Annotated in this window: 58 protein-coding genes (1 of these 58 running past the window's edge); 32 read left to right on the forward strand and 26 right to left on the reverse strand. The window is 63.8% G+C overall.

The annotated features are described in order from the left end of the window. Nucleotides 1–155 precede the first annotated feature (155 nt). The 3 genes from phbB (at nt 156) to BG57_RS23705 (ending at nt 1647) form a co-directional block, all read left to right on the forward strand. Nucleotides 156–899: an acetoacetyl-CoA reductase gene (phbB, locus tag BG57_RS23695; protein ID WP_035968719.1), complete on the forward strand. Its 744-nt coding sequence runs from the start codon at nt 156–158 to the stop codon at nt 897–899. Between the two features lie 101 nt (nt 900–1000). After that, the gene (locus BG57_RS23700) at nt 1001–1219 is read left to right on the forward strand and encodes a hypothetical protein (protein WP_035968721.1); all 219 of its coding nucleotides are present in this window, start codon (nt 1001–1003) and stop codon (nt 1217–1219) included. A 116-nt stretch (nt 1220–1335) separates the two neighbouring features. Beyond that, a complete protein-coding gene (locus BG57_RS23705; protein WP_035968722.1) occupies nt 1336–1647 on the forward strand; it encodes a hypothetical protein in 312 nt (103 codons plus the stop codon). Nucleotides 1648–1664: 17 nt separating this feature from the next. On the opposite strand, the gene lpdA is transcribed toward BG57_RS23705, so the two are convergent. From lpdA to BG57_RS23730, 5 genes are all read right to left on the reverse strand, one after another. After that, complete coding sequence (lpdA, locus tag BG57_RS23710; protein WP_075583196.1) at nt 1665–3449, reverse strand: dihydrolipoyl dehydrogenase; 1785 nt, start codon at nt 3447–3449, stop codon at nt 1665–1667. A gap of 126 nt (nt 3450–3575) precedes the next feature. Then, nucleotides 3576–4469 carry an ABC transporter substrate-binding protein gene (locus tag BG57_RS23715; RefSeq protein ID WP_229753939.1) on the reverse strand — a complete coding sequence of 298 codons (894 nt, stop codon included), beginning with the start codon at nt 4467–4469 and terminating at the stop codon, nt 3576–3578. A gap of 118 nt (nt 4470–4587) precedes the next feature. Continuing rightward, the gene (locus tag BG57_RS23720) at nt 4588–5610 is read right to left on the reverse strand and encodes an ABC transporter permease subunit (RefSeq protein WP_035968726.1); all 1023 of its coding nucleotides are present in this window, start codon (nt 5608–5610) and stop codon (nt 4588–4590) included. 18 nt (nt 5611–5628) lie between these two features. Next, nucleotides 5629–7185, reverse strand: a complete 1557-nt coding sequence (locus BG57_RS23725) for a sugar ABC transporter ATP-binding protein (RefSeq protein ID WP_035968727.1) — start codon at nt 7183–7185, stop codon at nt 5629–5631. After that, nucleotides 7175–8434 (reverse strand): ROK family transcriptional regulator, encoded by a 1260-nt coding sequence (locus tag BG57_RS23730; protein ID WP_035968729.1) that lies wholly within the window; start codon nt 8432–8434, stop codon nt 7175–7177. Before BG57_RS23730 ends, BG57_RS23725 begins: the two co-directional genes overlap by 11 nt. A 228-nt stretch (nt 8435–8662) precedes the next feature. On the opposite strand from BG57_RS23730, the gene BG57_RS23735 reads away from it, so the two are divergent. The 3 genes from BG57_RS23735 to BG57_RS34340 all read left to right on the forward strand — a co-directional run bounded on the left by BG57_RS23735 (nt 8663) and on the right by BG57_RS34340 (nt 10988). Further along, a complete protein-coding gene (locus BG57_RS23735; RefSeq protein ID WP_035968731.1) occupies nt 8663–9169 on the forward strand; it encodes a GAF domain-containing protein in 507 nt (168 codons plus the stop codon). Between the two features lie 47 nt (nt 9170–9216). Beyond that, the gene (locus BG57_RS23740) at nt 9217–10197 is read left to right on the forward strand and encodes a substrate-binding domain-containing protein (RefSeq protein WP_035968733.1); all 981 of its coding nucleotides are present in this window, start codon (nt 9217–9219) and stop codon (nt 10195–10197) included. A gap of 401 nt (nt 10198–10598) precedes the next feature. Next, nucleotides 10599–10988: a type VI secretion system baseplate subunit TssG gene (locus BG57_RS34340; RefSeq protein WP_371875854.1), complete on the forward strand. Its 390-nt coding sequence runs from the start codon at nt 10599–10601 to the stop codon at nt 10986–10988. Here BG57_RS34340 and BG57_RS23745 read toward each other — a convergent pair. Then, nucleotides 10888–12069, reverse strand: coding sequence for a fumarylacetoacetate hydrolase family protein (locus BG57_RS23745; protein ID WP_035968734.1), 1182 nt, complete (start codon nt 12067–12069; stop codon nt 10888–10890). The two genes, BG57_RS34340 and BG57_RS23745, sit on opposite strands and share 101 nt — an antisense overlap. Nucleotides 12070–12193: 124 nt before the next feature. Between BG57_RS23745 and BG57_RS23750 the strand changes: the two genes are divergently transcribed. After that, nucleotides 12194–12946 carry an IclR family transcriptional regulator gene (locus BG57_RS23750; protein WP_035968736.1) on the forward strand — a complete coding sequence of 251 codons (753 nt, stop codon included), beginning with the start codon at nt 12194–12196 and terminating at the stop codon, nt 12944–12946. A gap of 33 nt (nt 12947–12979) precedes the next feature. On the opposite strand, the gene BG57_RS23755 is transcribed toward BG57_RS23750, so the two are convergent. Both BG57_RS23755 and BG57_RS23760 read right to left on the reverse strand, forming a co-directional pair. Further along, nucleotides 12980–13498, reverse strand: coding sequence for a universal stress protein (locus BG57_RS23755; protein WP_035968738.1), 519 nt, complete (start codon nt 13496–13498; stop codon nt 12980–12982). A gap of 105 nt (nt 13499–13603) precedes the next feature. After that, nucleotides 13604–13843: a hypothetical protein gene (locus BG57_RS23760; RefSeq protein ID WP_035968739.1), complete on the reverse strand. Its 240-nt coding sequence runs from the start codon at nt 13841–13843 to the stop codon at nt 13604–13606. A gap of 213 nt (nt 13844–14056) precedes the next feature. Here BG57_RS23760 and BG57_RS23765 point away from each other — a divergent pair, with 213 nt between their 5' ends. Further along, nucleotides 14057–14524, forward strand: a complete 468-nt coding sequence (locus tag BG57_RS23765; protein WP_229753909.1) for a response regulator — start codon at nt 14057–14059, stop codon at nt 14522–14524. A gap of 61 nt (nt 14525–14585) precedes the next feature. On the opposite strand, the gene BG57_RS23770 is transcribed toward BG57_RS23765, so the two are convergent. Beyond that, nucleotides 14586–14960, reverse strand: a complete 375-nt coding sequence (locus tag BG57_RS23770) for a hypothetical protein (protein WP_152562678.1) — start codon at nt 14958–14960, stop codon at nt 14586–14588. A 254-nt stretch (nt 14961–15214) separates the two neighbouring features. Then, nucleotides 15215–16186 carry a serine hydrolase domain-containing protein gene (locus BG57_RS23775; protein WP_035968743.1) on the reverse strand — a complete coding sequence of 324 codons (972 nt, stop codon included), beginning with the start codon at nt 16184–16186 and terminating at the stop codon, nt 15215–15217. A 214-nt stretch (nt 16187–16400) separates the two neighbouring features. Between BG57_RS23775 and BG57_RS23780 the strand changes: the two genes are divergently transcribed. Then, nucleotides 16401–17828: an AarF/UbiB family protein gene (locus BG57_RS23780; protein ID WP_035968744.1), complete on the forward strand. Its 1428-nt coding sequence runs from the start codon at nt 16401–16403 to the stop codon at nt 17826–17828. Here BG57_RS23780 and BG57_RS23785 read toward each other — a convergent pair. The 8 genes from BG57_RS23785 to cyoA form a co-directional block, all read right to left on the reverse strand. Continuing rightward, nucleotides 17825–18625, reverse strand: a complete 801-nt coding sequence (locus BG57_RS23785; protein WP_035968746.1) for an IclR family transcriptional regulator — start codon at nt 18623–18625, stop codon at nt 17825–17827. The genes BG57_RS23780 and BG57_RS23785 overlap by 4 nt on opposite strands. 30 nt (nt 18626–18655) lie before the next feature. Continuing rightward, nucleotides 18656–19381 (reverse strand): SDR family NAD(P)-dependent oxidoreductase, encoded by a 726-nt coding sequence (locus BG57_RS23790; protein WP_035968748.1) that lies wholly within the window; start codon nt 19379–19381, stop codon nt 18656–18658. Nucleotides 19382–19392: 11 nt separating this feature from the next. Then, on the reverse strand, nt 19393–20694 hold the full coding sequence (locus tag BG57_RS23795) for an MFS transporter (RefSeq protein WP_035968751.1): 1302 nt from the start codon (nt 20692–20694) through the stop codon (nt 19393–19395). Nucleotides 20695–20755: 61 nt separating this feature from the next. Beyond that, the gene (locus BG57_RS23800; protein ID WP_035968793.1) at nt 20756–21283 is read right to left on the reverse strand and encodes a 2,4'-dihydroxyacetophenone dioxygenase family protein; all 528 of its coding nucleotides are present in this window, start codon (nt 21281–21283) and stop codon (nt 20756–20758) included. Between the two features lie 177 nt (nt 21284–21460). Then, entirely contained in the window at nt 21461–21793 is a 333-nt protein-coding gene (cyoD, locus tag BG57_RS23805) for a cytochrome o ubiquinol oxidase subunit IV (protein WP_035968752.1), read from the reverse strand. Beyond that, nucleotides 21793–22398, reverse strand: coding sequence for a cytochrome o ubiquinol oxidase subunit III (cyoC, locus tag BG57_RS23810; protein ID WP_035968753.1), 606 nt, complete (start codon nt 22396–22398; stop codon nt 21793–21795). The genes cyoD and cyoC overlap by 1 nt, the downstream gene beginning before the upstream one ends. Continuing rightward, the gene (cyoB, locus tag BG57_RS23815) at nt 22399–24408 is read right to left on the reverse strand and encodes a cytochrome o ubiquinol oxidase subunit I (RefSeq protein ID WP_035968756.1); all 2010 of its coding nucleotides are present in this window, start codon (nt 24406–24408) and stop codon (nt 22399–22401) included. 3 nt (nt 24409–24411) lie between these two features. Further along, complete coding sequence (cyoA, locus tag BG57_RS23820; RefSeq protein ID WP_035968757.1) at nt 24412–25299, reverse strand: ubiquinol oxidase subunit II; 888 nt, start codon at nt 25297–25299, stop codon at nt 24412–24414. On the opposite strand from cyoA, the gene BG57_RS32710 reads away from it, so the two are divergent. The 13 genes from BG57_RS32710 (at nt 25266) to BG57_RS23880 (ending at nt 40790) form a co-directional block, all read left to right on the forward strand. Continuing rightward, nucleotides 25266–25787 (forward strand): hypothetical protein, encoded by a 522-nt coding sequence (locus BG57_RS32710; protein WP_152562679.1) that lies wholly within the window; start codon nt 25266–25268, stop codon nt 25785–25787. The genes cyoA and BG57_RS32710 overlap by 34 nt on opposite strands. Further along, entirely contained in the window at nt 25720–26463 is a 744-nt protein-coding gene (locus BG57_RS23825; protein WP_160174746.1) for a PA3715 family protein, read from the forward strand. Before BG57_RS32710 ends, BG57_RS23825 begins: the two co-directional genes overlap by 68 nt. Nucleotides 26464–26588: 125 nt before the next feature. Further along, entirely contained in the window at nt 26589–27854 is a 1266-nt protein-coding gene (locus tag BG57_RS23830; RefSeq protein ID WP_035968759.1) for an MFS transporter, read from the forward strand. 56 nt (nt 27855–27910) lie between these two features. Next, nucleotides 27911–29260 (forward strand): NarK family nitrate/nitrite MFS transporter, encoded by a 1350-nt coding sequence (locus BG57_RS23835; protein WP_052005967.1) that lies wholly within the window; start codon nt 27911–27913, stop codon nt 29258–29260. 215 nt (nt 29261–29475) lie between these two features. Next, the gene (locus BG57_RS23840; RefSeq protein ID WP_035968797.1) at nt 29476–33168 is read left to right on the forward strand and encodes a nitrate reductase subunit alpha; all 3693 of its coding nucleotides are present in this window, start codon (nt 29476–29478) and stop codon (nt 33166–33168) included. Next, the gene (gene narH / locus BG57_RS23845; RefSeq protein WP_035968760.1) at nt 33165–34709 is read left to right on the forward strand and encodes a nitrate reductase subunit beta; all 1545 of its coding nucleotides are present in this window, start codon (nt 33165–33167) and stop codon (nt 34707–34709) included. Before BG57_RS23840 ends, narH begins: the two co-directional genes overlap by 4 nt. Nucleotides 34710–34722: 13 nt before the next feature. Beyond that, nucleotides 34723–35370, forward strand: coding sequence for a nitrate reductase molybdenum cofactor assembly chaperone (narJ, locus tag BG57_RS23850; RefSeq protein ID WP_035968800.1), 648 nt, complete (start codon nt 34723–34725; stop codon nt 35368–35370). Next, complete coding sequence (narI, locus tag BG57_RS23855) at nt 35367–36041, forward strand: respiratory nitrate reductase subunit gamma (protein ID WP_035968761.1); 675 nt, start codon at nt 35367–35369, stop codon at nt 36039–36041. Before narJ ends, narI begins: the two co-directional genes overlap by 4 nt. Nucleotides 36042–36070: 29 nt before the next feature. Beyond that, entirely contained in the window at nt 36071–37945 is a 1875-nt protein-coding gene (locus BG57_RS23860; protein WP_081850974.1) for a type IV pili methyl-accepting chemotaxis transducer N-terminal domain-containing protein, read from the forward strand. An 11-nt stretch (nt 37946–37956) separates the two neighbouring features. Further along, nucleotides 37957–38646 carry a response regulator gene (locus BG57_RS23865; protein WP_035968762.1) on the forward strand — a complete coding sequence of 230 codons (690 nt, stop codon included), beginning with the start codon at nt 37957–37959 and terminating at the stop codon, nt 38644–38646. 50 nt (nt 38647–38696) lie between these two features. Then, nucleotides 38697–39905 (forward strand): NAD(P)H-dependent flavin oxidoreductase, encoded by a 1209-nt coding sequence (locus BG57_RS23870; RefSeq protein ID WP_052005970.1) that lies wholly within the window; start codon nt 38697–38699, stop codon nt 39903–39905. A gap of 119 nt (nt 39906–40024) precedes the next feature. Next, nucleotides 40025–40243, forward strand: coding sequence for a DUF3079 domain-containing protein (locus BG57_RS23875; RefSeq protein WP_035968764.1), 219 nt, complete (start codon nt 40025–40027; stop codon nt 40241–40243). Between the two features lie 115 nt (nt 40244–40358). After that, complete coding sequence (locus BG57_RS23880; protein ID WP_035968765.1) at nt 40359–40790, forward strand: hypothetical protein; 432 nt, start codon at nt 40359–40361, stop codon at nt 40788–40790. A 7-nt stretch (nt 40791–40797) separates the two neighbouring features. On the opposite strand, the gene BG57_RS23885 is transcribed toward BG57_RS23880, so the two are convergent. After that, complete coding sequence (locus tag BG57_RS23885; RefSeq protein ID WP_035968767.1) at nt 40798–41100, reverse strand: hypothetical protein; 303 nt, start codon at nt 41098–41100, stop codon at nt 40798–40800. A 125-nt stretch (nt 41101–41225) separates the two neighbouring features. Between BG57_RS23885 and BG57_RS23890 the strand changes: the two genes are divergently transcribed. Beyond that, on the forward strand, nt 41226–41546 hold the full coding sequence (locus BG57_RS23890) for an HNH endonuclease (protein ID WP_035968769.1): 321 nt from the start codon (nt 41226–41228) through the stop codon (nt 41544–41546). Here BG57_RS23890 and BG57_RS23895 read toward each other — a convergent pair. Further along, a complete protein-coding gene (locus BG57_RS23895; RefSeq protein WP_052005971.1) occupies nt 41513–41842 on the reverse strand; it encodes a hypothetical protein in 330 nt (109 codons plus the stop codon). The two genes, BG57_RS23890 and BG57_RS23895, sit on opposite strands and share 34 nt — an antisense overlap. A 353-nt stretch (nt 41843–42195) precedes the next feature. Between BG57_RS23895 and BG57_RS23900 the strand changes: the two genes are divergently transcribed. The 5 genes from BG57_RS23900 to BG57_RS23920 all read left to right on the forward strand — a co-directional run bounded on the left by BG57_RS23900 (nt 42196) and on the right by BG57_RS23920 (nt 47165). Next, nucleotides 42196–43254, forward strand: coding sequence for an NAD(P)-dependent alcohol dehydrogenase (locus tag BG57_RS23900; protein WP_035968770.1), 1059 nt, complete (start codon nt 42196–42198; stop codon nt 43252–43254). A 243-nt stretch (nt 43255–43497) separates the two neighbouring features. Beyond that, nucleotides 43498–44028, forward strand: coding sequence for a hypothetical protein (locus BG57_RS23905; RefSeq protein WP_052005968.1), 531 nt, complete (start codon nt 43498–43500; stop codon nt 44026–44028). A gap of 151 nt (nt 44029–44179) precedes the next feature. Beyond that, on the forward strand, nt 44180–44527 hold the full coding sequence (locus tag BG57_RS23910; protein WP_035968771.1) for a hypothetical protein: 348 nt from the start codon (nt 44180–44182) through the stop codon (nt 44525–44527). A gap of 155 nt (nt 44528–44682) precedes the next feature. Continuing rightward, nucleotides 44683–46416, forward strand: a complete 1734-nt coding sequence (gene araD, locus BG57_RS23915) for an L-arabinonate dehydratase (protein WP_035968805.1) — start codon at nt 44683–44685, stop codon at nt 46414–46416. A 14-nt stretch (nt 46417–46430) separates the two neighbouring features. Then, nucleotides 46431–47165, forward strand: coding sequence for a ribonuclease activity regulator RraA (locus BG57_RS23920; protein ID WP_035968773.1), 735 nt, complete (start codon nt 46431–46433; stop codon nt 47163–47165). Nucleotides 47166–47187: 22 nt separating this feature from the next. On the opposite strand, the gene BG57_RS23925 is transcribed toward BG57_RS23920, so the two are convergent. Genes BG57_RS23925 through coxB form a run of 6 tightly spaced genes read right to left on the reverse strand, consistent with a single transcriptional unit; the run spans nt 47188 to nt 53324 of the window. Further along, nucleotides 47188–48474: a c-type cytochrome gene (locus BG57_RS23925; RefSeq protein WP_035968775.1), complete on the reverse strand. Its 1287-nt coding sequence runs from the start codon at nt 48472–48474 to the stop codon at nt 47188–47190. Between the two features lies 1 nt (nt 48475). After that, nucleotides 48476–49426, reverse strand: a complete 951-nt coding sequence (locus BG57_RS23930) for a cytochrome c oxidase assembly protein (RefSeq protein WP_035968776.1) — start codon at nt 49424–49426, stop codon at nt 48476–48478. Continuing rightward, nucleotides 49405–49731, reverse strand: a complete 327-nt coding sequence (locus BG57_RS23935) for a hypothetical protein (protein WP_035968806.1) — start codon at nt 49729–49731, stop codon at nt 49405–49407. Before BG57_RS23935 ends, BG57_RS23930 begins: the two co-directional genes overlap by 22 nt. A gap of 13 nt (nt 49732–49744) precedes the next feature. Next, a complete protein-coding gene (locus BG57_RS23940) occupies nt 49745–50395 on the reverse strand; it encodes a cytochrome c oxidase subunit 3 (protein WP_063934939.1) in 651 nt (216 codons plus the stop codon). Then, on the reverse strand, nt 50392–52356 hold the full coding sequence (ctaD, locus tag BG57_RS23945; RefSeq protein ID WP_035968778.1) for a cytochrome c oxidase subunit I: 1965 nt from the start codon (nt 52354–52356) through the stop codon (nt 50392–50394). The genes BG57_RS23940 and ctaD overlap by 4 nt, the downstream gene beginning before the upstream one ends. Continuing rightward, entirely contained in the window at nt 52353–53324 is a 972-nt protein-coding gene (coxB, locus tag BG57_RS23950; protein ID WP_229753910.1) for a cytochrome c oxidase subunit II, read from the reverse strand. Before coxB ends, ctaD begins: the two co-directional genes overlap by 4 nt. Nucleotides 53325–53494: 170 nt before the next feature. Between coxB and BG57_RS23955 the strand changes: the two genes are divergently transcribed. The 4 genes from BG57_RS23955 to BG57_RS23970 form a co-directional block, all read left to right on the forward strand. Next, complete coding sequence (locus BG57_RS23955; RefSeq protein ID WP_035968810.1) at nt 53495–53995, forward strand: CinA family protein; 501 nt, start codon at nt 53495–53497, stop codon at nt 53993–53995. Between the two features lie 35 nt (nt 53996–54030). Next, entirely contained in the window at nt 54031–54876 is an 846-nt protein-coding gene (gene nadE / locus BG57_RS23960; RefSeq protein WP_035968780.1) for an ammonia-dependent NAD(+) synthetase, read from the forward strand. Between the two features lie 83 nt (nt 54877–54959). Beyond that, on the forward strand, nt 54960–55457 hold the full coding sequence (locus tag BG57_RS23965; protein WP_035968781.1) for a YciE/YciF ferroxidase family protein: 498 nt from the start codon (nt 54960–54962) through the stop codon (nt 55455–55457). Nucleotides 55458–55595: 138 nt separating this feature from the next. Further along, a protein-coding gene (locus BG57_RS23970) for an FdhF/YdeP family oxidoreductase (RefSeq protein WP_035968784.1) crosses the window boundary here: on the forward strand, nt 55596–55607 show its 5' portion. 2307 nt of this gene lie beyond the right edge of the window; the window shows 12 of its 2319 coding nt (coding positions 1–12); it begins with the start codon at nt 55596–55598; its stop codon lies off the right edge, out of view.

Consider the following 55607-nt stretch of genomic DNA (forward strand, 5'->3'; position numbering starts at 1 on the left):
GGCATGGGCGTCGCGCTGGCGGTCGAGCGTCCCTGATTCGGGGCGCAAGACAAGGGCGGCCCGAGTCCGCCCTCCACCCGGCGTCGCGGCATAAAAAACAATCGATGCGCCGCCGGGATTAATTCGAGTGTCAAGTACCTGAGAGGACTATTAGCATGACTAAGCGTATCGCAGTGGTAACCGGTGGCATGGGCGGTCTGGGCGAAGCAATCAGCATCAAGCTGAACGACGCGGGTTTCGCCGTCGTCGTCACGCATTCGCCGGGCAACACGATCGTGTCGGATTGGCTCGCGGAGATGGATCGTCAGGGCCGCAACTTCCGCGCGTATCCCGTCGATGTCGCCGACTACGACGCGAGCCAGCACTGCATCGCGAAGATTCAGCGCGAGGTCGGGCCGATCGACATCCTCGTCAACAACGCGGGCATCACGCAGGACACCACGTTCAAGAAGATGACGAAGGTGAACTGGGACGCCGTGTTGCGCACGAATCTCGACTCCGTGTTCAACATGACGAAGCCGGTGTGCGAAGAAATGGTCGCGCGCGGCTGGGGGCGCATCATTAATATTTCGTCGGTGAACGGGTCGAAAGGGCAGATCGGCCAGACGAACTACGCGGCGGCAAAGGCCGGGATGCATGGCTTCACGAAGTCGCTCGCGCTCGAAGTGGCGCGAAAGGGCGTGACGGTCAATACCATCTCGCCGGGCTACCTGGCGACCAAGATGGTGACCGCGATTCCGCAGGAGATCCTCGATTCGAAGATTCTTCCGCAGATTCCGGCCGGCCGTCTCGGCAAGCCTGAAAAAGTGGCCGCGCTCGTCGCGTTCCTGTGTTCGGATGACGCCGGTTTCGTGACCGGCTCGAACATCGCGATCAACGGCGGGCAGCACATGCACTGATGCACCGATGCGCGTGAAGCGATGACTTCGCGCGCCGTCGTCACTTCTTCAAACGAACATCGCCGGCTCTGCGCGCCACGGCGCGTTCCGGCATCGCTTCCATGGACGATTCCTGCACGGGCGCACGTCCCTATAACGTGAACCAACTCGACTCGGCCATCGCGCATCTCGAACAGGTGCTGAACTTCGATGGCGCGAATTCACTGTTCTCCAAGACCTACTGGCGCGCTCGCGTCGAACACGCGTTAGCCACGCCGGGACTCATGCCGTCGCAGCATGCGCGGTTGCAGCGATTGCTGCATCGAATCGAAACGTCCTGAGCAAGCAAAAACGGCCGGCGTGCACGGATGCACGCCGGCCGCGTACGAGCGATTCGTGAAGAAATTCGCGGACGGCGGTACCATGCCGCCTTTTCGAATTGTCGCTTCACGAACGTATGACTCATTTCATTCCACGCCGCGCGACGGCGGCGTCGCTGCTCTTTCTCGTGCTGGCCGCATGCGGCACCGCGAGCGAAATCACCGCTGGCCCCCAAGCCGATATATACAGCGTCACCGGCAAGGCGACCGGCACGCGCATGTCCTGGGTGACCGCGCGCAACCGGGCGATGGACGCCGCCAGCGACTACTGCAAGCAACGCCAGCAAACCATGCGCTTGCGTTCGGAGTCGACGAGCGGCGTGCGGTCACTGGAAGAACAGACGTCGACGGTCAACTTCACGTGCGTATCGTCGCAGGCGAGCGGTTGAGCCGACGATAGCGTGGGTCAGATATTCAACGCCCGCTTTCCGACCGCGAGCGCCGCTTCGCGCATCACTTCCGACAGCGACGGATGCGGATGCGAAATGATGCCGATATCCTCCGACGCCGCCTTGAACTCCATCGCGACGACCGCCTCCGCGATCAGATCCGACGCGTTCGCCGAAATGATGTGAACGCCGAGAATTTCGTCGGTCTTCGCATCGGCGATGATCTTGATGAAGCCGTCCGTCTCGCCGATGCCGAGCGCGCGGCCATTCGCCATCATCGGGAACTGTCCGCTCCTGAACTCGCGGCCTTCGGCCTTCAGCGCCTGCTCCGTCTGCCCGACCCACGCGATCTCCGGATGCGTGTAGATGACCCACGGTATGCAGTTGTAGTCGATATGCGGCTTCTGGCCGTCGATGATCTCCGCCACCAGCACGCCTTCGTCCTCGGCCTTGTGCGCGAGCATCGGTCCGCGCACGACATCGCCGATCGCATAGACGTTCGGGACTTTGGTCGCGCAATGGCCATCGACGGGAATGAAGCCGCGCTCGTCGACAGACAGGCCGATCGAATCGAGACCGAGATTGTCGGTGTTCGGCACGCGGCCAATCGATACGATCAGCCGGTCCGCTTCCAGCGTTTGCGAGGCGCCGTCTTTGTCCGTATAGGAAACGGTCACGCCAGCATCGGATGACTCGACCTTCGCTATCTTCACGCCCAGATGAATCGCCAGGCCCTGCTTCTTGAAGAGCTTGGCGGCCTCTTTTTGTAGCGACGCATCCGTGGTGCCGAGGAAGTCGGGCAGGGCTTCGAGGATCGTCACGTCCGCGCCGAGCCTGCGCCACACGGAGCCCAGTTCGAGACCAATCACCCCCGCGCCGATGACCGCGAGCTTCTTCGGCACGGTGTCGAACGCGAGCGCGCCTTCGTTATCGGAGACGATGCGGTTGTCCACCGGCACGTTCGGCAGATGCCGCGCTTTGGAACCCGTCGCGATGATGACGTGCTTCGCCGTATGGCTCCCGGTCGCATCGCCGCCGCTCACTTCGATGCGGAAATTGCCGCCATCCTTCCCCGCGAGCTTGCCGTGTCCTTTGAGCCACGTGATCTTGTTCTTCCGGAAAAGAAACTCGACGCCGCCCGTGATCTTGTCGACGATCGCTTCCTTGCGGCCGATCAGCTTGGCCAGATCGAGCGTCACGTTCTCGACGTTGACGCCGTGATCGCCCAGATGCAAGCGCGCATTTTCGAATTGCTCGGATGACGCGAGCAGCGCCTTCGACGGAATGCAGCCGACGTTGAGACAGGTGCCGCCGAGCTTCGGCTTGCCGACCGGGTTGTTCCATTCTTCCACGCACGCCACCGACATGCCGAGCTGCGCGGCGCGGATCGCGGCGATGTATCCGCCGGGTCCGGCGCCGATCACGATGACATCGAAGTCGGCTTTCTCGCCCGATGCCTGGGGCGCGGGCGCTGCTTGCGCGGCGGGCTTTTCGGGCGCAGCGGCAGCGGGTGCAGGTGCAGGTGTAGACGCAGAGTCAGATGCAGGCGCAGCGGCCTTCGCCTCGGTGTCGATGGCCGCGAGCAGTTCGTCGGCGTGCACGATATCGCCTTCCTGCTTCAGCACTTCCGCGAGCACGCCCGACGATGGCGCGGGCACTTCGAGCACGACCTTGTCGGTTTCGAGCTCGACGAGGATCTCGTCTTGCGTCACGGGGTCGCCCGCCTTCTTTTTCCACGGCAGCATCGTCGCTTCCGTGACGGATTCGGAAAGCTGCGGAACCTTGACTTCGACCCTGGCCATTCAGTTTCTCCTGTGAGCGCTATCGCGCAATCGACTAAGGGGACGGCGAGAAGCCACAGGATACGCCGTGTGCGCGGCCGGCGTGCGAACGCCGCGCCGGCCGCGCATGCAGCGGTGAATCGCCGATCAATGCGGCGCCGACCAGCCCTTGTAGTTGGCGACGTTCTCGCGCGTGACGAGCGTCGACGGCATCAGGATCATCGTGCTGCTGGGCTTCTGGCCGTTCATCATCCCGTAGCCGACGCTTACCGCCTGCTGCGCCATCGACCACGGGTCCTGGCTCGCGGATGCCTGGATCAGCGTGTCGGACTTCAGCGCGGTCTCGATATCGGGCGCGCCGTCCACCGACGTGATCACGATGTTCTTGCGCTGCAACTGCTTCGCCGCGAGATCGCTGCCGATCGCTTGCGGATCGTTGATCGCGAAGAGGCCGTCGAGTTTCGGGAAGCGCGTGAGATAGCCCTGCATCGCGTTCATGCCGCCTTCGCGCGAGCCTTTCGCGTCCTGATCGTCGGACAGCACCTTGATGCCCGGATTCTTCGCGAGCACCGTCTTGCAGCCGTTCACGCGGTCGATCACCGCCGACACCTGCGGCCCGTTTTCGATCACGACATTGCCCTTGCCGTTGAGCTTCTTCGCGAGGAAGTCGCATGCGAGTTCGCCCGCCTGCACGTTGTTGGTCTGCACGGTGGCGTCCGCGCCCGCCGCCGCGACGTCGACCGCGACCACGACGATGCCCGCCGCCTTCGCCTTCTTCACCGCCGGCTCGATCGCCTTTGGATCGACGGCGTTGATGAGGATCATGTCCACGTGCGCGGAGATGAAGTTGTCGATCTGCGTGAACTGCTTGTTCATGTCGTAATCGGACGATACGGCCGTCACCCGCACGTTCGGATTGATCGTTTTCGCCTTCGCTTCCGCGCCCTTCGCAATGGTCACGAAGTACGGATTGCCGAGCGATCCGACCGTGATGCCGATCGCCTTCAGCGGCTTGTCGGCGGCGTGAGCGGTGAGCGTCATCGTGAATCCGAGCGCGAGTGCGACGCTCGCGAACAGCCTGTTGTGCTTGCGCATGTTGGGTGTCTCCGGTTGTTTCGTTGGTTTCGTTGATATGGATGCTGCAACTTGCAAGGCCACGCTAGGTCCGCGCCGATCCGCGCTGACGGTAACGGTCGAGCGCCACTGCGCCGATGATCACGAGCCCCTTGATGATGTACTGCCAGATATCCGATACGCCGAGCAGCACGAGCCCGTTCGACAGCACCGCGATGATGAGCGCGCCAATCAGCGTGCCGACGATCGACCCGACGCCGCCGACGAAGCTCGTGCCGCCAAGAATGACCGCGGCGATCGCGTCGAGTTCATACGACTGGCCGAGTTGCAGGCCGTTGGCCGCATAAAGCCGCGCTGCCGACATCACCGCGCCGAGTCCCGCGAGCAGGCCGGAGATCGCGTAGACGAACATCTGGATGCCCCACACCTTGATGCCCGACAGCCGCGCCGCTTCCGGATTGCCGCCGACCGAGTAGATGCGCAGGCCGAGCACCGTGCGTCGCAGAATGAACCACGAAATGATGACCACAGCAAGCGCGATGATGACGAGCCAGGGCACGCCGAGCACGGTGTCGTTGCCGATGAACGCGAACGGCAGTTGCGGATTGAAGATCGTCGTGTCGTGGCCGATCAGCCGCGCGATGCCGCGCACGGCCGTCAGCGAGCCGAGCGTGACGATGAACGGCGGCAGCTTCAGCAGCGCGATCAGTGCGCCGTTGACGACGCCGAAGCCGAGTCCGACCGCGAGCGCGGCGGGTATGCCGAGCCAGCCCATGCCTGGCAGGTTCGATGCGAGCAGCGCCGTCACCGCCGCCGCCGACAACACCGAGCCCACGGACAGATCGATGCCGCCCGTCAGAATCACGAAGGTCATGCCCGCCGCGAGCACGATGTTGATCGACGCCTGCTGCGTGACGATCGACATGTTCTGCCAGCTGAAGAAACCATCGGTGACGATGCCGAAGCCGATGCACAGCAGGATCAGCACCGGCAGCATGCCGGCGGTGCGCATGAGAACCTGCATGCGCTCGCGATGCTCGATGCGCGTCTGCCGCTCCGCCACGCTCGACGCGGCGACCTTGTCGTGCTGCTTGGTCATGTTGCTCATGTCTCTCTCCGATATGTCCTACGCCGCCTGATCGAGCGCGGCTCGCGAGCCGGTCGCCAGTTCGATGATTCCTTCCTGCGAGATCGGCTTGCCCGAATGCCCGCCCAGTTCGCCCGCAATCTCGCCTTCACGCATCACGAGCACGCGATCCGCCACGCCGATCACTTCCGGCAGCTCGCTCGATATCACGATCACGCCGACGCCCGAACGCGCGAGGTCATTGATGATTCGATAAATCTCCGACTTCGCGCCGATATCGACGCCGCGTGTCGGTTCGTCGAGGATCAGCACTTCGGGCTTCGTTTCGAGCAGGCGCGAAAGCAGCACCTTCTGCTGGTTGCCGCCCGACAGCGCGCCCACGTTCACGCGCATGTTCGGCACACGGATCGTCAGCGCGGCGATCGCGTCCTTCGCACGGCTGTTGCCGCGTGCGATGTCCATCACGCCGGCCTTCGCGTCGCGTCCGGCAACCGTGATGTTGATGTTGTCGCGCACGCTCATGTCGAGGAAAAGGCCCTGGCCCTTGCGGTCTTCGGTGAGATAGACGAGGCCCGCGTCGATGGCGTCGCGCGGCGTGCGCAGTTTGAGCGGCTTGCCGTGCATCGACACTTCGCCGCGCGTGCGCTCTTCCGCGCCGAAGATCAGGCGCGCCAGTTCCGTGCGGCCCGCGCCGACCAGCCCCGCGATGCCGAGCACTTCGCCCGCGTGCAAATCGAGACTGCAGCCGCGCACGCGGTTGTCATCGGCGATATCGCGCACGGACAGCACGACGTTGCCCGGATCGTACGGCGCGTGTTCCTTCTTGTAGAAGCCGGAAATGTCGCGGCCGACCATCATCCGCACGAGACTTTCGGCGGACAGTTCGTCGCGCATCAGCGTGCCGACGTAGGCGCCGTCGCGCAGCACCGAGACGCGATCCGACAACTCGTAGATTTCTGCCATCCGGTGGCTGATGTAGATGATCGCGATGCCTTCCGCGCGCAGTTGGCGCACGAGCTCGAACAGGCGATCGGTTTCGCGCGAGGAGAGCGGCGTCGTCGGTTCGTCCATCACGAGGATGCGCGCGTTCGCATGCACGGCTCGCGCGATTTCGACGAGTTGCCGCTCCGCGATCGACAGATCGCCGACGAGCGTATGCGGCTTGAAGGTTGCGCCCAGGCGCTTGAGCACATCGGTGCAGCCGCGCTCCATGCCCGCGCGATCGACCAGCCGCCCGCGCCGCAGCTCGCGCCCGGCATAGACGTTCTCCGCGACCGACAGATTCGGCGCGAGACTCAACTCCTGATAGATCACCGCGACGCCGAGCGAGCGCGCGGCGAGCGGGCCGTCGATAGTCACCGTCTTGCCGTCGATCAGAATCTCGCCGCCCGCGTCGGCCTGATACGCGCCGGACAGGATTTTCATCAGCGTAGATTTGCCGGCGCCGTTTTCGCCCATCAGCGAATGCACTTCGCCGGGATAGACGGACAGGCGCACGTCGTTCAGCGCGCGCACGCCAGGAAAAGTCTTGCTGATGCCGCGCATTTCAAGCAACGGCGTGCCGGATTTAGGCGATCCGGGGGAATCATGCGGCATGGTTGACCTCCTGCGATTTGACGCCCGCGCCGCGATGCAGCCCGACGCGCGGTGAGAAGTTGAAGAACATCGGCAGCGTGGCCGCGCCGATCGCACCCGCGTCCGGACCGAAACTGCCGCGCACGATCGCCGGCGTGCCGCGCGCTTCGGGCGCGTTGGCGGTCATCGTCGCAACAAGACGCCCGATGATGCGGTCGAGCAGGCCGCCGTCGATATCGGAGTCGAGCACGACCATCGGCACGTCGAGCACGCAAAGCGTCGTGCGCAGGGCGGGTGCGAGGGCTTCGATACAGTCGTCGATCCATTCGTCGACGGCGGGCAGACGCCGCTCGATGCACGCCTGCAAGTCGATGCGGTTGTCCGCCGCCGCGCCGCAATGGCGCAGATGCCGCGCGAGCGCATTGAGCGACGCCCGCGACAACAGGATGTCCCACTGGCGCGGCGGCTGCGGCGCGGACGGCAGTCGGCTCGGCGGCACCGGAATGACGCCGATATCGCCCGCGTTGCCGGTCGCGCCGCGAAGACAGTCGCCGTCGATCGCGATGCCGCCTCCGATCGCCGAACCTAGGAACAGATAGACGAAGTCGTCGCAGCGGCGGCCGTGGCCGTAGAACAGTTCCGCGATCGCGGCGGCGTTGCCGTCGTTCTCGCCGAATACCGGCAGTCCGATGGCGCGCGAAAGCGCGGCGGGGAAATCGGTTTCGTCCCAGGCGCGAAAGGTATCGGCGCTGACCGTGTCGGCGCTGACGCCCAGTTCGCGCAGCCACGCGCCGAGGTTGTACGGTTGCGCGACGCCGACGCCCGTCAGCCGCTCGCGTTCCGCCGCGCTCAGCAACCCGAGCATGTTGTCGATGTCGCGCTGCACGATGCCGAGCACGTCCGACGGATGCGGCAGCACGGTGTCGAGCGCGCTGCGGGCGAGCACATCGCCGGCGAAGTTGACGAGCACCGTCTCAATGCTCGTGCGATCCAGCCGCACGCCGATGCCGAACGCGCCGCGCGGATCGAGCCGCAGCAGCGATGCGGGCTGGCCGCGCTGGCCGTCGAGCCGCCGTCCGGTGTATTCGATGAGGCCGTCTTGCGCCAGCGAATCGACGATGCCGCCGACCGCCGTGCTCGTCAGATTCGCGTGACGCGCGAGTTCGGCTTTGGACGCCGGTTCGTTGCGGCGCAGCGTTTGCAGCAGCAAACGCTCGTTGTAACGGCGCACGGTTGCAGAGTTGCTGCCTCTGCCGCTCGGGGATTTCACGCGACGTCTCCGGGGGTGACTGGCCGTCGTTTGCAATCTGCAGCCATTAATTAAATCAAGTTGATTTATTTAATAACGATCGCTGCTTGTTGTAAACGAGGGATATCCCGAATCTGCCTTTAATCGACGGCAGCGGCACGCCGCCGGAACTACAGTAGGCGTCGGGGCTTGCAGTCGGCTTGCGATATTTGCTGTGCTATCTTCATCGACACTTTTCGGGATGCCGCCATGTACACGCTTTCCACTACCGCTCACGCGACCAAGGCCGCGCAATACGACGACCTGTTGCAGCAGGCGCGCTCGCTGATCGGCGATGAAATCGACTTCACCGCGAATGCGGCCAACTTCGCGTCGCTCGTTTATCACTCGTTGCCGGACCTCAACTGGGCGGGCTTCTATTTGTTCGATGGTGACGAGCTCGTCGTCGGTCCGTTCCAGGGCAAGCCGGCGTGCGTGCGCATCGCGCTTGGACGCGGCGTGTGCGGCACGGCAGCACGCGAACGCAAGACGCAAGTCGTTCCCGACGTCGATGCATTTCCCGGCCACATCGCGTGCGATTCGGCATCGCGCTCGGAGATCGTCGTGCCGCTCGTCGCGAGCGATGGCACGCTGATCGGCGTGTGGGACGTGGACAGCCCCGTCCCCGGCCGCTTCGACGATGAAGACGCGGCGGGCATGGAAGCGCTATGTGCGGCGTTCATCGCGCTGGCGTGGGAAGAGCGTGACGAATCGTGACCTCGTCCGTCTAAAATGAGGCGACCGCCGATTCCCGTCTCGCCTCCATGAGAAGCCCTGTCCGCCGCCGTCTGCTCACCGCCTGCGCCCTGAGCGCGTGCGGACTCGCGACCATTCGCGATGCGGCTGCGCTGCCCGATGCCAAAGCCACCGTCGCGCTCGTGATGAAGTCGCTCGGCGATCCGTTCGTCGCCTCGATGATCGACGGCGCGAAGAACTACCAGCGTCACTATGCATCGCAACTGGACCTGACGACGCACGGCACGCTCACCGACAACGATGTTGCGGGTCAGGCGCGCATCATCGAGTCGCTGGTCGAGGCGAAGGTGAACGCGATCGTCATTGCGCCGACCGATTCGAAGGCGCTCGTGCCGGTTGTCGCGAAGGCGATTGCGGCGGGGACCATCGTGATTGCCATCGACAATCCCTTCGACGACGATGCGCAGGACGCCGCTCACGTGACGATTCCGTTCGTCGGCCCGGACAGCCGGCGCGGCGCGCGGCTCGTCGGTGCGTATCTCGGCTCGAAACTGAAGGCGGGCGATGAGGTGGGCATCATCGAAGGGCCGCCCAACGATCGCAATGCGCAGCAACGTACCACCGGCTTTCGTGAAGCGATGACGGCGGCGCAGATTCGCGTCACGGCGCTGGACACCGGCGACTGGACCTTCGAGAGCGGCAAGTCCATCGCACTGCGGATGCTGTACGCGCATCCCGGCTTGCGCGGCATGCTGTGCGCGAACGACAACATCGCGATGGGCGCGATCGATGCGATCCGCATCGCGGGCAAGAAGGGGCAGGTGCTGGTGACGGGGTACAACAATATCGACGCCGTCCAACCGATGCTCGATGACGGCCGCATGCTCGCGACCGTCGAACAATTCGGCGCGCGGCAGGCGGTGTTCGGAATCGATGTGGCGGTGAAGGCGCTGGTGGAACGGCGGCGGCAGGGAGAGTTGTCGCCGTTTATGGAGACGCCGGTGCAGGTGGTGACGAAGGGGCGGGGGGGACGGTTTGGGGGGAAGTGAGACGAACGCTGTATGCTGCCGGACGCTTTAGGCTATGCCCTTCGAACGAAGCGTTTGTAGGCCGGGGTTTGGGCCACGGCCTAAGGCGTAGGCGGGATAGTGGACTCGGTCACAAGAGCATTCATCGACTTCGCTGATGCCGGTTTAGGATCGTTGCCCGGTGGAGTCGGATAATCAAGCTATGGGCTGACAGAGCGGGGCATTGCCTCAACGCTGCTGCCGCAAGAGCCGATCGCAGCAGTGCAAATCGCACATTTGCATCATCAACCGTGGCGTTACGGTTTCTTCCCGCTCAAGCGCCGCATTGGCGCGACGCCTAACGTCGATCCGATCCGCACAACTGCTGGCAAGCGAGCCGTTCCGCATCGGCCAGCGTCTCAGTCTCACCTCGCCTGAACGAAATTGCCGACGCCCGCCAGAAGGACCGAAGGCCGTATATCCGGCTCTTCGGCTTCCGCGCGCTAGGCCGACATGGACCATTGCCACCCCACATCACCGAAATCGCACGCAAACGCAAAGCTCACCGCGAGCACCCGACGCTTGGCAACTTCCAGCAAATCTTCACTCACGTGCTGTATCGCGCGTGGACGCCAACGCAGGCCACGGCGAGTCTCAATCGACGCGATCAGAAGAAGCGCTTTTCCGTGTATTGGACAAGCGCATCCAGACGCGCAACTCGACTAGATTCCCTCACTCCGCCCGCAACACCCCCCTCGCCGCCAAACTCCGATACAACGCCCGCACCCCGAACGTCCACGGCTCGATTTCCGTCGACAGCCGCACCGTATTGACGAGCGCGCCGAGCGTCGGCGTCGAAATAGTCACCACATCGCCAAGATGATGCGTGAAGCCGCCGCCCGCGCTGTCGCGATCCTTGATCGGCGAGAACATCGTGCCGAGGAAAAGCATGAATCCATCCGGATACTGGTGATGCGCGCCGTGTGTCTGCGCGACGAGGTCCGCGGGATCGCGGCTGATTTCGCTCATGTGACTCACGCCTTCGAGCACGAAGTCATCATCCTCGCCCTCGATGCGCAGCGACACGCTCGTGCCGCGTACCGTGTCCAGCGTGAAGCCGCCGTCGAAGAGGCGCACGAACGGCCCGATCGCGCACGACGCGTTGTTGTCCTTCGCCTTGCCGAGCAACAGGGCGCTGCGGCCTTCGATATCGCGCAGGTTCACGTCGTTGCCAAGCGTCGCGCCGACGATCTCGCCGCGCGCATTCACCGCCAACACGATCTCCGGCTCCGGATTGTTCCATTGCGACGTCGGATACAGCCCGACATCCGCGCCGAAGCCCACCGACGACATCGGCTGAGACTTCGAAAACACTTCCGCATCGGGGCCGATGCCGACTTCCATATATTGCGACCACGCCCCGCGCCGCTCCAGCTCCGCCTTCAGCTTCGCCGCGCTTTCCGAACCGGGCACGATCTTCGACAGATCCGCGCCAATCAGCTTGTTGATCGTGTCGCGCACTTCCTGCGCCTTCGTCGCGTCGCCGCCGGCCTGCTCCTCGATCACGCGCTCGAGCAGGCTCACCGCGAACGTGACGCCGCACGCCTTGACCGCCTGCACGTCGCACGGAGCAAGCAGGCGCGCGCCGCCCGGCGCCGCGTCCAGCGTCGCTTGCAGCAGGTACTGAACGGACCCGAGCGACTCGCCTGGCGCGTTTCGCGCGATATCGACGGCGTCGGGACGGTCGAAAAGATCGGCGGTCGTCGGCGCGGCGCGGGTGATGTCGAACACTTCGCCGTTACGCACGGCGACGACAGCGGGGCCATCCACCGGCGCGGGACGCCATACACGGCCGATCAGCACGGCATCGGTCAGGTCTTCGGGCAAGCAGGAAGCAATGGAAACGGGCTGCATGAGTCAATCACCGTGCGTCGAAAAAAGGAGAATCGATCGTATCCCGCGTGTTCGTCACTGTCCATTGGGTTGCATATTTGTCCAACATGTTGGAGTATCGCCAATACTTCAGACGACGACTCTCATGGAAAAAGCCTACGACGTTCCCGCGCTGCGTCGCGCGAACGACATCCTCGAAACGCTCGCCGCCGCCGCGAAACCGGTGCGCGCCGCGACGCTCGCCGAGCAGACGGGGCTGTCGCGCAGCACGCTGTATCTGATGCTCGAAACGCTCGCGCGCATGCAGTGGATCGAGAAGCGCGACGACGGCTACGTGATCGGCGTCGGACTCTTCGAGCTCGGCAACGCGTATGTGCGCCACGACAAGCTGCAGGCCGCGTTTCGCGAGGGCGCCGGCGCGTTCATCAACAAGCACAACGAGGTCGTGCAACTGGCCGTGCTCGACGGCGTGCAGGTGGTGTATGTCGCGCGGGAAGACGCGCATCGGCCGGTGCGGCTCGTCTCCGATCTCGGTTCGCGGCTGCCCGCACATTGCTGCGCGCTCGGCAAGGCGCTGCTCGCGGGGCTGTCCGATGAAGCGGTCGCCAAGCGCCTGCCCGAACGTCTCGAAGCGGTAACGCCGCGCACCATCACTCGCCGCGCCGCGCTGTTGCGCGAACTTGCGGCGATACGCGCGAGCGGTCTCGCCGTCGAACGCGAAGAAGTCGCGGAAGGGCTCGCATGCTTCGCGGCCTATGTCGGCACGACTCCGGCGGGCAAGCGCGTCGCGGTATCGACGAGCATGCCGATTGGCCGGCTCGATGCACGGCGCGAGAAGCAGATATCCATCGGCATCGTGCAGCTTGCGGAGCAGTTGAGAAGCGCGTTGTCCGCTTGATGCACGATTGCCGCCGCGTCTTCCGGCGCGCGTTCACACCCGCGCCGCCGACGCCGCTTCCATCGCGCGCGCGTCCCGCGTCTCGTGTTCGATGTCCGCGTGAGCGTCCCTCGCGCGATGTGCTGCGATCAGCACATCGCATCGCGTTTGCGTGCAGACGACATCGCGCAGACGCTCGCGGCCCCGGCCCCAGCCCGAATCGGTCTCGCCGCCGAGCACGATGAGATCCGCGCCCGCTTCGTTCGCCGCCTTCGCGATGGCCTCGCCGACCGTCAGGCCCGGCGGCAGCGTTACGCTCACCCCCGCGCCGTCGATACCGGCGCTTTCGATCTGCCGCAAGCTGTAGCGGGTAAGCGCGCGAGCGTGATCGTCGATGAGAGCGGCGGTATCGCGCACGTTGCAATCGCCGGTGACGACCGCCCACCACGGCGTGCGATCGACCACATGCAGCGCGGTCAAGCGCGCGTCGCACTCGCGGGCGCGGGCAATCGCGGTGGAAAGGGCGCTCTGGCTGAGACTCGTGCCGACCGCGACGAGAATGTGCTTGTACATGATGACCTCCGGTTCGGATCGCCGCCTCGGAGTCGAAGCGGCATGGGAGGCATGATCGGCCGGGAGAGTTAGCGGTGAATGAGCGGGAAGGGCGATCCGCGTCGACTAGCGCCGGCGCTTCTTCCAGTCGTAGCCGGCGGGCGGATCGGCGACGCCCGGCTTGCCGACCGACTGCGGATTCTCGCTGCATAGCGTGACAAAACTAATCGCATCGCCCTTCGCCTGGCGTTGGCGCAACGCCTCGGCGAAGCGCAAGGCGTCCGCGAGCGCGGTCGGTTCGAATCTTCGATGGCGGGCGTTGCCTTCCGATCCCGGATCGCCATCGAGCCAATAGACGACGAACATCGTTTCCTCTCGAATGTGACGAACGCGTGACGCTTGCCGTTGTGCGCCGCCGATGCAAAACCTTCACGATTCCGCCCGCGATGGAACTGTACCCAGGCACCGGGTATTCCCGAAGTGCGCATTCGGCGACCCGCATGCCGTCAAGGACCGTCGACCGATGCTGCGGCGCGGTACGCCGGTTGCTCATCGATACGGTCCATCCGAGGCTAGAACATGCAAACCATGCAACGACAGGCACAGCTACCGGAAGAAGCCGTCTGGCAGATCCCCGAGCGCGCCGCTCATCACGATGAGCCGCGCGTCCTCGTCGCCGACGACGATCTCGACGCCACGCGCGCGCTGTGTCTCGCGCTCGAGGACGCCGACTTCGACGTGCGCGCCGTGCATACCGGCCTCGATGCGGTCACGATCGCGCGCAAGTGGCGCCCCGGCGTGGTGCTGCTCGACCTGATGATGCCGCTCGGCGACGGGTGGGAAGCAGCCGAAGCGATCCGCGCGCTCGACCTGTCGATGCTGCTCATTGCGCACACCGGCCGCACGTCGCCGGACGACCGGGCGCGTGCGCAGCGCACCGGCTTCAATGGCTATTTCATCAAGCCGACGGAACTGGATCGCATGATCCGCGTGATGCGGACATATTACTCGGCGCACGAGGCGGATCGGCGGGTGCGCGAGTGTTGAAGGGCGTGAAGTGCGCCCGGGCCGACGTGCGCCGCCGAAACGCGCTCCAACGCCCGCGCAGTCAGGCGTTGATGCGTCTCGCGGACACTTCGTCCATCGCGACCGCAGGCTGTTCGGTCTCGCACTCGACGTGCTGCCTGAGCACGTCGTCCCAATATTGACAGTAGCCGGCCCAGAACGGCATCTGCGTCCGAGAGCAGGCATCCCCCGGCAACGGATGTGGCAGCATGCGGCTCAGCCGGATAACTTCCTTGCGCTTCCATTGAAGCAGCGTGCGGCGAGGGCCGCGGATCGCCGGGCAAAGCTCGTTCATCTGCGCGACCGCGTGCCAGAAACCTTCGGCGGGGCGCGACGCCATCATCGTGAGAATCGTCGTGTCCGGGCGCGGCCCGCGCTCGTGACAGATAATCGCGCCGATCTGGCCGAGGATGTACATCGTTCTTTCGATAGATTGGTCGGCCGGCGGCTGCATGGCGTCCTTTATTTTTGATGGTTGTGTTGTGGCGCGGCGTGTCTCGTGCGCATCGGGAATGAGCCGGGGCCTCTCCCGTCATTCTCGATATTGATACCTTGTTGCGCGAGCGTATAAAGATACCGTATCGAAAATGCTTCGCATCGCCTATCGACAAAAAATAACTAATTTTGAGATGAGCGATCGGAGAAGGAAGCGCTTGCCGCGCGGCCTGAAAATCAATCGCCGCCGATCCCTATCACATGCTGCTCGAACAACGCGCGCGCGTGCTTCGCGGCATCGTCGTTATCGGATGTCACCGCCGCGACGATTCGTTCCTCCGGCGACACGAAGATGAACTGCTCGCCGAATCCCGCCGCGAAGAAGTAACGCGACGCGATCCACCAGAGGTAGCCGTAGCGCGCGTCGTGCATCGGCGGGCCGCCTTCGCTGTGCACGGAGATGGCGTCGTCGATGAAGGACGCATCGACGAGTTGCGTGTCTCGCCACTTGCCGCGGTCGAGCATCAACGTGCCGAGCTTCGCCATATCGCGTGCGCGCAACATGAGACCGCGGCCCGCGAACGTGTGGCCGTCTTCATCGGCGATCCATTCGTCGGTATCGATGCCGAGCGGATCGAACAGTCTCTCGCGGACGTACTGCGCGAGCGTTTTTCCAGCGACGTTCTCGACCGCGATCGTTAGCAGTTGCACCGCATGCGAGTCATAGACGAACTGCGTGCCGGGCGCATGAACGATGGGCCGCGACAGCACGAACGTCAGCCGATTTTCGTCGCCGGAGAAGCGCTCGCACGGGCCGAGCACGCAGTCGTCGATGTCGCTCTGCTCCCATTCGAAGCCCGCCGTCATCGTCAGCAGATGCCGCAACGTGATGCTTCGCACGCGCTCGTCGAGCGCGGAATCGCGCGCCGCATCGATGAAGTCGCAGATGGGCGCATCGAGGCTCGGCAGCAATCCTTCTCCGAGCGCGATGCCGACCGCGAGGCCCACCACGCTCTTCGTGACCGAGTTGATGTTCTCGAGCGTATCGGGCGATGCGTGGCTCCGATAATGCTCGAACGCGATGTGACCGTCCCGCACGACGACGAACGTGCGCACACCGCTGCCTTCCACTTCGAGTGCCTCCCGCAAGGCAGTGAAATGACGTTCCTGATGCCGGCCGTTCGACTCGCTTTCGTGGTTGCTTCGCATGACAAGAGTAGTGGTGGTCCCGTGAGAGCGGGATGCTGTCTCACTCTAAGCGCGCCGGAATCAGGCGTCAATTCGAGATGTGTAGGAACCCGAAACATAAGCGCGTCGGAAGGCGCGGTTCATGCTCCACCCTGCAACAGGACCGAATCGTGCTACATAATCAGGCAAGCGCGATGCCGCATCTCATCATTCAGTCTCTTTCAGGAACCCAACCGTGCCCGTTCGACGACTCGCGACGCTGTGGCGACTTGGCAGGGCGTTCGTGCGCGAGAGCCATTCGACGCAAGGCGGCGCGTCGATGGAGCGCATCGCCCGCTTCTTCGCGCTGCATGGGGCGCGTGCCGCGCCGCTCAGCGCGGGCATGCCGGCGTTGACGCAATTGCCGCGCGTGATGACGGTGGCGTCGGGCGTGCTCACGCGCCATCCCGCGCTTGCGGAGACGGCGGTGCGCGTGGCGCTGACCGAAATGGACGGCCTCTTTACGCCGTACGATGCCGCCCAGTTCCGCGCCGCGTGCGCTTTGTCGCTGGCCGCCGCGCCTCGCGCGGATATCGACGGAATCAGTCCGGTGCCGGTGCGCTCGGGCATCGCCGAGCAGACGCACGCCGCGCGCATCGATGGCGTTCCGGTGCGCATCACGCTGCTACGCGCCGATGCGCGCCAGGAACTCATCGACGATCTCGACCTCGCGCTCGCGGCCGCGCGCTTCGCGGAGCGGCGTTCGGCCACGGCGCGCGAACTGCACGCGGCGGAATGCGTGCGCCTGATCCAGGAACATGTCCATCCGATGATCGACCTGCGCCAGCGCGCCGCCGATCAAAGCTATCTGCGCTATCGCCTGCGCGACGACGACCGCATCGCCGTGCCCGAAGTGCTCTGGGATTTTTGCAGCGACGCGGTGCTCACGACACGCGCGATCGACACCGTGCCGTTATCTGATGCGCATGCGCTCGCATCGCATGGCTTGCAGCAGGCGGATCTCGTCGCGACGCTCATCGAAGCGTTCTTCGAAATGGCGCTCGGGCAGGGCTTTTATCACGCGGGACTGGAAGCGGCGGGCGCGCGCGTGAGCATCGAGCCGGCGACGCTCGGACAAATCGTGCTCGAAGCCGATAACGCGATGACCTTCTTCGCCGCGCATGAGCGCGAGTTCATCGTCGGCGTATCGAATGCGCTGCTCGAAGGCGATCACAAGGCGGCGGCGCGCACGCATCTCGAGCACGGAAGGCCGGATACGCACGCTGCGCATCATGAAGTGCGCGTCGAATCGACGTATCGGCGCGAGGCGGAACGGTTCTCATCGCCGCAAGCGAGCAAGGGAACGGACGTCTCACATCTGTTCGATGCCCTCGGCGCGGCGCCCGCCGAGCATAGGTTCAGCGCGGCGCATGCGCGGATCGCATCGCGGGCCGTGCTGCTGTCGCGGTCGATGGAGACGATCGAGCGAATGGCCCACGCCGTCGCACCGGATGTGGATGTCTGGCTGATCGCGCGCCGCGTGATTGCGCGGCTCGCGGCGGACCAGTTCGGCTGTCACGGTCTCGTCGCGCACCTCGCGCGGGAAGCGACGCACTGGCCGCGGATGTTGCCGCGTCTGCCGACGCTCATCGCAAAGCGAGCCGGGGCGGCGCAAAAAGGCTAGACGCGCGTGCCCGGACTCATCCGCTCGGCAATCGCGCGGCACGCGTTGCGTAGCGGCGTGACGTAGGTTTCCATCGGCGTCGCGCTCTTGCGGAACAGCGGAATGCTGACGCTCACGCAACCGAGCGTCGCGCCGTTCGCGCCGACGATCGCGCTGCCGTAGCAGAAAATCTGCGCTTCGTTCTCTTCGCGATCTTCCGCATAGCCGCGCGCCTGACACGCATCGAGTTCCGCGTCGAGCGCGCTTCGCTCGATGATCGTATTCGGCGTGAAGCGTTCGAGCGCGATCCCGTGCAGCAGCGCATCGCGTTCGGCGTGCGGCAGCGTCGACAAATACGCCTTGCCGACGGAACTCGAATACAGCGTGACGCGTGTGCCGATGCGCGAGGCCATCCGCACCGCATGCGGGCTTTCGAGCTTCTCGACGTACACCATCTCCGCGCCGCTGCGCACGGCGAGGTGCACCGTTTCCTGTGTGGCGTCGCGCAAGTTCTGAAGCGCGTCGGCGGCGGCGATGCGCAAATCCGAGCGTTCCCAGCTCCGGCTCGCGAGCGACATCAAACGCGGCCCGAGCGCATAGCAGCCGACGCGCGCGCCTTCGGTGACGAGCCCTTCCGCCATCAGCGCGCCGACGATGCGATACACCGTCGGACGCGGATAGCCGCTCAGCGTGACGAGGCGCGCGATGGTCGGCGGCTCGGCGGCATCGGCGATCAGCTGAAGCACGGCCATGAACTTCGAGAATGCGGCCGTGCCGGTTGCCTTGGCGGTGTCGAGAGAGGCGGGATCGATGGACATATGCGACGAAATGAAAGGCGACGCCCGAATTTACGCCACCAGATAGCCGCCGTCGACTGGGACGATCGCGCCCGTCATGAACGACGCCGCCGGCGACGCCAGAAATGCTACGACACGCGCGACGTCTTCGGGCAGCCCCCAGCGCTTCATCGGCGTTCGATCGAGGATCGCTTGCGAGCGGCCGCCATCGTCCTGAAGCGCCTGCGTGAGCGGCGTCGCGATCCAGCCGGGCGCGACCGCGTTCACCCGGATGCCCTCCGCCGCGTACGCGATGGCGAGCGACTTCGTCAGTTGCGCCACGCCGCCCTTGCTCGCGCTGTACGCGGGCACGAGGCCGCCGCCGAAGAACGTCAGCATCGACGCGGTGTTCACGATCGCGCCGCCCGTTTTGGCGAGCAGCGGACGCGCGGCGGCGCACATGCGCATCGTGCCGTTCAGATTGACGGCGATCACGCGCTCGAAGGTCTCGATGTCGTGCTCGTCGCCGCGCTTGATCATGCCCGCGCAGTTGACGAGCACGTCGAGCGCGTCGAGACGGGCGAAAAGTTCGGCGGTGCTGGCGGCATCGGCGACATCGAGCGCGGCGACTTCGATGCCGGCAAGCGCGTCGCGTTGCGCATCGGTCGGCGCGATGCCGGCAGCGATCACGCGCGCACCGAGCGCCGCGAACTGCTGCGCGATCCCCGCGCCGATGCCCTGCGTGCCGCCGGTCACGACGACGGTCTTGCCCTTGAAGAGATCAGCTTGAAAAGTCATGTCTGGAAGGTTTAAACGACGGGAACGGGCGACGCCTGTTGCTCGCTGTCCTGAATCGGCGAACGAACGACGAACATGTACACGAGCGCAGCGGCGAACGCGACGCCCGCGCTGATCAGGAACGCGTTCACGAACGAATGCGTCTTGTCGACCACGAGCCCGGTGATGAACGGCGCGAACGAGCCGCCGAAATAGCCGCCAAAGTTCTGGATGCTGCCGAGCGATGCGACCATGTGGCGCGGTGCGGCCACCGAAACGAGCGCCCATGCCGCGCCGCTCGCCATGTTGACGAAAAACATCGCGGCCGACAGATAGACGATCGCGAGCGTCAGGTTCGGCGTGAACGCGGCCGGCACGGTGAACAGCGCCGCGCCGATAAGGCCCGAGCAGATCGGCCACTTGCGGCTGCGGATCGGCGCGACGCCGCGGGCCATCAGGCCATCGGCGATGAAGCCCGACGACAGCATGCCAAGCGTGCCCGCGAGATAGGGAATCGACACGATCCAGCCGGTCTTCGCAATGGTCAGATGCCGCTCATGCTCCAGATACGCCGGCAGCCACGTCAGATACAGCCACACCATATAGATGACGCCCATGAAGCCGAAGATCATGCCCCACGTAGTCGCCTTGCCGAACAGGCCGCGCCACTCGGCAAAGCTCATGTTGCGTTCGCTGCGCTGCGCCGGCTCGCCTTCGGTCAGATGCGCGAGTTCCTGCGGCTCGAGCGCGACATCCTTGCGATTGCGATAGACGATGTACCAGCCGATCGCCACTGCAATGCCCAGCACGCCCATGATGACGAACATGTTGCGCCAGCCGAAGTTAAGCAGCAGCACGGTGAGGATCGGCGGCGCGAGTGCGGGGCCGATCGTCGACGACGTGACGAAGATGCCGGTCGGCTTGCCGCGCTCGCGTTGCGCGAACCATTCGGAGACGACTTTCGCGCCGGCCGGAAACTGCGGCGCCTCGCCGATGCCGAGCGCGATGCGCGCGAAGAGGAACTGCTGCAGGTTCGTGACGAGCCCGCCGAACAACTGCGCGACCGACCACACGAACATGCCGAGGCCGAGCATGACGCGTGCGCCGAAACGGTCGAGCATCACGCCGATCGGCAATTGCGAAAACGCATATGCGAACGAGAACGCGGACAGCAGCAGGCCCATCTGCGAAGCGGAGAGTCCGAGTTCCTGCGTGACCGAATGATTGGCGATGGACAGCGTGCTGCGGTCCAGATAGTTGACGATACCGGCCAGCGTCAGAAAGGTGAGCGCGACCCATTGAATGCGCTTGAGGCGCGGCGATTTGCTCTGCATGTTGTCTCCTCCGAATGCGCTTCGATGGCGCTTCGGGTGGCTGTGGCGATTAGGCGGATGGTTAGCGGATGAACTGATCGACGAAATCAGCGCCCAGTCCGACCGACTCGTAGTGCTTGCGGCACATGTCGACCTTGGTGAACACGTCTTCGTAACCGGTGTAGTTGCCGTGCGGATCGCAGTAGAACATCACGCCGTTCACCTGGAAGTACGTGATCATCTCTTCGACGTCTTCGGGCACGTAAAGCGTGTGCGTTTCGCCGGGCGGCTCGAAGACGTAGCTGCCTTCCGTCGCGACCCAGTCGTGTTCGAGGTAGCGCCAGCGGCCCTTCAGCACCATGCCATGCACGGCTTGCGGATGACGATGCCGCGACAGCACGCCGGATTTGCGCACGCGCAGCAGGTTCATCCAGTAGCCGGTCGAGACGTTCAGGCACAACGGGCGAAACCAGACGTTCTCGGCTTGCGGGACCCACTCGCGCTCGTCGGTAGGAATCGCGTGTCCGACGACGATCTCCTTCTGCGCTTCCTTGGGATTGGGATACTGATACGGCGTCATTGCGTCCGCCGTGGGTTTGGGCGCGGGCATCGCGGCTCCTTTGTCCATAATGTGGATGACTGAATCAAATTATGGACAAATCTTGTCGCCCGGCAGCTTCATTGTCAAGATTTGTAGCGGTCAGGGAAAACGCGAATATAAAAAAAGCGGGTCCGAAATTCGGACCCGCTTTTAGCGCCGATAAACCGGCTGCCGAGTTGCGCTGGCTTAGCGCGCCATCATCAGCGCGTGGACGTTATGCATGACCCACACCGTACCGACGATGATCACCAGCGACATCGTGATCGTATAAACGAACGACATCGCGTTCCAGCGCTGACCCTTCGACGTGTTCACGTGCAGGAAGAACACCACGTGCACGACGACCTGTACCGCCGCCAGTACCGCCAGCCACACGAGGCCTTGCTCGCCGGACAGCTTGCCTGCCGTCACGAGCCAGAACGAGGCTACCGTGAGCACGACAGCCAGTACGAAGCCGATCAGATAACCGCCGACGGTGACGTGCGGCATATCGCTATGCGTTGTATGCGAATGTGCCATTAGACGATGCTCCCAAGGTAGACGAAGGAGAACACGCAAATCCAGACGATGTCGAGGAAGTGCCAGAAGAGGCTCAGGCAAGCAAGCCGGCGCAGTTCGCGCTCGCCCATTGCCGGCTTCTTCACGATCTGCACTGCCAGCACGACCAGCCACACGAGACCGAGCGTGACGTGCAGACCGTGCGTGCCAACCAGCGTGAAGAACGCCGACCAGAACGCGCTGCGTTGCGGACCCGCGCCTTCAGCGACCAGATGCGAGAACTCTTGCAGTTCCAGGCACAGGAAGCCCGCGCCCAGCAGCGCCGTCACGAACAGCCACAGCAGCACGCCGCTCTTCTTCTGACGAACCGCGGAGATCATCGCGAAGCCGAACGTCAGGCTGCTCGTGAGCAGCAGCCCGGTTTCAATCGCGACATCCTTCAGGTTGAACAGGTCCTTCGCCGTCGGGCCGCCTGCGTACTGATTCGCAAACATCGCGAAAGTCGCGAAGAGCGAAGCGAACAGCAGGCAGTCGGTCATCAGATACGACCAGAAGCCGAACACCGAATGGGACGGCTGGTGTTCGTGCTCGTGCGCGTGATGCGCGGAAAGTGTCGATTGCGACATTTACAGAACCTCCAGTTCCAGTTCGCGGCCGGCGCCCGTCTTGGCCGGCGCCTTGGGCGGGCGGTTCCGCTCTTCGGTTGCCTTGACGGTAGCGGCGGGGATGATGTAGCCCGTGTTTTCCGCAAAGCTGTAGCCGATGGCGACCGCTGCAACACCGACCAGACCGACGATAGCCAGCCACCAGATGTGCCAGATGGCCGCGAAGCCGAAGACCAGCGCGAAGAAGCCGATCAGGAAGCCCGCGCTCGTGTTGGACGGCATATGGATGTCGCGCAGCGGACGCGTTTCGACGCGGCCCGTTTCCTTCGCGTGAGCGAAGTCGTCGAGTTCACGCACGTCAGGAACGTGTGCGAAGTTGTAGACCGGCGGCGGCGAGCTGATCGACCATTCGAGCGTGCGGCCATCCCACGGATCGCCGGTGACATCGCGATAAGCCGGCTGATTGCAGCGAATCACGCTGACCACGATCTGCGCGACCTGGAACACGACGCCCAGCGCGATGATGCCCACGCCGCATGCAGCGACGACCAGGTACGGCTGCCATGCGGCGTTGTCGTAGTGCTGCAGGCGGCGCGTCATGCCCATGAAGCCGAGGATGTAGATCGGCACGAACGCGACGAAGAAGCCCACGAACCAGCAGATGAACGCGTTGCGGCCGAGCTTTTCGTCGAGCTTGAAGCCGAACACCTTCGGCCACCAGTACTGCACGCCCGCGAAGTAACCGAACACCACGCCGCCGATGATCGCGTTGTGGAAGTGCGCGATCAGGAACAGGCTGTTGTGCAGCACGAAGTCCGCGCCCGGAATGGCAAGCATCACGCCCGTCATGCCGCCCAGCGTAAAGGTGATGATGAAGCCGATGGTCCAGAGAACCGGCGTGGTCATCTGCACGCGGCCACGGAACATCGTGAACAGCCAGTTGAAGATCTTCACGCCCGTCGGGATGGAGATGATCATCGTCATGATGCCGAAGAAGGCATTGACGTTCGCGCCTGAACCCATCGTGAAGAAGTGGTGCGCCCACACGAGGAACGACAGCACCATGATGCAGCATGTGGCCCACACCATCGTCTTGTAGCCGAACAGCGGTTTCTTCGAGAACGTCGACACGACTTCCGAGTAGATACCGAATGCCGGCAGAACCAGGATGTAGACCTCGGGGTGACCCCAGGCCCAGATCAGGTTCAGGTAGACCATCGGGTTGCCGCCGCCGTCATTCGTGAAGAAGTGCATCCCCATGTAGCGATCGAGGCCGAGCAGCGCGAGCGCGACGGTCAGGATCGGGAACGTCGCCATGATCAGCACGTTCGAGCAGAATGCCGTCCACGTGAAGACGGGCAGCTTCATCCACGTCATGCCGGGCGCGCGCATCTTCACGATGGTCACGAAGAAGTTCACGCCGGTCAGGAGCGTGCCGACACCGGACAACTGCAACGCCCAGATGTAGTAGTCGACGCCGACGCCCGGGCTGAACTGCGTCTCGGAGAGCGGCGGATACGCGAGCCAGCCGGTCGCCGAGAACTCGCCGATGAAGAGCGACAGGTTGATCAGGATAGCGGCCATGGCCGTCATCCAGAACGAGAGCGAGTTGATGAATGGGAACGCAACGTCGCGCGCGCCGATTTGCAGCGGCACCACGAGGTTGAAGAACGCCACGAGCAGGGCCATCGCCATGAAAAAGATCATGATGGTGCCGTGCGCCGTGAAAATCTGGTCGAAGTGATGCGGCGGCAGATAGCCGGGCGCGTCCATCGCGAGCGCTTGCTGCACGCGCATCATGACGGCGTCGGCGAAACCGCGCACGAGCATCAGCCCCGCGACGACCAGATACATCACGCCAATGCGCTTGTGGTCGGTCGACGTCAGGTACTCGCGCCAGAGCCAGCCCCATTTTCCGAACTTGGTGAGAGCGGCGACCGTACCGAGCGCGAGGATCGCCATGAGGACAGTCGCCCCCATGATGATCGGCTCGTGATACGGGATCGCCTCAAGCGTTAATTTGCCAAACATGGCTTACCCCTTGGTTACACAATTCGCACCAACGGCGACATTTCCGTTGTTGTACTTGCCGACGATGTTGTTGAAGAGCTTCGGATCGACGGTGGAGAAGTAGCGCACCGCTTCCTTCTGGCTCGGGCGCGAGACGCCGGCATAGACGTTCATGTCGAGGCCTTCGGGCGCGGTCTTGACGTTCTGGACCCACGCATCGAATTCGGCTTGCGACATGGCGAGCGCGCGGAACTTCATGTCGGAGAAGCCTGCGCCGCTGTAGTTCGCCGAGATGCCCGCGTAGTCGCCGGCGTGATCGGCCAGAAGATGCAGCTTCGTCTGCATGCCCGCCATCGCGTAGATCTGGCCGCCGAGCTGCGGGATGAAGAACGAGTTCATCACCGAGTCCGACGTGATGCGGAAGTTGACCGGCGTGCCGACCGGGAACGCGACCTGATTGACGGACGCGACGCCCAGATCCGGATAGATGAAGAGCCACTTCCAGTCGAGCGCGACGACTTCGACGTTGATCGGCTTCACGTTCTCGACCTTGATTTCCTTGTACGGGTCGAGTTCGTGAGAAGTCCTCCACGTCAGGATGCCGAGATAAAGGATGATGATCGCGGGGATCGCCCACACAACGACCTCGATGGCCGTGGAGTGCGCCCATTTCGGAGCGTAGGTCGCGTTCTTGTTGGATGCGCGATAGCGCCAGGCGAAGATCAGGGTGAGCAGAATCACCGGAACGACGACGAGGAGCATCGTGAACGTCGCGGTGCCGATCAGCGCGCTTTCCGCTACGCCAATAGGACCTTTCGAATCGAGCACCTCGAGTTTGCATCCCGAAAGACAGACACTGCCCAACAAACCCGATAACAATGGCGCTGCTAAACGGTGAGTATTTTCATTCATTGCATTCGCTGGTTTTTTGGATCGAAGCGTCCTCTGGAGAACGCCGTTTCACGGCGTTGCGCCGCGACGCGATCATGCCACGCGAGATTTATCGCGATGTTGCGAATGTATGGAATTTGGTCTCAGAAACGGGCATTGCGACGCTGTGTCGCGCGCTATTTTCGCTTCGACGAGTCACGTCAAAAGATGCGAAGCGTTGCGAACTCATCATTCTGACTGCATCGCGAAGGCTTGAGGAGTGCGTGCGAAACACACTCTTTGTCAGGCATCAAAATTTTGCATCGGCGGCAGGTTGCATCGCATGCCTGTCAAATCATGTCGCGGCGGTCTATCGGTCGGATAAGAGCCTTCAAAATGCGAACCCCGGCTGGCTCTTAATCGATGAGTCAACGGGAGGTCAAAGGCTCGATACTGAACGACATGAAAAAGAAAATACTCATTGTGGCCGCCAGTTTGATGGCGCCGGTGCTGGCTCATGCGGGTTGTGAAGACATGATGTCCGGGGGGATGAAAACGCTGCATCCGGATAACAAGCTCGCTGCCGAATACAGCGCCTGCAAGGCGTGGCCTGCCAACCCGCAGTTGACGCTGGCAGTGATGGCGCTGGCGCATGATGCGAGCGACGAGAGCGCCAGCGGGCACGATGCCGAAGTGGTCGTAGCGGACAGCGCGTCGGGCGCGGTCATCGCGCATTTCTACCAGAAGCATGCGATCGTTGAACAAGAAATGACGTTCACCGACATTGCCCTCGATACCGCCCGCTATGACCTCTCACCGGCGATTCGCGCGTTCGGCGTGCGCGTGAGCTACCGGGGTCCTTCGCGCGTCGCCCCGAGCGGCGAAACCTCACTGCGCCTGTATGTACTGGAGAACAAGACGTTGCGGCCGGTCCTCGACGGGTTGGCGGTAGAGCAGGCGAACGGCGAATGGGACGATCGATGCGAGGGCTTCTATGACTCGACGAAGCGAACCATCGCAACGGGTCCCGCGGGCCGGGAAGGCTATGCGTCGCTGAAGGTGACGGAGAAGACGGTTCACAGCGTCACGCGCATGGTGAATGACGAATGCGTGAATCAGGACGGCGCACCCAGGCAGAAGGATTTCACGCTCGAATACCGCAACGGCCGATACAGCGTGCCGCAGGGCATGCGGCTGCCGGGCTGAGCGCCCGCTCCATCTACTCCTTCCTGACTAGCGACTAACCGCCGCGCCCCTCCGCCCGGCGGATATCGTCTCCCTGACGCAATCCCTATCCTCGCGATGAAGTCTTTCATCACGAGGATAGGACGATGAGCGTCGTCAACCCGCCTGCCGCGTCTTCGGCCGCGACCGATACCACTGCCTGGCGCGTGCTCTCTGCGAGCACGTTCGCCTTCACCATCTGCTTCGCCGTCTGGATGATGTTCGCCATCCTCGGCATTCCGCTGAAGCAGCAACTCCATCTCACCGACACCGAATTCGGTCTCATCGCCGCGACGCCCGTGCTTACCGGCTCGCTTGCCCGCGTGCCGCTCGGCATCTGGACCGATCGCTTCGGCGGGCGCGTCGTGTTTTTCTGCACGATGGCCGTCACCATCGTGCCGATCTGGCTCATTACCTATGCGACGGAACTGTGGCAGTTCCTCGTGCTCGGCCTCTTTGTAGGTGTCGCGGGCGCGTCGTTTTCCGTGGGGACGCCCTATGTCGCGCGCTGGTTCCCGAAGTCGCGACAGGGCCTCGCGATGGGCATCTTCGGCGCGGGCAACTCCGGCGCCGCGCTGAACAAGTTCGTCGCCCCGGCGATGATGCTCGCCGCCGGCACATGGACCATCGTGCCGAAGGTCTATTCCATCGCGATGGCCGTCACCGCGATCCTGTTCTGGCTGCTGTCGGCGTCGAACCCGGTGCATCGCGGCGCGAAAGCGCAGAGCTTCGCCGCGCAGATGGCCGTGCTCAGGGATCGCCGCGTGCTGCGGTACGCGCAGTTCTACTCCGTCGTGTTCGGCGGCTACGTCGGCCTGTCGCTGTGGATGCCGCAGTACTACGTGAACCAGTATGGCTTCCGTATCGAACAGGCGGCGTTCCTGGCCGCGTGCTTCTCGCTGCCCGGCGGCGTGCTGCGCGCGCTGGGCGGCTGGATGTCCGACCGCTTCGGCGCACATCGCACGACATGGCTCGTGATGTGGGTTACGCTGGCTTGCTTCTTCGTCCTGAGCTATCCGGTCACCGATTTCACCATCCACACGAGCGGCGGCCCGCGCACCTTCCATATCGCGATGGGACCGGCTGCCTACACCGTAGTCATGTTCGTCGTGGGCGTGGCGATGGCCGTCGGCAAGGCGTCGGTGTTCAAGTTCATCTCCGACGATTTCTCGTCGAACATCGGCGCGGTATCGGGCGTCGTCGGACTCGCGGGCGGTCTTGCCGGCTTCCTCCTGCCGATTCTATTCGGCATCCTGATGGATATCACCGGCATACGCACCACTTGTTTCATGCTGATGTTCGGCGCAACCGCAGTCAGTCTCATCTGCATGCATTTCACCTTTAAGTCAGACCGCATCGGGCGCGTTGCCTGACGCAACCGAGGGCACGGCTCGAACGAAAGCCGCGCCGTCATCATCGAGCACATCTCATGTCACGCTATCTACTCACTCAATGGGAGCCCGACAACGCGGGCTTCTGGCAAGAGACCGGCGAAACCATCGCACGCCGCAATCTGTGGATCTCCATTCCGGCGCTGATGCTGGCCTTTGCGGTGTGGTCGCTGTGGAGCGTCGTCGCCGTCAATCTCGACAAAGGCGGCTTCCACTTTTCCAAGGACCAGTTGTTCTGGCTGACTGCGTTGCCCGCGCTATCGGGCGCGACGCTGCGCATCTTCTATTCGTTTCTCGTGCCGATCTTCGGCGGCCGGCGCTTCACCGCCTTTTCAACCGCGAGCCTCCTGATTCCCGCGCTCGGCATGGGCTTCGCGCTGCGCGACCCGTCGACCGGCTATCCGACGCTGCTCGCGCTCGCCTTGCTATGCGGCCTGGGTGGCGCGAACTTCAGTTCGTCGATGGCGAATATCAGCTTCTTCTTCCCGAAGGCAAAGAAGGGCTTCGCCACCGGCATGAACGCGGGCATCGGCAATTTGGGTGTGTCGGTTGTGCAGTTCGTCGCGCCGCTCGTGATCGCGGCTTCCGTCTTCGGCGCGCTCGGCGGCGAAGGGCATAGCTACGCGGTCAACGGCGTCGAGCGCAGCGTCTGGCTGCAGAACGCGGGCTTCATCTGGGTGCCGTTCATCGTCGTGTCGGCGCTCGCCGCGTGGTTCGGCATGAACGATATCGCCGATGCGAAGGCATCCTTCGCCGAGCAAGCCGTCATCTTCAAGCGCAAGCACAACTGGCTGATGTGCCTGCTGTATATCGGCACGTTCGGATCGTTTATCGGCTTCTCGGCCGGCCTCGCGTTGCTGACGAAAGCGGAGTTCCCGTCCGTGAACCCGACCGCCTATGCGTTCCTCGGACCGCTCGCCGGCGCACTCACGCGGCCGCTGGGCGGCTGGATCTCCGACCGCATCGGCGGCGCGCGGGTGACCTTGTACACCTTCATCGCGATGATCGCAGCGGTCATCGGCGTGATTCTCTCGTTGCCGCTCGGCGGCGCGGGCGGCAGCTTCGCCGGCTTCCTCGCGATGTTCATCGTGCTGTTCGCGCTGACGGGCATCGGCAACGGATCGACGTTCCGCATGATCCCGGTGATCTTCCTCACGCAGAAGCAGCGCGAGTCGGCGCGCGGCACGGACGCCGCGAAGAAGCAGGCGCTTCACGAGGCCGGCAAGGAATCGGCGGCGGTGCTCGGCTTCGCGGGTGCGATCGGCGCTTACGGCGGCTTCTTCATTCCGCGCAGCTTCGGCACGTCGATCAGCGCGAGCGGATCGCCCGACATGGCGCTCTATTGCTTCATCGCGTTCTATGCGGTCTGCGCGGTGGTGACGTGGTAGTGCTATGCGCGCCGCAACGCGCCGATGCCCTGCTGATCGCGGACTACTACCAAAGGCGTAGCCGATCAGCACGACGACTACGCCTCCTGACGAACGTCAACTGCTCCCTTCGGTGAATGGGCGCGCGAGCGAAGCGCCCCTACACTCGGACCATACATTCAATCGCCGCGCGCCTCATGCAGAGCTGCGCGTGGCCGCAAAGCCCGGAGAATCGGATGAGTCACTTCCTTGACCGGCTGAAGTTCATGTCGCGCGTCAAGTCCACGTTTGCCGATGGACACGGCGCGGTCGTCGACGAGGACCGCAAGTGGGAAAACGGCTATCGGAGCCGCTGGCAGCACGACAAGATCGTGCGGTCGACGCATGGCGTCAATTGCACCGGATCGTGCTCGTGGAAGGTCTATGTCAAGAACGGCCTGATCACCTGGGAGACGCAGCAGACGGACTATCCGCGCACGCGCCCCGACTTGCCGAATCACGAGCCGCGCGGCTGCCCGCGTGGCGCGTCGTATAGCTGGTATGTGTACTCCGCGCAGCGCGTGAAGTATCCGCTGATTCGCGGCAGGCTCGTCGAAATGTGGCGCGAGGCGCGCAAGACGCTCGATCCCGTCGAGGCATGGGCATCCATCTGCGAAGACCCGGTGAAGGCAAAGCGTTACAAGAGCGTGCGCGGCCTCGGCGGCTTCGTGCGCATGGACTGGGACACGGCGACCGAGATCATCGCGGCGGCGAACGCGCATACGATCGCCAAGTATGGGCCGGATCGCGTGATCGGTTTTTCGCCGATTCCCGCGATGTCGATGGTCTCCTACGCAGCCGGCGCGCGCTATCTGAGTCTGATCGGCGGCGCGTGCCTGTCGTTCTATGACTGGTATTGCGACCTGCCGCCGGCATCGCCGCAAATCTGGGGCGAACAAACGGACGTGCCCGAATCGGCGGACTGGTACAACTCGACCTATCTGATGGTCTGGGGTTCGAACGTTCCGCAGACGCGCACGCCCGACGCGCACTTCTATACCGAAGTGCGCTACAAGGGCACGAAGACGGTGGCGGTGTCGTCGGATTACGGCGAGATGGTGAAGTTCGGCGACATCTGGCTTGCGCCGAAGCAGGGCACCGATGCCGCGCTCGCGATGGCGATGGGCCATGTCGTGCTGAAGGAATTTCACGCGAGCGGCAAGTCCGCTTACTTCCGCGCGTACGTCAAGCAGTACACCGACATGCCGATGCTCGTCATGCTGCGCGAGCACGAAGGCACGCTCGTGCCCGATCAATTCCTGCGCGCCTCGCAATTGCAGGACAACCTGGACGAGGCGAACAACCCGCAGTGGAAGACGCTCGTCATCGATGAGAAAACCGGCGATATCGTCGCGCCCAATGGCACGATCGGCTTCCGCTGGGGCGAGCAGGCGAAGGCGGGCCGCTGGAATCTCGAACAGAACGATGCCGGCTCGGGCCGCGAAATCGACCCGCGCCTGTCGATGATCGGCGCGCAGGATGACGTCGTCGATGTGAGCTTCCCGTACTTCTGCGGCGAACACGAAGGCTTGCTCGCGCGGCGCGTGCCGGTGAAGCGCATCACGCTCGCGGACGGGTCGCCGGCGCTGATCGCGACCGTCTACGACCTGCAACTCGCGAACTACGGCGTCGATCAAGGGCTTGGCGGCCCGAACGTCGCGGCATCGTTTGATGACGACGTGCCCTATACGCCCGCATGGCAGGAAAAGCACACGACGGTGCCGCGTCATCTTGTGATTCAGGTGGCGCGCGAGTTCGCCGACAATGCGGATCGCACGCAGGGCAAGAGCATGGTGATCGTCGGCGCGGCGCTGAATCACTGGTATCACAACGACATGATCTATCGCGGCATCATCAACCTGTTGATGATGTGCGGCTGCGTCGGCAAGAGCGGCGGCGGCTGGGCGCATTACGTCGGCCAGGAAAAGCTGCGTCCGCAGTTCGGCTGGGCGCCGCTCGCGTTCGCGCTCGACTGGTCGCGCCCGCCGCGTCAGATGAACGGCACATCGTTCTTCTATAACCACACGAGCCAGTGGCGGCACGAGAAGGTGAGCGTCGGCGAGATTCTCGGTCCGGACGCGGATCGGTCGCGCTACGCGAATCTCTCGATGATCGACCTCAACGCGAAGTCCGAGCGCATGGGCTGGCTGCCGTCCGCGCCGCAACTGGGCGCGAATCCGCTCGATATCGTGGATGCCGCGAAGCGCGCGGGCCGCGATCCGGTCGAATATACGGTCGAGCAACTGAAGTCCGGCGCGCTGAACTTCGCATGCGACGATCCCGACAATCGCGCGAATTTTCCGCGCAACATGTTCGTGTGGCGCTCGAACATTCTCGGCAGTTCGGGCAAGGGACACGAATACTTCCTGAAGTATCTGCTCGGCACGCAGAACGCGCTTTTCGATGATGAATCGACCGCGATCAAGCCCAGCGAAGTGAAGCTGCGCGCAGCCGCCGAAGGCAAGCTCGATCTGCTGACCGTGCTCGATTTCCGCATGAGCACGACGTGTCTCTATGGCGATATCGTGCTGCCTAGCGCGACGTTCTACGAAAAGGACGACCTCAACACGTCGGACATGCATCCGTTCATTCATCCGCTGTCTGAAGCGGTGCAGCCGTTGTGGGAAAGCAGGACCGACTGGGAAATCTACAAGGGCATCGCAAAGAAGTTCGCGGAAATCGGCGGCAAGCACCTGGGCACGCGCACCGACATCGTGACCACGCCGCTGATGCACGACACGCCGGGCGAACTCGGTCAGGCGTTCGAGCCGAAGGACTGGCGCGCGGGCGAATGCGATCTGGTTCCCGGCAAGACGGCGCCGTCGATGACGCTCGTCCAGCGCGATTACTCCGCGATTTACGACAAGTTCACATCGGTGGGACCGTTGCTGGAGAAGCTCGGCAACGGCGGCAAGGGCATCAACTGGAACACCGCGCATGAAGTGCGTGAACTCGCGGCGCTGTCCGGCGAGAAGCAGGGCCGCCCGCGTCTGGAAACAGCCGTCGATGCCGCCGAGATGATCCTCACCTTCGCGCCCGAAACCAACGGCCACGTTGCGGTGAAGGCGTGGGAAGCGCTCTCGAAGATCACGGGCCGCGATCATGCGCATCTGGCAGCGGGCCGCGAGCACGACAAGATCCGTTTCCGCGACGTGCAGGCGCAGCCGCGCAAGATCATCTCCGCGCCGACGTGGTCGGGCCTCGAATCCGAGGAAGTCAGCTACAACGCGGGCTATACCAACGTTCACGAGCTGATTCCCTGGCGCACGCTGACGGGCCGGCAGCAGTTCTATCAGGATCATCGCTGGATGCTGGATTTCGGCGAAGGTTCGTGCGTCTACAAGCCCGCGATCGATACGAAGACCATCGCGCCGATGCTCGGTGCGAAGTCCAACGGCGAGCACGAGCTCGTACTCAACTGGATCACGCCGCACCAGAAATGGGGTATTCATTCGACCTATACGGACAACCTGCGCATGCTCACGCTGTCGCGCGGCGGGCCGCACGTGTGGGTATCCGAGGCGGAAGCGAAAGAAGCCGGACTCGCCGATAACGACTGGGTCGAAGTGTTCAACACGAATGGCACGCTGACGGCGCGCGTCGTGGTGAGCCAGCGCGTGCCGCGCGGCATGTGCCTCATGTATCACGCTCAGGAAAAGATCATCAACGTGCCGGGCGCGGAAACGAGCGGCATGCGTGGCGGCATCCATAACTCGGTGACGCGCACGGTGCTGAAGCCGACGCACATGATCGGCGGATACGCGCAGCAGGCGTACGGCTTCAACTATTACGGCACCGTGGGCAGCAACCGCGATGAATACGTGATCGTGCGCAAGATGAAGAAAGTGGACTGGCTCGAAGGCCCGCTCAAGGAAGGAGCAGCATCATGAAGATCCGCGCCCAGGTGGCGATGGTCCTGAATCTGGACAAGTGCATCGGCTGTCATACGTGCTCCGTGACGTGCAAGAACGTGTGGACGTCGCGCGATGGCGTCGAATACGCGTGGTTCAACAACGTCGAGACGAAGCCGGGCATCGGCTACCCGAAGGAATGGGAGAACCAGGAGAAGTGGAACGGCGGCTGGGCGCGCAAAAGCGACGGGCGCATCGAGCCGCGCCAGGGCGGCAAGCTGAAGGTGCTGGCCAACATGTTTGCGAATCCGAACCTGCCCGCCATCGACGACTATTACGAGCCGTTCACCTACGACTACGAGCACTTGCAGAAAGCGCCGCTGTCGCAGACGCCGCCGACGGCGCGCCCGGTATCGGCCATCACCGGCAAGAAGATGGACAAGATCCACTGGGGGCCGAACTGGGAAGACGACCTCGGCGGCGAGTTCGCTTCGCGCAGCCGCGACAAGCTCTTCGACAACGTGCAGAAGGAGATGTACTCGAGCTTTGAGAACACCTTCATGATGTATCTGCCGCGCCTGTGCGAGCATTGCCTGAATCCGGCTTGCGTGGCGTCGTGCCCGTCCGGTTCGGTCTACAAGCGCGAGGACGACGGCATCGTGCTCGTCGATCAGGACAAGTGCCGTGGCTGGCGCATGTGCATCTCCGGTTGCCCGTACAAGAAGATGTACTTCAACTGGAAGTCGGGCAAGGCGGAAAAATGCGTGTTCTGCTTCCCGCGCATCGAAGCGGGCCAGCCGACCGTCTGTTCCGAGACGTGTGTGGGGCGCATCCGCTATCTCGGCGTGATGCTGTATGACGCGGATCGCATCGGGCAGGCGGCATCGGTCGAGCGGACGACGGACCTGTATCAGTCGCAACTGGACGTGTTCCTCGATCCGAACGATCCGCACGTGCAAGCGGAAGCGCTGCGTCAGGGCATATCGCAAAGCTGGCTCGATGCCGCGGTGCGCTCGCCGGTGTATCGCATGGCGGTGGAGTGGAAGATCGCGTTTCCGCTGCATCCTGAATACCGCACGCTGCCGATGGTCTGGTACGTGCCGCCGCTCTCGCCGATTCAATCCGCCGCCGACGCCGGCCATATGGGCATGAACGGCATGATCCCCGACGTTCAGAGCCTGCGCATTCCGATGCGCTATCTCGCCAATCTCTTGACGGCGGGCGACGAAGCGCCGATTGTCGATGCACTCAGCCGCATGCTGACGATGCGCGCCTACAAGCGTGCGGAAACGGTGCATGGCGTGGCCGACGATGCAATTCTGCGCGATGCGGGTCTCACCGCGTCGCAAGTCGAAGACATGTATCAGCTGATGGCGATTGCCAATTACGAGGACCGCTTCGTCGTGCCGTCGTCGCACAAGGAAATGGCCGAGGACAGCTTCGACGAGAAGGGCAGTTGCGGTTTCTCATTCGGCAACGGCTGTTCGCCGGGTGTATCGAATGGATCGCTGTTCGGCACGCGGGCGCGGGGCGAGTTCGCTTACGCGGACTTGCCGAAATCGCGCAAGAAAGGCGTCTAACGAAGGAATGACGATGTCGCTCTATCCCACACTTTCCGCTTTGCTGGACTATCCGGAAGCCGCGCTGATCGATGCGCTGCCGGAAATCGAAGCCGCGCTCGCTGCGTCGCCGCGTGCGCGGGCGAGCCTGTCGCCGCTCGTCGATGCGCTGAAGTCGCGCTCGCTGATCGAATCGCAGGAGACCTACGTCGCGACCTTCGATCGCACGCCGTCGCAATCGCTGCACATGTTCGAGCACGTGCACGGCGAAAGCCGCGACCGCGGCCCCGCGATGGTCGATCTGATCGACGAGTATCGTGCGCTCGGGCTTGAAGTGACGAGCAACGAATTGCCGGACTACGTGCCGCTCTTTCTCGAAGTGCTCGGTCTCATCGATCCCGCGAAGGCGCAGTCGCTGCTCGATGAAGCGATTCACGTGCTGAACGCGATCGGCGAGCGGCTGGCGAAGAACGAGAGTCCTTATGCGGGCGTGTTCGACGTGCTGCGCACGCTCGCTTCCGTCGAGCCTCGCCCGCTCACGCAACCGCCCGTGCGCGACATGGACGAGGCGCTCGAAATGTTCGGCCCCGGTCACGATGGCGTCGAGCCGCTGCTCGTGCCGTCGCGTGGTGCTTCAACGCAGACTATCCGTTTTCATCCGACCGTAAAGGAGGCACGATGAACACCTTTCTGTTCGGCATCTATCCGTATATCGCGGCGTGCATCTTTCTGTTCGGCAGCCTGATGCGCTTCGAGCGCGAGCAATACAGCTGGAAAGCCGATAGCACGCAACTCATCGAGCGCGGCAATCTGAGGCTCGGCAACATCCTCTTTCATATCGGCATTTTGGGGCTGTTTTTCGGGCATCTGTTCGGCCTGCTCACGCCCGTCGCGGTATGGGACTGGCTCGGCGTCGCGCATAGCGTGAAGCAGGCCGTCGCGATGATCGCCGGCGGCGTGATGGGGACGATGTGTCTCGCGGGCCTCGTGATCCTGCTGCATCGCCGTCTGACTAGCGCGCGGCTTTCCGCCGTCACGAAGACCGGCGACCGCGTGCTGCTGCTGTGGATTTTCGTCACGCTGCTGCTCGGTTTGTCGACTATCGGCGAATCCGCGGGCCACATGGACGGCGCGATGATGGTCAGCCTGATGACCTGGGCGCAGCATATCTTCACGTTCCAGGGCGATGCCGCGAGCCATGTCGCGAACGCGCCGCTGCTGTTCCGCGTGCATCTCTTCATGGGCATGAGCCTGTTCGTGATCTTTCCGTTTACGCGCCTCGTGCACGTATGGAGCGGCTTCGCGTCGGTGACGTACGTCGCGCGCGCGTGGCAGCTCGTGCGCAGCCGCTGAACATGGAGACGGTCGCGGTTCATCCACCGATGCGCGAGCGGCTCGCCACCCGCATCGTCATGTTGTCAGCGGTGGCGCTCGTGCTCGTGCTGACGATGATCGGCGGCACGCTGTGGCTCTCGTGGCAGCTTCAGGGCGCGGGCGCCGCGATCAACGATGCCGGCAGCTTGCGCATGCGCGCGAACGCAGTCGGCATTGCGCTGCTCTCGGCGCAGCGTGATGGCAACGCAGCGGCGGCGGACGAGCACATCGCGCTGATGAACGCCACGCTCGATCGTCTGCGGCGCGGCGATGCGGCGCGTCCGCTTTTCCTTCCCGACGATGCGGGCATTCGCCAGCAATTCGGCAGCGTCGCCGATGCGTGGCACAAGCGCCTGGAACCTGCGGCGCGCGATACGGCGAACGCATCGCGCTATCTGGCGGGGTTGCCTTCGTTCGTCGCGGGCGCCGACACGCTCGTCAAGCTCATCGAACAGGAGAACGCGCGCAAGACCGCGTGGCTGCGCACCTCGCAGATGGCGCTCGCGGCGCTGTCGTGTCTTGGCACGGTGGCGATCGTGTATCTGCTGTATCTGTGGTTTGTCGCGCCCGTGCAGCGTTTGCAGGACGGACTCGCGCGCATCCAGCGGCGCGAATTCGATGTACGGCTACCGGTCGAATCGCACGATGAGTTCGGGAATCTGGCCGAAGGCTTCAACCAGATGGCCGCCGAATTGCAGGCGCTTTACGGCGATCTGGCCGGGCGTGTCGAAGCGAAGACGGCGGAGCTTGCGGCGCAGAATCGCGAGCTGACCGCGCTGTATGAGATGACTGCGTTCCTCAATTTGCCCAACGACGTGCCCGCGCTGTGCGACGGTTTCATCGCGCGTCTGACGCATCAGTTCGACGCATCGGGTGCGACCGTCCGCCTCGTTTCCGACGAGGACGATCGCCTGCATCTCGTTGCATCCCACGGGGTGCCGCCCGAACTGCTCGACGCCGAACGCTGCATGCCCGTCGACGATTGCCTGTGCGGCGACGCCGCGACGCAAGGCGCGGGCGTCATCCACGATGCGGGGCGCATGAGTCGGCGGCCGTGTCAGATCGACGCATCGGCGGGCGTGGCCGCGTTCGGCATCGTGTCGCAGGGCGAGAAGCTCGGCTCGTTCTCGCTGCACTTCGACACGAAGCGCCCGATCCCCGCATCCGAGATGAAGCTGCTGGAAACGCTCGGCAAGCACTTCGGCACTGCGCTCAAGAACCGCCGGCTAGCGGCGCTCGAACGGCAATTCGCGGTATCGGAAGAACGGAACCTCGTCGCTCAGGGCTTGCACGACAGCATCGCGCAAAGTCTCAACTTCCTCAAGATGCAGGTGCATCTGCTCGACGCCGCCGCCCGCGACGCACGCATGGACGAAATACGCGAGATCGTGCCGCTGCTGCAGGGCGGCGTCGCGGAAAGCTACGACGACGTGCGCGAACTACTCAACAACTTCCGCTCGAAGCTCGGCAGCGGCAAGTTTCGGTATGCGGTGGAAAGCACGATGGAGCGCTTCCGATCGCAGGCGGGCATAGCGGTGGCGCTGGAGTATCGCGAAGCGGGCGGGCCGCCGCTTGCGGCGGATCATCAATTACAGATCATTTTCATCCTGCAGGAAGCGTTGTCGAACGTGCGCAAGCATGCCGAAGCAAGTCGAGTTCATGTGACGATCGTCAACGATAGCGAATTCCGGCTCTTGGTCGAAGACGATGGCCAGGGCTACGATCCTGACGATATGGGTTTCCTCGACGAAAGGCACGTGGGTTTTCACATCATGCGAGAGCGCGCGGAACGGCTGTCAGCCACGCTTCAACTGACCGGATCGCCGGGGCGCGGCGCGCGCGTCGAACTCGTGCTGCCCACTCACGCGCGTCAGGCCGTCTGACGCTTCTCATCATGGCCATACGCATCCTGCTCATCGACGATCACACGCTGTTCCGCTCGGGCGTGCGCGCGCTGCTGCAGCGCACGCCGGATTTCGAGATCGTCGGTGAAGCGGCGGACGGGCTGGAGGGCATCAAGCGGGCGAAACAGTTCTGCCCCGATGTGATCCTGCTCGATATCAACATGCCGGGGCTGTCGGGCCTTGAAACCTTGCGGCTGCTCGTGCAGGACTTGCCGCAGACAGCGGTGGTCATGCTGACGGTCTCCGAAGATGTCGATGAACTCGCTGTCGCGCTGCGCGACGGCGCATCCGGCTATCTGCTGAAGAACATCGAAGCCGACACGCTCGCGGCGGCCATTCGCAAGGCGGCGGCGGGCCAGCCCGTCATCGCCGACGACATGACCGTCAAGCTCGTCGCGAGCATGCGCCGTCCGGCGCCAGCGATGAAAGGCGACGCCGCGCCGGTCGTCAGCGCATCGGCGGCGGCCGATCCGCTGACCTCGCGCGAACGCGACATCATCCGCGAACTGTCGCGCGGCGGAAGCAACAAGGAAATCGCGCGCACGCTGTCGCTCGCGGAGAGCACCGTCAAAATCCACGTGCGGAACATTCTGCGCAAGCTCAATTTCACGAGCCGCGTTCAGGTCGCGCTCTATGCAGCCGGGCGCGATGCCGCGTCCGTGCTTTCCGAATCCAATTGAACGCCTCATGCGTCGAGCATGTCATGAGCGCTTTGTCACGCAGTCACATCATGAATCGAAATCAAGCTGAAACTTCGTCTTCTTCGACGTCCGCGTATCACGGCTTCGCGCCGCTCAAAATTCGCGGGCGCAGCGTGCTACCCATCGTGCAGGGCGGCATGGGCGTCGGCATCTCGGCGCACCGGCTTGCGGGCAGCGTCGCGCGGGAAGGCGCCGTCGGGACGATCGCGAGCATCGACTTGCGTCATCATCACGCGGATCTGACCGCGGCGTGCAAGGCCGATCCTTCGCGCGAGACGCTGGAACAGGCCAATCTCACCGCGCTTGCACGCGAGATTCGCAGTGCGCGAGCGTTGTCGGAAGGGCGCGGCATGATCGCCGTGAACGTGATGAAAGCGGTCAGCGCGCACGCCGATTACGTGCGCGTGGCCTGCGAGGAAGGCGCGGACGCCATCGTGATGGGCGCCGGCCTGCCCCTCGACTTGCCCGATCTCACGGCTGGCCACGATATCGCGCTGATCCCCATTCTCTCCGACAGCCGTGGCGTCAATCTGGTCCTCAAGAAGTGGATGAAGAAAGGGCGCTTGCCGGATGCGATCGTGATCGAACATCCGGCACATGCGGGCGGGCACCTTGGCGTGACCGACGTGGCGGATATGAACAACGAGCGCTTCGAATTCGCCCGCGTGCTCGAAGAACTGGAAGCCGTGTTTGCGACACTCGGCATCGCGCGCTCGGACGTGCCGGTGATCGTCGGGGGCGGGATCAACAGTCACGAGGCGGTGCGCGCATGGCTGACGGCGGGCGCGAATGGCGTGCAGATCGGCACGCCGTTCGCCGTCACGGAGGAAGGCGACGCGCACCCGGAGTTCAAACGCGTGCTGGCGGAAGCGACGCCGGAAGACATCGTCGAGTTCGTCAGCGTCACGGGATTGCCGGCGCGTGCGGTCAAGACGCCGTGGCTCATGCGCTATCTGCGCAACGAGGACCGCATCCGCACGAAGATCGGCGCACGCAAGCAGACTTGCCCGACCGCGCTCGAATGCCTCAGCGTGTGCGGTCTGCGCGACGGCATCGAGAAGTTCGGTCACTTTTGTATCGATACGCGGCTTGCGGCGGCGCTGCGCGGCGATGTCGGCAACGGACTCTTCTTCCGTGGCCGCGAAAAACTGCCGTTCGGCGCCGCGATTCGCAGCGTGCGTGAGTTGATCGAACTGCTCCTCACGGGCACGACGAAGACGGCGGCAGCCGGGTGCTGATTGACGCTTCGTGTCGCAACGCCGCGTTTCTGCGGTGCGCTCATCGAATGGAAGTCGTCCAAAGAGCGCGCGGCCGCTAGCGTCATACGCTGAAGGCGATCAATCGAAGAGCATGCACCATGGCCAAGCGATTTCCCCTTCATCCGAAGCACCCTGAGCGCAATTGCTGGGGCTGCGACCATTATTGCGCGGCGGACGCCATGCGCTGCGGCAACGGATCGAACCGCACGCAGCATCCGGCCGAACTGTTGGGCGAAGACTGGTACGAGTGCGGCGACTGGGGTCTCGATGTTGCGGAAGGCGCGACATCGATCGAGCCAGCCGCAGCCAGGGCGTGACGCGGCGCGAAACGGACTGAATTCGAACGCGGGCCGGGTATTCGTCCTGCTCCTACGTGCCGGCGCAGGGTGGCTGCCTAGAATCTCGGCAACTCAACTCACCGCGTTGCCCGCCATGCGCACCAAGCTCGAATTCGAATCACCGGAAGGCCGTCTGTCCCTGCATATCGACGATGTGCAGTTCATGGCTTACGACGCCGCCGAAACGGCGATGAAGTCGATGTGCAAGTTCGTCGAGCGCATGCGCGACATGGGCCTGGGCGGTCTCGCTGACACACATGCGCGCGTGTGCGCGCAGAATCGCGTCAACGTGATGGAACTGCGCGAGGCCCACGACGACGCGCAAACGCTGCTTGCATGCGGCGCGGTAGGCGATGCGATGGCGGACACCATCACGCCCCGGCTCGATATATTGCGCGAGGACATTGCGCGGACGCATCGGCAGATGCGCGAGAGCGTGGATCGGCTGGCCGCGTTGTCGGCGGCGTGTCATCAGGCGTTGAGCCAGATTCCGGGCTACACGCCGCCAAAGCGCGCGATCGGCTGACGCGCCTTCATCCCCCAGAGTATTTCCGAAGCAGCGCATTGACGTCGATGCGCTGCCCTTGCAGCAGAAGCAGCCGTGCGTGCAATACCAGGTTTTCGATCAAGAGCAGCGCGGTCGTGAGCATGTAGGTGAGATTGACATCGCCCGCATTGAGGCCGCTGGCCTGCAGGTTCCGATGCTTCTCCAGTAGCGATGTCAACACGAGGCTGCGCAATTCGGGTTCACCGAACGGCAGATCGCCGTAATCGACGGGATCTTCCCATTCGAGTTCCGCGAGCAGGCCTGTCAATTCGCTGATGGTCACTTCCATGACGTCTCCGGCGTGAGCATGCGTGGAGGGCGACAGCGTCTCAATGATGCCACGTGTCGGCCGGCGGCATCATCGCGCGATGAGCGGTAGACTGAATCGTCCACTTTGTCCGACCGATCAGCACGATGCCCAGGCGCGCGCCCGAACCGTGGTATCACCCGCCGCAGGAAGAAGTCTGCGCGTTGTGCGGCCGTCCCGTGCCGCCTTCGGAGCGCGACTTGCATCATCTCGTGCCGAAGTCGCAGGGCGGCAAGCAGACGGCGGTGTTTCATCGTATTTGTCATCGGCAACTGCATGCGTTGTTCACCGAGAAGCAACTGGCGCAGCAGTTCTCTACCGTCGAAGCACTGCTTGCCGATGACACCGTGCGCGGCTTCGTCGAGTGGGTCAAGACGAAGCCGAACGGTTTCTATCAGCGCACGCGGCGGTCGTCGCGCAAGTCGTAGCCGCGTGGCCCGGGCGTCCAATGCGCGCACGGCACGTCCTTGTTCAGCGCCGACATGCCGAAGCGCTGCATGACGAAGCTCTCCAGCACGAGATAAAGATCCGCTTCGCGCGGCCGCGTTCCCCAGCGGCTGTTGCCCGCCACCGACGCCACCGTGAACCAAGAGTGCGGCGGAAAGAGCTCGACGCGCAGCATGTCGTCCTGCAATATCCTGAGCCGTCCCGTGTCGGGATGGAACTCGGCGGTGACGGTTCCGCCCGGTAGATCGATGTGCACCCTCGTCGCATTCGCTTGCATGGTCTCGCCCTCTTTGTGGTTCCGATACGGTGCCGGCACGTTCGTGACAACGTTATGACGCCCGTTCGCTCTCGAATAGTCCCGCTTAAGGAGGGGCGCATGTGTTGCCGCCCCGCCATTCATGCAGAGATATTCCGATAGGCATACAGTAATGAGGTTGCGTTCTGACGCCGAAGTATCGGCGGCATCGGCAACGAAGCAGCAACGGATGCAAAGCGTGGTGGCGAAGGTTCGCTCCCGCACATAAAATGCCGCGCAACAGGCGCGGACCCGCCTGATCTGGCTGCGTCTTCGCAACAGTTAAAGACGCGAGTCTCATGCCGATACACACAAATCAAAGAGGAAATTCGTCCATGTTCAAAGCGTATTCGTATGCAGCATCCGCAGCCGACAAGCCGCTCGGCCCGCTCGAGATTCAACGCCGCGACGTCGGCCCGAACGACGTGCGCATCGACATTCTTTTCTGCGGCGTCTGCCACTCCGATCTGCACATGGCGCGCAACGAGTGGGGCGGCACGAACTATCCGGTCGTGCCGGGTCACGAGATCGTCGGGCGCGTGGCGGAAGTCGGATCGGAGGTGACGAAGTTCAAGGCGGGCGATCTCGCGGGCGTCGGCTGCATGGTCGATTCGTGCCGCGTCTGCGAATCCTGCAAGGAAGGTCTCGAACAGTATTGCGAAGGTCCGGACGGCTTCATTCAAACGTATAACTCGCCGGACAAAAAAACGGGCGGCGTGACCTACGGCGGCTATTCGACGTCGATCGTCGTCGATGAAGCTTTCACGCTGCGCGTCCCCGAGAATCTCGAACTGGCCGCGGTGGCGCCGCTGCTGTGCGCGGGCATCACGACGTATTCGCCGCTGCGCCACTGGAACGTGAAACCGGGCGACAAAGTGGGCATCGTGGGCCTGGGCGGCCTGGGACATATGGGCGTGAAAATCGCAGCGGCGATGGGCGCGCATGTCGTGCTCTTCACCACGTCGCCGAACAAGACCGAAGATGCGAAGCGGCTTGGCGCACATGAGGTCGTCGTGTCGAAGGACCCGGACCAGATGGCCGCGCACGCGAACAGTTTCGACTACATCCTGAACACGGTGGCGGCGTCGCACAACCTCGACCAGTTCATTGCGCTGCTCAAGCGCGACGGCACGATGACGCTGGTCGGCGTGCCGGAGCATCCGCATCCGTCGCCGTCGGTGATGAACATGATTTTCAAGCGGCGCTCGCTCGCGGGATCGCTGATCGGCGGTATCGCGGAGACGCAGGAAATGCTGGATTTCTGCGGCAAGCATGGCATTACGTCGGACATCGAAATGATCCGCATGGACGAGATCGATACCGCTTACGAGCGCATGTTGAAGAGCGATGTGAAGTATCGGTTCGTGATCGACATGGGGACGATGGAGCGCTAAGGCGTGATGTGAGAAGGGCTCGGCGCAGCCCTTCTTCATTTGAGGTACACGGCGCGGTCGATGTGTAACGATCTGCGCAGCCGTCTCCGCCGCAGCCCGAATCGCAAGCAGGCGATACGCCCTACGGGGCGCTGAATCCCGCCGCGCCGATCGCGCTGGTCGTCCTTTACACGCCGAACATCCGCGTATGGCGAGATCGCCGAGCGCAACCTGCGCCGCTATTGCGCGCGTCATGGCTACGCATTGCATGCGTACCGCGATGCGCCGCAGGAGGCCGGACAGAACGCGAGCGGCAACTGGCTGAAGCCGTGGGTGCTGCGCCGCCATTTGCCTGCGCATGAGTGGGTCATGTGGATCGATGCGGAGGTGCCCGTCGTCGATCAATCGATGCCGCTCGATGCGCTGCTCGCGAATCGCGATCGCCTCATCGCGATGGACATGAGCTGGCAGTTCAACTCGGGCATCATGGGCTTTCGACGCACGCAGGCGAACTTCGATGCTATCGGGGAAGTCGAGCAGGCTATCGGCGGCGTCGCGGACAAGTCGTCGACGTACGCGAGCGGCGGCGATCAGGACGCGTTCATCAAGGTGCTCGCGCGGCACGGCATGGCAAACGCGGAACTCGTCGACTGCATCACGTTGAACACGCCGTATCAGTTGCAGAAGCCGGACAGCTTCATGGTTCACTACATGCACATGTGGCCGTCGCTGCGCGCGCTTGCCATGCATCACGGCGATTTTGCGAGCCAGATGCTGACCGAGCGGCGAGCCTGAGTCCAGAAAGCAATTCGAAAGAAAGCGGCGCTTGCTGCAACGCAAAACGCTGAAAAGCCTGAAGAACCTAGTCGTTACTTTCGTCGATGGCGGGCCGTCCGCCGCCCCGCGTGAAGTAAAATGCGGACCTCATTCCACGATAAGACGACGCATGTTGCGCAAGGCCTGGCGCGGGGAAGAACGCTTCTGGAAAGTCTGGTGGCTGCTCGGCCTGCCGTTGCATCTCGCATGGTGGGCCGTCTATCTGTACCTGTGGGGCACCGGCGTCCCGCCGGAATCGTTCCTTCTGATGACCATCTGGTTCTGGCCCGGCATGCTTGGCCTATTTGCCGGGTGCGGGGCGCTGTATCTCGCGTGGTGCACGGCGGCGTGGCGATGCGCGGCTAACGTCGACCGCCGCGTCTGGACGTATGTTGCGCGCCTGCTGATCGGCGTGGGCCTCGGTTCGTTTCTCACCGAGTGCGCGCTCATCTTGACCGCGCCGCTGATAGCGGGATGACGCGCCCGGCTTCGCATCCAGCCGCCCGAGCCTTCCTCATCGCAAATTAAGCGTTCTCGCAAAAACCCCAAGCGACGACGCCGGTCGGCCACGCTACCATCGCCCACATCGAAGTGGAGACGTTACGCGCGAGGAGACATCGCTTGGCCTACGACTTGACCATCCGCAAGAAGCCGGAAGCGTTGCGCAGCCATCGCTGGTATGGCGTGAACGATCTGCGCTCCTTCGGCCACCGCTCCCGCACGGCGCAGATGGGCTATCACCCGTCCGATTACATGGGCAAGCCGGTCATCGCCATCGTCAATACGTGGAGCGAGATCAACCCCTGCCACACGCATTTCAAGCAGCGCGTCGAGGAAGTCAAACGCGGCGTCTGGCAGGCGGGCGGCTTTCCCGTCGAAATGCCCGTGATGACGCTGGCCGAGCCGTTCCAGAAGCCGACGACGATGCTCTACCGCAACTTCCTCGCGATGGAAGTCGAGGAACTGCTGCGGTCCTACCCATTCGATGGCTGCGTGCTGATGGGCGGTTGCGACAAGACCACGCCCGGCCTGCTGATGGGCGCGATCAGCATGAATCTGCCCGCGATCTTCCTCCCCGCCGGCCCGATGCTGCGCGGCAACTGGAACGGCCGCACGCTCGGCAGCGGCTCCGACACGTGGAAATACTGGGCCGAATTGCGCGCGGGCAGGATCACCGAGGACGAGTGGAAGGGCGTCGAAAGCGGCATCGCGCGCTCGCCGGGTCATTGCATGACGATGGGCACCGCCTCCACGATGACGAGCGCCGCCGAATCGCTCGGTCTTACGCTGCCCGGCTTCGCGTCGATTCCGGCCGTCGATTCGCGGCATGCGCAATTCGCGTCGCTGACCGGGCAGCGCATCGTAGAGATGGTGTGGACGGATCTGAAGCCGTCGGACGTGCTCACGGCGAAGTCGTTCGACAACGCCGTCACCACCGTGCTCGCGTTGTCCGGTTCCACCAACGCGATCGTGCATCTGGTGGCCGTCGCGCGCCGGGCGGGCGTGCCGCTCACGACCGCGCGCTTCGACGAACTCGCGCGCGTGACGCCTGTCATCGGCAACGTGCGTCCGGCGGGCAAGTATCTGATGGAGGACTTTTTCTACGCGGGCGGTTTGCGGGCGCTGCTGGCGGAGCTGGGCGATCTGATCGATGGCGCACAGCTCACCGTCAATGGCGCGACGCTCGGCGAGAACATCGCGGGCGCGGAGATTTTCGACGACGACGTCATTCGCCGGCGCGACAACCCGCTCGTGCCGAACGATGGCCTCGCCGTGCTGACCGGCAACCTCGCGCCCGACGGCGCCGTCATCAAGCCCGCGGCGATGGAAGCGCATCTGCTTAAGCATCGCGGGCCGGCGGTCGTGTTCAGGGACTACGCGGACCTGGCCGCGCGCATCGACGATGAAGCGCTCGACGTGACCGCCGATTCCGTCATCGTGCTCCAGCATGCGGGACCGGTCGGCGCGCCCGGCATGCCGGAGTGGGGCCAGTTGCCGATTCCGCAAAAGCTTCTGAAACAGGGCGTGCGCGACATGGTCCGCATCTCCGATGCGCGCATGAGCGGCACGAGCTACGGCGCGTGCGTGCTGCACGTTGCGCCGGAATCGTTCGTGGGCGGGCCGCTCGCGCTGGTGCGGGACGGCGATATCGTCGAACTGGACGTGCCCGCGCGCAGGCTGCATCTCGACGTCGGCGACGATGAACTCGCCGCCCGCCGAGCCGCGTGGGCGCCGCCCAAGCGGCCGTTCGAACGAGGCTTCGGCGTGATGCATCAACTGCACGTGACGCAGGCGAACAGGGGTTGCGACTTCGACTTCCTCGAAGAACGCTCCGTCGCGGATGGCGGCGAGCCTGAAATCCACTGAACGGGATCATCGATATGACGACTCAGGACATCGCCGTCTCCGGCGAGACGCTCGAACTGCTGCGCCACGTCAGCACCGCGACGCTCACGACGCAACTCTTCAAACGCGGCTTGCGCAACGTATTCCTGCAAGGCGTCGCGCCGCTCGTGAAACCGGCGAAGGGCGCGCCGAACCTCGTCGGACCGGCGTTCACGCTGCGCAACATTCCGGCGCGCGAGGATATCGATCACCTCGGCGTGTTTCAGAACCCCGATCATCCGCAGCGCAAGGCCGTCGAGAGCGCGCCGCCCGGCAGCGTGCTCGTGCAGGATTGTCGCGGCGATCGCACGGTGGCATCGACCGGTTCGATTCTCACGACGCGCCTCAAGGTGCGCGGCGTCGCGGGCATGGTGTCGGATGGCTGCGTGCGCGATAGCGGGACCATCGGCGATATCGGCTTGCCGCTGTTCTGCGCGGGCGCGAGCGCGCCGCTGAATCTCGCGAAGCATCACGCGGTGGATATGAACGTGCCGATCGCGTGCGGCGGCGTGGCGGTTTATCCGGGCGATATCGTCGTCGGCGATGTGGATGGCGTGGTCATCGTGCCGCGTCATATGGCCGAGCAGGTGGCGAAGGATGCGGCGGAGCAGGAACGGCTGGAAGAATTCATCGCGATGCGCGTGGAGGCCGGCGCGGCATTGCGCGGCACGTATCCGCCGAACGAGGCGACGCTCGGCGAGTATGCGGAGTGGCGCAACGGGCGCAAGTAAGGTCCGTACCCGCTGTTCCCGCTTACTTATGCAGCTTGCTGCGCAACGAAGCCACGTCGTTCGTCGTCACGGGGCGTGCGTCATTTCCCCACGACGAACGGACGTAACTGAGCACTTGCGCGATCTGCAAATCCGACAATCTGCCCGCAAACCCCGGCATGTTCTGGCGCGGCGGTCCATTTTTGGTCGCGGGACTGTTCCCGCCTTCGACGAGCAGTCGAATCAGTGAAGTCGTATCGTCGCTGATGACCGCCTGATTACCCGCCAGCTTCGGAAACACCTTCGGCACGCCTTCACCCGTGTCCAGATGACACTGCGCGCAGAACGTCGCGTAGACGCCCGCGCCCTGACCCGGCGGCACGTCGGGCGCACGCGTCTTGAGGTGGCCGGGCTTCGCGTTCGATGGATCATACGAGCCGTCCGCCGCACCCGTCGCCGGCAGGCTCTTCAGGTACGTCGCGATCGCGAGCAGATCGTCGTCGCTAACGTACTGCAGGCTGTCCTCGATCGTCTGCACCATGCTGCCGATAGCCGCCGTCCCGCCGCCCTGACCGGTCTTGAGCAAGGTCGCGATTTCTTCGCGCGACATCCGCCCGAGTCCCGAGCCGGGATCGCCACGAAGATTCGGCGCGAACCAGTTGTCGTTGACGCCGCCCGATAGATACGTTTTCGACGACTCATCGTAGCCGCGCTCCTGTAACGCCGGGCCGCGCGGCGAATGACACGCTCCGCAATGCCCGAGCCCCTGCACGAGATATGCGCCGCGATTCCACGTCGCATCGCGATCGGGCCGCGGCGTAAAAACGTCCTTCGGTGCGAGCGCCGCGCGCCACACGCGAAGCGCCCATCGTTGATTGAACGGGAACGGCACGTCGGTCGGCGGCGGACGGTAATGCACTGGCGGCACGCCATGCATCATGTAGGCGTAGAGCGCGCGCACGTCGTCGTCGGTCATCTTCACGAAGGACGTGTAGGGCATCGCCGGATAAAGCCCCTTGCCGCCCGGCGCGACGCCTTCACGCAGCGCCTTCGCGAAGTCTTCGTAGCTGTATTTGCCGATCCCCGTCTCGGGATCGGGCGTGATGTTGCTGCTGACGATGGTCCCGAACGGCGACGCCATGCCCAGGCCGCCCGCGTACGGCGCGCCTTTGTTCGGCGCGGTGTGGCAACCCGCGCAGTCGCCGAGTTTCGCGATGTACGCGCCGCGCGCAACGAGATCTGCCGATGGCGCCGCAAGCGTCACGCTGGCGCTTATCCCCAGAACGGCGAAGACGATCACCTGCCGGCAGCGTCGTGATATCGCGTGCATGTCAGGGCTCCTCGTGCGCCGGCACGGCGGTTCGCACCACGCTCGTCAGCTCGCGGGCGGGCTGTCTCGCCAGCCAGCGTGCGCCGATCAATAACCCGCCGACGAGATACGCCAGACCGCCCGGCACCCACATCACGAGGCCGCCGAGTTGCTGGTCCTGCAGCGGATCGAAGCCCAGCGCAAGCGTGCTTTCGATGCACGACGGATACCACACGGCCGGCGCGAGCGTCAGCAGCGCGCCGAGCGCGCCGGTGTGGACCATCGTCGTGAAGAGGGAGAGCATGGCGTGTGCGCTGTGGGTGCGCGAGCCATCGGCGGCAGCGGGACGGAAGACGGTCCACCAGAAGAGCAGCGCGCTGCCGAGAAAACTCGCATGCTGGAACGTATGCACCCATTCGCTCGCCAGCGCGGCCTCGAAGAAACGCGGCGCGTGCCAGCACCATAGCGCGGCGGCGTGCAGGCCCCAGGCGACGGCGGGGAGGGTCAGCCATCGCCACGGCGATCCGATCCACGCGCTGCGTGTCGCCATGCTGATGCGCGCCCGCGCGCGCGGCGGAAACGCCCAGATCCACACCGCGAGCGGCCGGCCAATCACGAGCAGCGGCGCGGCCACCAGCATGAAGATTTCGTGCTGCAGCATATGCGCGGAAAACAGCGCTTCGCTGAGCGCATGCAACGGCGAAACCAGCGCGATGACGAGCGCGATCCATCCGGTGACGAACGCGGCAAGGCGCATCGACCGGTCCGCGCGCCCCCGCGATCCGCGATGACGCAACCGCGCATAGCCGGCGATATAAAGCCCGATGCTCAACGCAAGCAACACGACGACCCACGGCTCGAACGTCCAGCCGAAGGTTTGCGCGTCGCTCGCGGCCGGCGTGGCGACATGCGCCGATGCCGGATCGGCGAACAGCACGGCGGCGAAGAGAATCAACACGCGGAAAGCAGCCATTGCGGTAGCGAGATAGCGAAGATGGCCAGCGACGAAAGCGCGCCGACGCCCGTTGCGACGGCAGCGAAGAACCCTTGCTGGGACGTCAGGCCGGGCGCCGATGGATCGGCCTGGCGTCGCGCGGATCGCCATCGGCCGAATGCGAGCGCCGTGCAGATCACGCTGACCGCGAGACTCACCGCACTGACGCCATTGAGCAGGGCCATGCTTTGCAGATGGCACGACGGCTCGACGAGCGCGTAGTTCACGCTCAGGAACCCGAGCAGCAGCGATGGAGCGAAGAGGAGTGCAGGCCATGTAAGCATGTTCGTGACCACACTAAAAACGCGACGCCCAGTAGATGACGCCATACATCGGCAGCCAGCTCAGGACGACGAAGTACCAGTAGATCGCATTCTCGCTGACATCGACGAAACGCTTGCTTTCGAACGGCCCCGTGAACAGGAGCGCCGTCAGCACGGCGGTGTCGATGGTGTCGGTAATCAGGTGCGTCGTGTGCAAGCCGAGCAGCAGCCACACGACCGATCCATACGCGTTTGCATACCAGCTCACGTTGAGCGTCGCGAATTCAAGGCCGCGCACGACGAGAAACGCGAACGACATCAGCAGGCAGACCGTCATCCATAGCTTCGCCGCGCCGCGATCGCTGCGTTCCGCTGCGCGCTTCGCAAGCTGATTCGGCAACAGGCTCGCGAGCAGGATCAACGTATTCAGCGTGCCCCAGCGCAGTTCGGGCGCATCGGCGGCCATCGGCCACGCGGGGGCGTGAGTGCGCAGATAGAAGTACATCATGATGCCGATGCCGAACACCGTGCCTTCGATCAGCATCAATCCGCCCGTAGCCCACCACATCAGGCTGCGATGCCCGAATGCGAACGTCGGCAGATCGCGAACATCGAGCAGATACTCGGATGGCCGCGTATCGTCGGGACGCGTATGCGGGCTCTTGAGATCGCCGGTCGCGCTCATGGACGCTGCTCCCGTGCCGCGGCGAATGCGTTGCTCGCACGCTTCGGCCAGAACCAGAGGATCATCGCCACGGCGACGGGCAGCGACGCATACACGACCGCCCACGGCGTGAAGATCGACCAGATGAAGAGCACCGTCGTCGCCACCGCGCTGATGAAAGGCCAGATCGAAGGCGATGGAAACAGCGGCCGATGATCCGGCTTCGCATCCAGCACGCTCGTCACGAGCACTTCCCGCGCGTCGGCGGCGAGCCCTCCGACGAAGCGCGGCTGCGCGCCCGCTTCCCAGAGCGGATCGCGGCCATGCACGACGGGCACCGCATCGAAGTTATGCGGCGGCGGCGGCGACGGCACGCTCCATTCGAGCGTGCCCGCGCCCCACGGATCGGCGGGCGCCTGTTCTCCGCGCCGCAGCGTCAGCACCACGTTGACGATAAATAGCAGCACGCTGACCGCGATGGTCCATGCGCCGATCGTGGCAGCGAAGTTCATGCCGTCCCAGCCCATGCCGGACGGATACGTCCATACGCGGCGCGGCATGCCATGCAAACCGAGCAGATGCATCGGAAAGAAGGTGACGTTGAAGCCGATGAAGAACAGCCAGAACTGCCAGCGTCCGAGCCGCTCCGACAGCATGCGGCCCGCGAACTTGGGGAACCAGTAGAAGAACGCGCCGAAGAGCGGAAACACCGCGCCGCCGATCAGCACGTAATGCAGATGCGCGACGACGAAGTACGTATCGTGCACTTGCAAGTCGAGCGGCACCGACGCGACCATGACGCCGGTCATCCCGCCGATCACGAGGATGAAGAAGAACGCGAGCACGAACAGCAGCGGCGTGCGCAGATTCAGGCGGCCCGTCCATAGCGTGCCGATCCAGCAGAAGATTTGAAGGCCCGAAGGAATCGCGATCATCAGGCTTGCCGCCGTGAAGAAGCTCTTGCCGAGTTCGGGGAGGTTCGTCGCGAACATGTGATGCACCCACAAGCCGAACGCGAGGAACGCCGTGCCGATCAGCGCGAGGACCATCGCGGGATAGCCGAACACGGGGCGGCGCGCGAAGGTCGGAATGATCGACGAGATGAAGCCGAGCGGCGGGATGAAGATGAGATAAACCTCGGGATGCCCGAAGAACCAGAAGAGATGCTGCCAGAGCAGCACGTCGCCGCCCTTCGCCGGGTTATAGAAGTGCGTGCCGACGAGACGGTCGAGGATCAGCGCGGTGCTGCACAGCATGATGGATGGCATCGCGAAGATGACCATGAACTGCGTGACGAGCGTCGCCCAGACGAAAAGCGGCATGCGGTTGAGCGACATGCCCGGCGCGCGCATCTTGAAGATCGTCGTGATGAGGACGATGGCTTCGAGCAGGCCCGATAGCTCCGTGAAGGTGATCATCTGCGCCCAGATGTCGGAGCCTTTGCCCGGCGAATAGTCGGGGCCCGCGAGCGGCACATAGCTGAACCAGCCCGCAGCCGGCGCGCTGTTGAGCGCGAGCGAGCCGAACAACAGTATTCCGCCGAACAGGAATACCCAGTACGCGTACGCATTCATCCGCGGAAACGCGATGCTGCGCGCGCCGATCATCAGCGGCACGAGATACGCGGCGACCGCCTGCATTACCGGCACGGCGAACAGAAACATCATCGTCGTGCCGTGCATCGTGAAGAGTTCGTTGTACAGATTGGGACCGATGAGCCGCGCATCGGGCCGCGCGAGCTGCGTCCGCATGACGAGCGAAAGGATGCCCGCGAGCACGAAGAACACGAACGTCGTGATGATGAAGCGCCGCGCGATGGTCTTGTGATTGAGCGCCTTCAATGCGCCGATGAAACCCGGCGGATCGCTCCATGTTTGCGCCAGCGCGCGGCGCACGGACTCGGGCGCGTGCGGGCCATCGACGGGGCGCGAGCCGCTCGCATCGGATGCGCTGTAGCCGGACGGAGATCGGTTGTCGCTCATTTCAGCGTGCCTAGCCAGGTGACGAGAGCCTGAAGGTCGGGCGGGGAAAGCCGCGTCGCCGGCATCATCACGCCGGGCTTGTGCGCAGGCGGATCGGCGATCCACGCGGACAGATTCTTCGCATCGTTGACGAGCGTGCCCGCCGCAATGGTCTGCCTGCTCGCGAGATGCGTGAGGTCGGGACCGAGCGAGCCGTTGGCGGGCGTGCCGCGCACTGCGTGACACCGGGCGCAGTCGTTGTTCAGGAAGACATCGCGTCCCTGACGGGCAAGCGCGTCGGGTGGCACGGGCGCGGCCTGACGCTGCCGCGCCGCCCACGCTTCGTACTGCGCGGGCGGATCGGCGACGACCGCGAACGCCATCAACGCGTGCTCGTAGCCGCAGAATTCGGCGCATTGCCCGCGATACGCCCCCGCGCGATCCGCCCGAAACGCGATGGTCGTCTGCTGGCCGGGAATCATGTCCTTCTTCCCGTGTAAATTAGGTACCCAGAATGTATGAATGACATCGCCCGCCACGAGCGACACCACAACCGGCCTTCCGACCGGCACGTGCAGCTCGTTCGCCAGCGTGAATCCTTCGGCGCCGCCCTCGGGCGCATAGCGCGCCTGCCACCACCATTGATACCCCGTCACTTCGATATGCAGCGCGTTGTCGACCGGCAGCCGCGACAGCGCACGATCGGTGAGGACGTCGGCCACGAGCAGCCCGACGAGCAGCGCCGCCGAGACGACCGTCCCCGCGATCACGGAGCGGCTGATGCCCCGTTCCGGCCGTTCGTTGCCGCTCAGATCGGCGGGCGTCGACTGCGTGGCGCGCGGCGCACGCAGCAACGCGACCATGCAGGCGAGCAGCACCGCCGCAAAGACGACGCAGCAAACCGTGAGCGTCAGATGCCAGAGGTCGAGCACGCGGCTGGCCTGGATGCCCGCTGGACTGAGCGCGCTCTGCATGGCTGCCGGATTCATAAAAACGTTCGCATTATGGTTGTATGTCCAGCCTCACAGGGCGGTTCGACGCGTAAAAGCAATAGACATTCCATGGACGCGCGGGCATGTGGAGCGCGGTTTGCTCGGTCCAAATCGCTGCAAGCGCATTGCAAGCGGATCATCAGCAACATGAATGGAGGTCGGACAGCATGGATATCGCCAGACAAGTCGTTTCGTTTCTCAGCTCCCGTGGCTTGATGCTTGCGACGGCCGAGTCGTGCACGGCGGGCTATATCGCATCGCTGGTTTCGTCGGTGCCGGGAAGCGGCAGTTGCCTCGATGTCGGCTTCGTGACTTACTCGCCGACGGGCAAGGCCGGCTTTCTCGGCGTGCGCGAAGAAACCATGAAGCAGTACGGCCTGACGAGCGAGGAAGTCGCACGCGAGATGTCGGAAGGCGCGCTGAAACAGGAAGCGTGCTGCGCGGACGTCGCCGTGTCGAACACGGGTGTCGCGGACGAGCCGCCGGGAGACGGGCCGCCGGCCGGCACGCAATGCTTCGCATGGTCATACAAGCTGCGCGACGGGCAAGTCGTGACCTTCAGCGAAACGAAGGTGTTCGACGGCGACCGCAACGAGGTTCGCAGCGCCGCGGCGCATTACGCGCTGTCGCGCATCGAGCACTACTACGACCGTCTGCCGCGGCACTGAACCGCGGACACTCAACGAACGCAACGGAGGCGAGCATGCAGGACAACGACGGCGATATGCAGCAGTGGCAGCGGCAAGTCATCGAGGAACTGGGCGTGCGCGATCACTTCGATGCGGACGCCGAACTCGAGCGGCGCGTCGCGTTTCTGGCGGACTATCTGAAGTCGAGCGGGCTGCGCACTTACGTGCTCGGCATCAGCGGCGGCGTGGATTCGTCGACGGCGGGGCGGCTCGCGCAACTGAGCGTCGAGCGTTTGCGCGCCGAAGGCTACGAGGCGCATTTCGTCGCGGTGCGGCTGCCCTACGGCACGCAGCGCGACGAGGACGACGCGCAGCTCGCGCTCCAGTTCATCCGTCCCGACGAGAATTACACGGTCAATGTGAAGGGGCCGTCGGACGAGATGCTCGCGGCGCTCAAGCAGGGCGGCGCGCAGTACACCGACGATTTCCAGGAAGACTTCGTGCTCGGCAACATCAAGGCGCGCGAGCGGATGATCGCGCAATACGCGATAGCGGGCGCGCGGCGTGGCGTCGTCGTCGGCACCGATCACGCGGCTGAATCGCTGATGGGCTTCTTCACGAAGTACGGCGATGGCGGCGCGGACATCCTGCCGCTGTCGGGCCTGACGAAGCGCCGCGTGCGGGCGCTGGCGCGCGCGATGGGCGCGGACGAACGTCTCGTGATGAAGGTGCCGACAGCCGATCTCGAAACGCTCACGCCGCAGCGCCCGGACGAGGATAGCTACGGCATCTCGTATGAAAACATCGACGACTTCCTGGAAGGCAAGGAAGTCAGCGGCGAAGTGCTCACGACGATTCGCCGGTTCTACACGGCAACGCGTCACAAGCGGGCGCTTCCCGTCGAATTGCCGCGCGGCTGACGCTGGAACGGTGATTGCAAAACGAAAGCCGCACGATGGCAGCAAGCCTGTCCGAACCCAACTCACTTCGCAATGGAGGCAACATGGCATCGAAAACCTTGCAGGACCTCTTCATTCATTCGCTATCGGATGTGTATAGCGCAGAGAAGCAATTGACGAAGGCGCTGCCGAAGCTCGCACGCGCCAGCAGCAACGAGCAGCTGAAGCAGGCATTCCAGCAGCATCTGGAAGAGACGAATGGTCAGATCGAACGGATCGACAAGGTCGTCGAGGTGACCGGGTTCAAGCTCAAGCGCATCAAGTGCGTAGCGATGGAAGGGCTGGTCGAGGAAGGCCAGGAGCAGATCGAAGACTTCGAACAAGGCCCGATTCGCGATGCCGCACTGATCGGCGCTGCGCAAAAGGTCGAGCACTACGAGATTGCGACGTACGGCACGCTCGCCACGCTCGCGAAGCAGCTCGGCCAGGAAGAGGCGATGAACCTGCTTCTCGAAACGCTGCAGGAAGAAAAGTCGACCGATGAGAAGCTGACGCAGCTCGCCAAGGCGCAACTCGCCGAAGAAACCAAGGCTGCGGGCTAACGCGCCGATGTTGGATCAGCCGTGAGACGCGCCGCATCGCCGGCGCGTTTTTTTTGGTGTCGATAGCAGGCCGTTAGAAAGGGAATAGCCCTTGCTTTCGCGACTACAAAGTACAACCCACAACGCGCGAGGCATGACATGGCCGACTCC

The organism is Caballeronia grimmiae (genome assembly GCF_000698555.1).
Lineage (GTDB): Bacteria > Pseudomonadota > Gammaproteobacteria > Burkholderiales > Burkholderiaceae > Caballeronia > Caballeronia grimmiae.

What these genes read in the sequence shown, in the direction of transcription:
- cyoC (WP_035968753.1), bottom strand. Translation starts at nt 22,398, where the DNA reads ATGTCGCAATCGACACTTTCCGCGCATCACGCGCACGAGCACGAACAC.
- nadE (WP_035968780.1), top strand. Translation starts at nt 54,031, where the DNA reads ATGCAGGACAACGACGGCGATATGCAGCAGTGGCAGCGGCAAGTCATC.
- BG57_RS23935 (WP_035968806.1), bottom strand. Translation starts at nt 49,731, where the DNA reads ATGCTTACATGGCCTGCACTCCTCTTCGCTCCATCGCTGCTGCTCGGG.
- BG57_RS23840 (WP_035968797.1), top strand. Translation starts at nt 29,476, where the DNA reads ATGAGTCACTTCCTTGACCGGCTGAAGTTCATGTCGCGCGTCAAGTCC.
- coxB (WP_229753910.1), bottom strand. Translation starts at nt 53,324, where the DNA reads ATGAATCCGGCAGCCATGCAGAGCGCGCTCAGTCCAGCGGGCATCCAG.
- narJ (WP_035968800.1), top strand. Translation starts at nt 34,723, where the DNA reads ATGTCGCTCTATCCCACACTTTCCGCTTTGCTGGACTATCCGGAAGCC.
- BG57_RS23965 (WP_035968781.1), top strand. Translation starts at nt 54,960, where the DNA reads ATGGCATCGAAAACCTTGCAGGACCTCTTCATTCATTCGCTATCGGAT.
- BG57_RS23835 (WP_052005967.1), top strand. Translation starts at nt 27,911, where the DNA reads ATGTCACGCTATCTACTCACTCAATGGGAGCCCGACAACGCGGGCTTC.
- BG57_RS23895 (WP_052005971.1), bottom strand. Translation starts at nt 41,842, where the DNA reads ATGCAAGCGAATGCGACGAGGGTGCACATCGATCTACCGGGCGGAACC.
- BG57_RS23790 (WP_035968748.1), bottom strand. Translation starts at nt 19,381, where the DNA reads ATGACTTTTCAAGCTGATCTCTTCAAGGGCAAGACCGTCGTCGTGACC.
- BG57_RS23785 (WP_035968746.1), bottom strand. Translation starts at nt 18,625, where the DNA reads ATGTCCATCGATCCCGCCTCTCTCGACACCGCCAAGGCAACCGGCACG.
- phbB (WP_035968719.1), top strand. Translation starts at nt 156, where the DNA reads ATGACTAAGCGTATCGCAGTGGTAACCGGTGGCATGGGCGGTCTGGGC.
- BG57_RS23705 (WP_035968722.1), top strand. Translation starts at nt 1,336, where the DNA reads ATGACTCATTTCATTCCACGCCGCGCGACGGCGGCGTCGCTGCTCTTT.
- BG57_RS23765 (WP_229753909.1), top strand. Translation starts at nt 14,057, where the DNA reads ATGCAAACCATGCAACGACAGGCACAGCTACCGGAAGAAGCCGTCTGG.
- BG57_RS23940 (WP_063934939.1), bottom strand. Translation starts at nt 50,395, where the DNA reads ATGAGCGCGACCGGCGATCTCAAGAGCCCGCATACGCGTCCCGACGAT.
- BG57_RS23900 (WP_035968770.1), top strand. Translation starts at nt 42,196, where the DNA reads ATGTTCAAAGCGTATTCGTATGCAGCATCCGCAGCCGACAAGCCGCTC.
- BG57_RS23770 (WP_152562678.1), bottom strand. Translation starts at nt 14,960, where the DNA reads ATGTACATCCTCGGCCAGATCGGCGCGATTATCTGTCACGAGCGCGGG.
- BG57_RS23750 (WP_035968736.1), top strand. Translation starts at nt 12,194, where the DNA reads ATGGAAAAAGCCTACGACGTTCCCGCGCTGCGTCGCGCGAACGACATC.
- BG57_RS23890 (WP_035968769.1), top strand. Translation starts at nt 41,226, where the DNA reads ATGCCCAGGCGCGCGCCCGAACCGTGGTATCACCCGCCGCAGGAAGAA.
- BG57_RS23715 (WP_229753939.1), bottom strand. Translation starts at nt 4,469, where the DNA reads ATGACGCTCACCGCTCACGCCGCCGACAAGCCGCTGAAGGCGATCGGC.
- BG57_RS23735 (WP_035968731.1), top strand. Translation starts at nt 8,663, where the DNA reads ATGTACACGCTTTCCACTACCGCTCACGCGACCAAGGCCGCGCAATAC.
- BG57_RS23885 (WP_035968767.1), bottom strand. Translation starts at nt 41,100, where the DNA reads ATGGAAGTGACCATCAGCGAATTGACAGGCCTGCTCGCGGAACTCGAA.
- BG57_RS23745 (WP_035968734.1), bottom strand. Translation starts at nt 12,069, where the DNA reads ATGCAGCCCGTTTCCATTGCTTCCTGCTTGCCCGAAGACCTGACCGAT.
- BG57_RS23925 (WP_035968775.1), bottom strand. Translation starts at nt 48,474, where the DNA reads ATGCACGCGATATCACGACGCTGCCGGCAGGTGATCGTCTTCGCCGTT.
- BG57_RS23880 (WP_035968765.1), top strand. Translation starts at nt 40,359, where the DNA reads ATGCGCACCAAGCTCGAATTCGAATCACCGGAAGGCCGTCTGTCCCTG.
- ctaD (WP_035968778.1), bottom strand. Translation starts at nt 52,356, where the DNA reads ATGAGCGACAACCGATCTCCGTCCGGCTACAGCGCATCCGATGCGAGC.
- BG57_RS23700 (WP_035968721.1), top strand. Translation starts at nt 1,001, where the DNA reads ATGGACGATTCCTGCACGGGCGCACGTCCCTATAACGTGAACCAACTC.
- cyoA (WP_035968757.1), bottom strand. Translation starts at nt 25,299, where the DNA reads ATGAATGAAAATACTCACCGTTTAGCAGCGCCATTGTTATCGGGTTTG.
- BG57_RS23870 (WP_052005970.1), top strand. Translation starts at nt 38,697, where the DNA reads ATGAATCGAAATCAAGCTGAAACTTCGTCTTCTTCGACGTCCGCGTAT.
- BG57_RS23910 (WP_035968771.1), top strand. Translation starts at nt 44,180, where the DNA reads ATGTTGCGCAAGGCCTGGCGCGGGGAAGAACGCTTCTGGAAAGTCTGG.
- BG57_RS23865 (WP_035968762.1), top strand. Translation starts at nt 37,957, where the DNA reads ATGGCCATACGCATCCTGCTCATCGACGATCACACGCTGTTCCGCTCG.
- BG57_RS23720 (WP_035968726.1), bottom strand. Translation starts at nt 5,610, where the DNA reads ATGAGCAACATGACCAAGCAGCACGACAAGGTCGCCGCGTCGAGCGTG.
- BG57_RS23725 (WP_035968727.1), bottom strand. Translation starts at nt 7,185, where the DNA reads ATGCCGCATGATTCCCCCGGATCGCCTAAATCCGGCACGCCGTTGCTT.
- lpdA (WP_075583196.1), bottom strand. Translation starts at nt 3,449, where the DNA reads ATGGCCAGGGTCGAAGTCAAGGTTCCGCAGCTTTCCGAATCCGTCACG.
- BG57_RS32710 (WP_152562679.1), top strand. Translation starts at nt 25,266, where the DNA reads ATGGCGCTGCTAAACGGTGAGTATTTTCATTCATTGCATTCGCTGGTT.
- BG57_RS23825 (WP_160174746.1), top strand. Translation starts at nt 25,720, where the DNA reads ATGAAAAAGAAAATACTCATTGTGGCCGCCAGTTTGATGGCGCCGGTG.
- BG57_RS23920 (WP_035968773.1), top strand. Translation starts at nt 46,431, where the DNA reads ATGACGACTCAGGACATCGCCGTCTCCGGCGAGACGCTCGAACTGCTG.
- BG57_RS23740 (WP_035968733.1), top strand. Translation starts at nt 9,217, where the DNA reads ATGAGAAGCCCTGTCCGCCGCCGTCTGCTCACCGCCTGCGCCCTGAGC.
- BG57_RS23760 (WP_035968739.1), bottom strand. Translation starts at nt 13,843, where the DNA reads ATGTTCGTCGTCTATTGGCTCGATGGCGATCCGGGATCGGAAGGCAAC.
- cyoB (WP_035968756.1), bottom strand. Translation starts at nt 24,408, where the DNA reads ATGTTTGGCAAATTAACGCTTGAGGCGATCCCGTATCACGAGCCGATC.
- BG57_RS23755 (WP_035968738.1), bottom strand. Translation starts at nt 13,498, where the DNA reads ATGTACAAGCACATTCTCGTCGCGGTCGGCACGAGTCTCAGCCAGAGC.
- BG57_RS23800 (WP_035968793.1), bottom strand. Translation starts at nt 21,283, where the DNA reads ATGCCCGCGCCCAAACCCACGGCGGACGCAATGACGCCGTATCAGTAT.
- BG57_RS23795 (WP_035968751.1), bottom strand. Translation starts at nt 20,694, where the DNA reads ATGCAGAGCAAATCGCCGCGCCTCAAGCGCATTCAATGGGTCGCGCTC.
- BG57_RS23860 (WP_081850974.1), top strand. Translation starts at nt 36,071, where the DNA reads ATGCGCGAGCGGCTCGCCACCCGCATCGTCATGTTGTCAGCGGTGGCG.
- BG57_RS23875 (WP_035968764.1), top strand. Translation starts at nt 40,025, where the DNA reads ATGGCCAAGCGATTTCCCCTTCATCCGAAGCACCCTGAGCGCAATTGC.
- BG57_RS23955 (WP_035968810.1), top strand. Translation starts at nt 53,495, where the DNA reads ATGGATATCGCCAGACAAGTCGTTTCGTTTCTCAGCTCCCGTGGCTTG.
- cyoD (WP_035968752.1), bottom strand. Translation starts at nt 21,793, where the DNA reads ATGGCACATTCGCATACAACGCATAGCGATATGCCGCACGTCACCGTC.
- narI (WP_035968761.1), top strand. Translation starts at nt 35,367, where the DNA reads ATGAACACCTTTCTGTTCGGCATCTATCCGTATATCGCGGCGTGCATC.
- BG57_RS23775 (WP_035968743.1), bottom strand. Translation starts at nt 16,186, where the DNA reads ATGCGAAGCAACCACGAAAGCGAGTCGAACGGCCGGCATCAGGAACGT.
- narH (WP_035968760.1), top strand. Translation starts at nt 33,165, where the DNA reads ATGAAGATCCGCGCCCAGGTGGCGATGGTCCTGAATCTGGACAAGTGC.
- BG57_RS23830 (WP_035968759.1), top strand. Translation starts at nt 26,589, where the DNA reads ATGAGCGTCGTCAACCCGCCTGCCGCGTCTTCGGCCGCGACCGATACC.
- BG57_RS23930 (WP_035968776.1), bottom strand. Translation starts at nt 49,426, where the DNA reads ATGGCTGCTTTCCGCGTGTTGATTCTCTTCGCCGCCGTGCTGTTCGCC.